The sequence below is a fragment of the Candidatus Poriferisocius sp. genome (assembly GCF_965214065.1).
In the GTDB taxonomy this organism is placed as follows: domain Bacteria; phylum Actinomycetota; class Acidimicrobiia; order Acidimicrobiales; family Bin134; genus Poriferisocius.
Window position 1 is genome coordinate 1 of record NZ_CBDCAT010000026.1, and the last position, 57,671, is coordinate 57,671.

The 57,671-nt window shown below is 66.0% G+C and carries 45 protein-coding genes, 1 tRNA gene and 1 pseudogene (1 of these 47 running past the window's edge); 28 read left to right on the forward strand and 19 right to left on the reverse strand.

The window, feature by feature from the left end; all coding sequences use genetic code 11:
• From ACOOGG_RS04245 to ACOOGG_RS04280, 8 genes and pseudogenes are all read left to right on the forward strand, one after another.
• Positions 1–680 (forward strand): DctP family TRAP transporter solute-binding subunit (locus tag ACOOGG_RS04245; RefSeq protein ID WP_420432619.1); only part of this gene is annotated, 680 nt, incomplete at its 5' end.
• A complete protein-coding gene (locus ACOOGG_RS04250) occupies positions 670–912 on the forward strand; it encodes a hypothetical protein (RefSeq protein ID WP_420432621.1) in 243 nt (80 codons plus the stop codon). The genes ACOOGG_RS04245 and ACOOGG_RS04250, both read left to right, overlap by 11 nt.
• 114 nt (positions 913–1,026) lie before the next feature.
• Positions 1,027–1,509: a TRAP transporter small permease gene (locus tag ACOOGG_RS04255; protein ID WP_420432623.1), complete on the forward strand. Its 483-nt coding sequence runs from the start codon at positions 1,027–1,029 to the stop codon at positions 1,507–1,509.
• Between the two features lie 47 nt (positions 1,510–1,556).
• Complete coding sequence (locus ACOOGG_RS04260) at positions 1,557–2,834, forward strand: TRAP transporter large permease (RefSeq protein WP_420432625.1); 1,278 nt, start codon at positions 1,557–1,559, stop codon at positions 2,832–2,834.
• A 32-nt stretch (positions 2,835–2,866) separates the two neighbouring features.
• Positions 2,867–3,595, forward strand: coding sequence for an SDR family oxidoreductase (locus ACOOGG_RS04265; RefSeq protein ID WP_420432627.1), 729 nt, complete (start codon positions 2,867–2,869; stop codon positions 3,593–3,595).
• Between the two features lie 20 nt (positions 3,596–3,615).
• Positions 3,616–4,455, forward strand: a complete 840-nt coding sequence (locus tag ACOOGG_RS04270) for a fumarylacetoacetate hydrolase family protein (protein ID WP_420433380.1) — start codon at positions 3,616–3,618, stop codon at positions 4,453–4,455.
• Positions 4,456–4,483: 28 nt separating this feature from the next.
• A pseudogene (locus ACOOGG_RS04275) lies at positions 4,484–4,714 on the forward strand (UxaA family hydrolase); the annotation flags it as partial.
• Positions 4,715–4,809: 95 nt separating this feature from the next.
• Complete coding sequence (locus tag ACOOGG_RS04280; protein WP_420433382.1) at positions 4,810–5,139, forward strand: M24 family metallopeptidase; 330 nt, start codon at positions 4,810–4,812, stop codon at positions 5,137–5,139.
• 20 nt (positions 5,140–5,159) lie between these two features.
• On the opposite strand, the gene ACOOGG_RS04285 is transcribed toward ACOOGG_RS04280, so the two are convergent.
• The gene (locus ACOOGG_RS04285; protein WP_420432629.1) at positions 5,160–6,998 is read right to left on the reverse strand and encodes an FAD-binding protein; all 1,839 of its coding nucleotides are present in this window, start codon (positions 6,996–6,998) and stop codon (positions 5,160–5,162) included.
• 108 nt (positions 6,999–7,106) lie between these two features.
• Here ACOOGG_RS04285 and ACOOGG_RS04290 point away from each other — a divergent pair, with 108 nt between their 5' ends.
• Positions 7,107–7,589 carry a hypothetical protein gene (locus ACOOGG_RS04290; RefSeq protein WP_420432631.1) on the forward strand — a complete coding sequence of 161 codons (483 nt, stop codon included), beginning with the start codon at positions 7,107–7,109 and terminating at the stop codon, positions 7,587–7,589.
• Here the strand turns inward: ACOOGG_RS04290 and ACOOGG_RS04295 are convergent.
• Positions 7,586–9,253: a class I adenylate-forming enzyme family protein gene (locus ACOOGG_RS04295; protein WP_420432633.1), complete on the reverse strand. Its 1,668-nt coding sequence runs from the start codon at positions 9,251–9,253 to the stop codon at positions 7,586–7,588. The genes ACOOGG_RS04290 and ACOOGG_RS04295 overlap by 4 nt on opposite strands.
• 108 nt (positions 9,254–9,361) lie before the next feature.
• Between ACOOGG_RS04295 and ACOOGG_RS04300 the strand changes: the two genes are divergently transcribed.
• Positions 9,362–12,004: an Ig-like domain-containing protein gene (locus ACOOGG_RS04300; protein WP_420432635.1), complete on the forward strand. Its 2,643-nt coding sequence runs from the start codon at positions 9,362–9,364 to the stop codon at positions 12,002–12,004.
• Positions 12,005–12,033: 29 nt separating this feature from the next.
• Here the strand turns inward: ACOOGG_RS04300 and ACOOGG_RS04305 are convergent, their stop codons facing one another.
• From ACOOGG_RS04305 to ACOOGG_RS04320, 4 genes are read right to left on the reverse strand one after another with little or no spacing between them, the layout of a single operon-like run.
• Positions 12,034–13,290 (reverse strand): amidohydrolase family protein, encoded by a 1,257-nt coding sequence (locus ACOOGG_RS04305; protein WP_420432637.1) that lies wholly within the window; start codon positions 13,288–13,290, stop codon positions 12,034–12,036.
• An 18-nt stretch (positions 13,291–13,308) separates the two neighbouring features.
• Complete coding sequence (locus ACOOGG_RS04310; RefSeq protein WP_420432639.1) at positions 13,309–13,779, reverse strand: hypothetical protein; 471 nt, start codon at positions 13,777–13,779, stop codon at positions 13,309–13,311.
• Between the two features lie 60 nt (positions 13,780–13,839).
• Positions 13,840–14,439, reverse strand: coding sequence for a hypothetical protein (locus tag ACOOGG_RS04315; protein WP_420432641.1), 600 nt, complete (start codon positions 14,437–14,439; stop codon positions 13,840–13,842).
• A gap of 24 nt (positions 14,440–14,463) precedes the next feature.
• A complete protein-coding gene (locus ACOOGG_RS04320; RefSeq protein ID WP_420432643.1) occupies positions 14,464–15,261 on the reverse strand; it encodes an enoyl-CoA hydratase-related protein in 798 nt (265 codons plus the stop codon).
• A gap of 17 nt (positions 15,262–15,278) precedes the next feature.
• Between ACOOGG_RS04320 and ACOOGG_RS04325 the strand changes: the two genes are divergently transcribed.
• Complete coding sequence (locus tag ACOOGG_RS04325; protein ID WP_420432645.1) at positions 15,279–16,451, forward strand: CaiB/BaiF CoA transferase family protein; 1,173 nt, start codon at positions 15,279–15,281, stop codon at positions 16,449–16,451.
• Positions 16,452–16,465: 14 nt separating this feature from the next.
• Here ACOOGG_RS04325 and ACOOGG_RS04330 read toward each other — a convergent pair whose 3' ends face one another.
• The 5 genes from ACOOGG_RS04330 to trpS are packed head-to-tail and all read right to left on the reverse strand — an operon-like array spanning position 16,466 to position 21,753.
• Positions 16,466–17,425, reverse strand: a complete 960-nt coding sequence (locus ACOOGG_RS04330; RefSeq protein ID WP_420432647.1) for a nucleoside hydrolase — start codon at positions 17,423–17,425, stop codon at positions 16,466–16,468.
• Positions 17,422–18,171, reverse strand: a complete 750-nt coding sequence (locus ACOOGG_RS04335) for a type 1 glutamine amidotransferase (RefSeq protein ID WP_420432649.1) — start codon at positions 18,169–18,171, stop codon at positions 17,422–17,424. Before ACOOGG_RS04335 ends, ACOOGG_RS04330 begins: the two co-directional genes overlap by 4 nt.
• Entirely contained in the window at positions 18,168–19,550 is a 1,383-nt protein-coding gene (locus ACOOGG_RS04340) for a MurT ligase domain-containing protein (protein ID WP_420432651.1), read from the reverse strand. Before ACOOGG_RS04340 ends, ACOOGG_RS04335 begins: the two co-directional genes overlap by 4 nt.
• A gap of 55 nt (positions 19,551–19,605) precedes the next feature.
• On the reverse strand, positions 19,606–20,736 hold the full coding sequence (locus ACOOGG_RS04345; protein WP_420432653.1) for an epoxide hydrolase family protein: 1,131 nt from the start codon (positions 20,734–20,736) through the stop codon (positions 19,606–19,608).
• Between the two features lie 39 nt (positions 20,737–20,775).
• Complete coding sequence (trpS, locus tag ACOOGG_RS04350; protein WP_420432655.1) at positions 20,776–21,753, reverse strand: tryptophan--tRNA ligase; 978 nt, start codon at positions 21,751–21,753, stop codon at positions 20,776–20,778.
• Positions 21,754–21,913: 160 nt separating this feature from the next.
• Here trpS and ACOOGG_RS04355 point away from each other — a divergent pair, with 160 nt between their 5' ends.
• Positions 21,914–22,156: a hypothetical protein gene (locus tag ACOOGG_RS04355; RefSeq protein WP_420432657.1), complete on the forward strand. Its 243-nt coding sequence runs from the start codon at positions 21,914–21,916 to the stop codon at positions 22,154–22,156.
• A 264-nt stretch (positions 22,157–22,420) separates the two neighbouring features.
• On the opposite strand, the gene ACOOGG_RS04360 is transcribed toward ACOOGG_RS04355, so the two are convergent.
• The 4 genes from ACOOGG_RS04360 to ACOOGG_RS04375 form a co-directional block, all read right to left on the reverse strand.
• On the reverse strand, positions 22,421–27,139 hold the full coding sequence (locus tag ACOOGG_RS04360; protein WP_420432659.1) for a fibronectin type III domain-containing protein: 4,719 nt from the start codon (positions 27,137–27,139) through the stop codon (positions 22,421–22,423).
• A gap of 855 nt (positions 27,140–27,994) precedes the next feature.
• Positions 27,995–32,701: a fibronectin type III domain-containing protein gene (locus ACOOGG_RS04365; protein WP_420432661.1), complete on the reverse strand. Its 4,707-nt coding sequence runs from the start codon at positions 32,699–32,701 to the stop codon at positions 27,995–27,997.
• Between the two features lie 308 nt (positions 32,702–33,009).
• A complete protein-coding gene (locus ACOOGG_RS04370) occupies positions 33,010–38,244 on the reverse strand; it encodes a fibronectin type III domain-containing protein (RefSeq protein WP_420432664.1) in 5,235 nt (1,744 codons plus the stop codon).
• Positions 38,245–38,452: 208 nt separating this feature from the next.
• On the reverse strand, positions 38,453–38,671 hold the full coding sequence (locus ACOOGG_RS04375; protein WP_420432666.1) for a hypothetical protein: 219 nt from the start codon (positions 38,669–38,671) through the stop codon (positions 38,453–38,455).
• Positions 38,672–38,748: 77 nt separating this feature from the next.
• On the opposite strand from ACOOGG_RS04375, the gene ACOOGG_RS04380 reads away from it, so the two are divergent.
• Both ACOOGG_RS04380 and scpB read left to right on the forward strand, forming a co-directional pair.
• The gene (locus tag ACOOGG_RS04380; RefSeq protein WP_420432668.1) at positions 38,749–39,591 is read left to right on the forward strand and encodes a segregation and condensation protein A; all 843 of its coding nucleotides are present in this window, start codon (positions 38,749–38,751) and stop codon (positions 39,589–39,591) included.
• Positions 39,581–40,204, forward strand: coding sequence for an SMC-Scp complex subunit ScpB (gene scpB / locus ACOOGG_RS04385; RefSeq protein ID WP_420432670.1), 624 nt, complete (start codon positions 39,581–39,583; stop codon positions 40,202–40,204). The genes ACOOGG_RS04380 and scpB overlap by 11 nt, the downstream gene beginning before the upstream one ends.
• Here scpB and ACOOGG_RS04390 read toward each other — a convergent pair.
• Positions 40,201–41,871 carry a fibronectin type III domain-containing protein gene (locus ACOOGG_RS04390; RefSeq protein WP_420432672.1) on the reverse strand — a complete coding sequence of 557 codons (1,671 nt, stop codon included), beginning with the start codon at positions 41,869–41,871 and terminating at the stop codon, positions 40,201–40,203. The genes scpB and ACOOGG_RS04390 overlap by 4 nt on opposite strands.
• 65 nt (positions 41,872–41,936) lie before the next feature.
• On the opposite strand from ACOOGG_RS04390, the gene ACOOGG_RS04395 reads away from it, so the two are divergent.
• The 6 genes from ACOOGG_RS04395 to ACOOGG_RS04420 are packed head-to-tail and all read left to right on the forward strand — an operon-like array spanning position 41,937 to position 46,807.
• Entirely contained in the window at positions 41,937–42,686 is a 750-nt protein-coding gene (locus ACOOGG_RS04395; protein WP_420432674.1) for a pseudouridine synthase, read from the forward strand.
• Between the two features lie 10 nt (positions 42,687–42,696).
• A complete protein-coding gene (gene aroH, locus ACOOGG_RS04400; RefSeq protein ID WP_420432676.1) occupies positions 42,697–43,065 on the forward strand; it encodes a chorismate mutase in 369 nt (122 codons plus the stop codon).
• On the forward strand, positions 43,065–44,126 hold the full coding sequence (locus ACOOGG_RS04405; RefSeq protein ID WP_420432678.1) for a prephenate dehydrogenase/arogenate dehydrogenase family protein: 1,062 nt from the start codon (positions 43,065–43,067) through the stop codon (positions 44,124–44,126). The genes aroH and ACOOGG_RS04405 overlap by 1 nt, the downstream gene beginning before the upstream one ends.
• A complete protein-coding gene (gene aroA / locus ACOOGG_RS04410) occupies positions 44,123–45,391 on the forward strand; it encodes a 3-phosphoshikimate 1-carboxyvinyltransferase (RefSeq protein WP_420432680.1) in 1,269 nt (422 codons plus the stop codon). Before ACOOGG_RS04405 ends, aroA begins: the two co-directional genes overlap by 4 nt.
• A complete protein-coding gene (cmk, locus tag ACOOGG_RS04415; protein WP_420432682.1) occupies positions 45,388–46,053 on the forward strand; it encodes a (d)CMP kinase in 666 nt (221 codons plus the stop codon). Before aroA ends, cmk begins: the two co-directional genes overlap by 4 nt.
• A gap of 10 nt (positions 46,054–46,063) precedes the next feature.
• On the forward strand, positions 46,064–46,807 hold the full coding sequence (locus ACOOGG_RS04420; protein WP_420432684.1) for a lysophospholipid acyltransferase family protein: 744 nt from the start codon (positions 46,064–46,066) through the stop codon (positions 46,805–46,807).
• 6 nt (positions 46,808–46,813) lie between these two features.
• Here ACOOGG_RS04420 and ispH read toward each other — a convergent pair whose 3' ends face one another.
• Positions 46,814–47,851 (reverse strand): 4-hydroxy-3-methylbut-2-enyl diphosphate reductase, encoded by a 1,038-nt coding sequence (gene ispH, locus ACOOGG_RS04425; protein ID WP_420432686.1) that lies wholly within the window; start codon positions 47,849–47,851, stop codon positions 46,814–46,816.
• Between the two features lie 79 nt (positions 47,852–47,930).
• Between ispH and ACOOGG_RS04430 the strand changes: the two genes are divergently transcribed.
• From ACOOGG_RS04430 to ACOOGG_RS04440, 3 genes are read left to right on the forward strand one after another with little or no spacing between them, the layout of a single operon-like run.
• Positions 47,931–49,292 carry a DUF512 domain-containing protein gene (locus tag ACOOGG_RS04430; protein WP_420432688.1) on the forward strand — a complete coding sequence of 454 codons (1,362 nt, stop codon included), beginning with the start codon at positions 47,931–47,933 and terminating at the stop codon, positions 49,290–49,292.
• A complete protein-coding gene (gene der / locus ACOOGG_RS04435) occupies positions 49,285–50,655 on the forward strand; it encodes a ribosome biogenesis GTPase Der (protein ID WP_420432690.1) in 1,371 nt (456 codons plus the stop codon). Before ACOOGG_RS04430 ends, der begins: the two co-directional genes overlap by 8 nt.
• A 51-nt stretch (positions 50,656–50,706) precedes the next feature.
• A complete protein-coding gene (locus ACOOGG_RS04440; RefSeq protein ID WP_420432692.1) occupies positions 50,707–51,816 on the forward strand; it encodes a PP2C family protein-serine/threonine phosphatase in 1,110 nt (369 codons plus the stop codon).
• A gap of 39 nt (positions 51,817–51,855) precedes the next feature.
• On the opposite strand, the gene ACOOGG_RS04445 is transcribed toward ACOOGG_RS04440, so the two are convergent.
• Positions 51,856–53,244, reverse strand: coding sequence for a DEAD/DEAH box helicase (locus ACOOGG_RS04445; RefSeq protein ID WP_420432694.1), 1,389 nt, complete (start codon positions 53,242–53,244; stop codon positions 51,856–51,858).
• A 249-nt stretch (positions 53,245–53,493) separates the two neighbouring features.
• Between ACOOGG_RS04445 and ACOOGG_RS04450 the strand changes: the two genes are divergently transcribed.
• The 3 genes from ACOOGG_RS04450 (at position 53,494) to ACOOGG_RS04460 (ending at position 54,391) form a co-directional block, all read left to right on the forward strand.
• Entirely contained in the window at positions 53,494–53,712 is a 219-nt protein-coding gene (locus tag ACOOGG_RS04450) for a hypothetical protein (RefSeq protein WP_420432696.1), read from the forward strand.
• A 134-nt stretch (positions 53,713–53,846) separates the two neighbouring features.
• The gene (locus tag ACOOGG_RS04455) at positions 53,847–54,116 is read left to right on the forward strand and encodes a type II toxin-antitoxin system Phd/YefM family antitoxin (protein WP_420432698.1); all 270 of its coding nucleotides are present in this window, start codon (positions 53,847–53,849) and stop codon (positions 54,114–54,116) included.
• Entirely contained in the window at positions 54,113–54,391 is a 279-nt protein-coding gene (locus ACOOGG_RS04460) for a type II toxin-antitoxin system RelE family toxin (RefSeq protein ID WP_420432700.1), read from the forward strand. The genes ACOOGG_RS04455 and ACOOGG_RS04460 overlap by 4 nt, the downstream gene beginning before the upstream one ends.
• A gap of 24 nt (positions 54,392–54,415) precedes the next feature.
• Here the strand turns inward: ACOOGG_RS04460 and ACOOGG_RS04465 are convergent.
• Positions 54,416–54,493, reverse strand: a tRNA-Pro gene (locus ACOOGG_RS04465).
• Between the two features lie 63 nt (positions 54,494–54,556).
• Between ACOOGG_RS04465 and ACOOGG_RS04470 the strand changes: the two genes are divergently transcribed.
• Positions 54,557–56,278: an N-acyl-D-amino-acid deacylase family protein gene (locus tag ACOOGG_RS04470; protein WP_420432702.1), complete on the forward strand. Its 1,722-nt coding sequence runs from the start codon at positions 54,557–54,559 to the stop codon at positions 56,276–56,278.
• A protein-coding gene (locus tag ACOOGG_RS04475) for a DUF2079 domain-containing protein (protein ID WP_420432704.1) crosses the window boundary here: on the forward strand, positions 56,278–57,671 show its 5' portion. The gene runs 136 nt beyond the window's last position; 1,394 of the gene's 1,530 nt are visible here — the first part of the coding sequence; the start codon lies at positions 56,278–56,280; its stop codon lies beyond the right edge, outside the window. Before ACOOGG_RS04470 ends, ACOOGG_RS04475 begins: the two co-directional genes overlap by 1 nt.

Sequence of the window (57,671 nt, forward strand, 5' to 3'; positions counted from 1 at the left end):
ATGAGCTGAAATTCGCGCATGTCTACGAAACGAGTCATCCGCTGCACGAAGCAGCACAGAAAGCAGCTGAGCTTTTTGCCGAGCGTACCGATGGTCGCCATTCTATTGCGGTATTTCCCACATCATCTCTCGGTAAAGAAGCAGACATTAACGAAGGTTTGTCACTGGGTACGATTGATATTATTTATACCGGCGCAGGTTTTGCAGGCTCAATTTATGGACCGGCATCAATGACCGATTTCCCTTTCACGCTTCGCAACCTGAAGCACTGGGAAGCCTATTTTGACAGTGGAGTCTTTGATGAAGTTGCCAAGGGTTATGCTGATGCAACCGGTGGAAACGAAATCGTTTCGGTTAGCTATTATGGCTCGCGGCATGTGACTGCAAATAAACCGATTCTGACACCTGCGGATATGAAAAACTTGAAAATCAGGGTGCCGAATGCACCAGCCTATGTGCTGTTTCCAAAAGCAATTGGAGCGAACCCGACACCAATGGCATTTTCTGAAGTCTATTTGGCGCTGCAGCAGGGTGTGGTTGATGCGCAGGAAAATCCGCTGCCGACCATTCAAGCCAAGAAGTTCCACGAAGTTCAAAGCAATATCAATCTGACAGGCCATATCACCAACTCTACATTCACGGTGGTATCTGGTATCAGGGCTGACACAGTTGAGCGATGAAGACAGGTCGATTCTCAATGATGTGCTTGATGAAACTGCCAATTGGGTGACTGAGCAAATTGTATCTTCCGAGGCCGAACTCGTAGGCTGGTTCCGCGAACAAGGTACGAATGTCAATGAGGTTGATCGTGCGCCTTTCATCGAGGCGGTAGCACCGGCTTTGACTACTGGCGATCTACCGTTTTCAGTTGAGCTTTACGAGAGTCTTCAGGCTATTCCAGACGCCGGGTAATAAATTTGCCTGCAAACGGGCAAGTGAACCTGGTCTTTCAAACGACAGGCCAGGTTCAGCACAACGAGAGGAAGAATCATGATTAAATCACCAGAACAAGATCGGATTTCGGCAATGATCGACGAAGTCGAAGAGATAACGGATGATATTTCAGATGTGAAGATCTTTGATGTTCCCGTCCTGATTATTTTTGCCGTACTGTTCTTAATCGTCGCCACACAGTTCTTCACTCGTTACGTCCTCAACGACAGTCTTGGCTGGACTGAAGAAATTGCACGCTATTTTCTAATTCTGCTGGGCTTTGTGGGCGGCATCACCTGTGTGCGCAAAGGCTCACACATCTTTTTGGAGTTCGCCTACGGCTTCCTGCCATTGAAAACGATCAAGCCAACGATTTTATTGGTTGAGATGGTCGTGGCCGGGTTTTGGAGTTATGCAGGTTGGCTGGCGATCGAATTGGCCCAAAAAACCCATTCGAACATGGTTTCAATCGCACTGCCCAAGGCTTATCTTTATTACGTGGTTGTAGTCGGCTGTTTTCTGATGGCTGTATTCGCGGTTCACAAATTAATCAGTGAAGCGAGAAAAGTCTGCTGATCAAGTTGCGCGCGAAAAGGGTCGGAACGCAAACGAAGGAGTTTAACATGGCACTGACAGTTTTATTCATACTTTTGTTTATTTGCCTGTTCTTGGGGGTTCCTGTCGCCGTTTCGCTGGGACTGGCCTCGCTGGCTTATATCATGATCGCGGGCCTGCCCGACGTGTTGCTGATTCACCGGATGATTAGTGGAATAGACAGTTTTCCGCTACTGGCCATCCCTTTTTTCATCCTCGCGGGTCATCTAATGAATACGGGTGGAATCACCACGAAAATCTTTGCCTTTGCCAGAGCGCTGGTGGGTTGGCTGCCCGGCGGATTGGGGCATGTCAACGTCGGCGCGAGTGTTGTATTTGCAGGCATGTCTGGTGCGGCGGTCGCCGATGCCGGCGGGCTTGGCAATATTGAAATCAAGGCCATGCGCGATTCGGGTTATGACACCGATTTTGCTGTTGGCGTTACCGCGGCATCATCGACCATCGGGCCTATCATCCCCCCTTCATTGCCATTGGTGATCTATGGGGTTATGGCTTCAGCATCCATCGGTGAACTGTTTATTGCGGGGCTGGTACCTGGTTTGCTGATGGCTGTGTCGCTGATGTTGATGGTCGCTTGGTATGCCAAGAAGCGGAACTATCCGCGCGACCGCCATATCGATTACGGGTATATCTGGAAAACGCTGAAAGCAGCAATTCTGCCGCTTTTAACCCCTATTATCATCGTGGGCGGTATTGCCGGCGGCATATTCACCCCGACTGAAGCAGCAGTCGCGGCAGTGTGCTATGCGTTATTTCTGGGACTTGTTGTTTATCGTTCTCTTACCTGGAAGCATCTCATTCGGGTTTCAATTGACACGATAGAAACTTCAGCATCAATATTGATGATTGTGGCCAGTGCGGCCGTATTTGCCTGGATTTTGGCTGCCAATCAGGTGGCGGTATTGCTTGGTGATGCGCTTTTGGGGATTGCCGACAACAAGTACATATTGCTTCTCATCATGATGGCAATTACATTGCTGATCGGGCTTTTCATGGAAACAATCGCTGCCATCACGATACTCGTTCCTGTGTTGCTGCCTATCGCAATCAGTGCTGGGATTGATCCGGTTCATTTGGGAATCTTGCTGATTCTCAATCTTATGCTAGGTCTTTTAACCCCACCAGTAGGGATGGTACTGTTTGTGCTTTCAGAGGTATCAGGGGTGCAGTTTGAGCGCTGTGTGAAAGCCACCATACCTTTTCTGATTCCGTTGCTGATTGTGCTTTTGTTGATCACTTTCGTGCCGGAAGTGGCACTTTGGTTGCCCACTGCGTTCTATCGTTGATTCTTTAAACCTGTCTGAGAGCGAATAGTGAATTGACAAAGCTGGCGAATAAGATCTGCGTTGTGACTGGTGCTGGACAGGGCATCGGCCGTGCCACAGCTGAAATGATGGTTCATGATGGTGGTCATGTCATTGCAACCGATATCAACAAGGACACCTTAGCACAGATCACCGAAGCACAAACCCAGGTGCTTGATGTTACGAACGCAAATGCTGTTAAAGCATTTGCCGCTGAAGTTGGCGCCATCGATGTTCTTTTCAATTGTGCCGGATTCGTCCATAGCGGAACAATTCTACAATGTCGTGAAAGCGACTGGGACTTTGCCTTCACACTTAATGCGAAAGCAATGTACATGACGATCTCAGCATTCCTGCCAGGCATGCTTGACAACGGCGGAGGGTCGATTATCAATATGTCCTCGGTTGCCTCCAGTATTAAGGGTGTACCTAATCGATTTGCCTACTGCGCGTCGAAAGCTGCAGTGATCGGAATAACAAAATCGGTTGCTGCCGATTACGTAACCAAAGGCGTTCGCTGCAATGCGATCTGCCCTGGAACTGTGGACTCGCCTTCGCTGCACGATCGCCTGCAAGCGACTGGAAATTATGAAAAAGCCATGGCTGACTTTATCGCCCGCCAGCCAATGGGTCGGATCGCTACAGCCAACGAAATAGCGGCTTTGGTGACATACCTTGCCAGTGATGCAGCGAACTTCATTACCGGACAGACTCATGTGGTTGACGGTGGTTGGACAACATAAACCAGAAAGGAAATCAGAAAATGAAACTTACACGTTATGGAAAATTTGGATATGAAAAACCGGGGCTTTTTGATGAGCAGAACATTTTGCGCGACCTTTCTGCTCATGTTGCTGACATTGATCCATATCTGCTTTCCAATCTTTCCAAGATTGAAGGAATAGATCCAATTCAGCTTCCAACAGTTGAGGGTAATCCACGACTTGGTTCTTGCGTAGCCGGTACGGGAAAATTCATTTGCATTGGCTTGAATTATTCCGACCATGCAGCAGAAACTGGATTTCCTGTGCCATCTGAACCTGTGATTTTCATGAAAGCGACTTCCGCTATTTGCGGACCAAATGATCCTGCAATCCTGCCAAAAGGATCGAAGAAGATGGACTGGGAAGTCGAATTGGGCGTGGTCATCGGCAAACCGGCCAAATATGTACCTGAAGCACAAGCGCTGGACCATGTTGCAGGCTACTGTCTTATCAACGATTATTCGGAACGCTGCTTTCAGGATGAATGCGAAGGTCAGTGGACTAAAGGCAAATCCTGCGACAACTTCGGACCCATTGGACCGTATCTTGCCACACGTGATGAAATTGCTAATCCACAGAATCTGTCAATTTGGCTTGACGTAAACGGTGAGCGGCGCCAGAGAGGAAACACCAACACGATGGTCTATGGCGTGGCCCATTTGGTTTCCTATATCAGCCACTTCATGTCGCTGCAGGCGGGCGATATCATCTCAACCGGTACGCCGCCAGGTGTCGGCAAGGGTATGAATCCACCGGCTTACTTGAAAGTCGGAGATGTTGTCACACTTGGAATAGAGCATCTCGGAAAGCAGCGGCAAGTTGTTGTTGCTGAACCATAAAAACACATAGATCTTCAAGGGAAAAACGATGGCACAGAAATACGTTCTCCAACTCAATGAAAAAGACAATGTCGCAATCGCAATGGCAAATATTGATGATGGAACAGTTTTATCGCCATTTGAAATCGACGCGATCGAGCCGGTCCCACGCGGTCACAAACTAGCGTTAAGATCGATACCAGCGGGCGAAGCCATTGTCAAATACGGCCAGATCATTGGTGTCGCCAGCAAGGCTATTGCACCAGGCGCGCATGTGCACACTCAAAATGTCTCAATGTCCAATTTTGATCGAAACTATGCCTTTGGACAGCACGCGAAACAAACGGAGATGGTTTCTGAGAATGAACGCGCTACATTTGCGGGTTATCGCCGAGTAAATGGCAAAGTTGGCACTCGCAATTATGTGGGTATGTTGACAAGGCGTGCCGCGACCGCATCGCCGCCGAAGGCTGGGCCGACGCCTTCGTCCACGGCACCGGCCACGGCGTGGGCCTCGACATCCACGAGCAGCCATGGGTGCGGGCCAGCTCGGAGGAGTCGCTGAAATCCGGCCATGTCATCACCGTGGAGCCCGGCATCTATCTCCCCGGCTTCTGCGGTGCCCGAGTGGAAGACACCGTGCTGGTGTGCGACGAAGGCCCCGTGCGGCTGACCGAATCGCCCAAAGAGCTGGTGGTGGCCTGAGCCATCGGCCTGGTTGGCCGTCAGCCCCCCTGCGCTTCGGCCAAGCGGGGAATGAGGGCGTCGAACACTTCGGCCCAGTCGCCCACGATGCCGATATCCGCCACCTCCCACAAAGGGGCGTCGGGGTCGGGGTTGATCCCCACCACGGTGCCGGCGTTGCGCACTCCCACGGTGTGGTTGAACTTCCCGCTCATGCCGATGGCGAAATAGAGATGGGGGCTGATGCTGTGGCCGGTGATGCCCACCTGGCGGGCCCGGGGCATCCATCCGTAGTCGGTGACTTTGCGGGTGGCGCACAAAGCGGCCCCGATAGCGGCCCGATGCTTCTCCAGCTTGGGATAGTCGGCTGGTTCCACCCCCTGGCCTACGCCGATCACTACCGAGGCGGTGGCCAGCTCATCGCTGTCGTCGTCCCGGTAGCGCCGGGTGATCTCCAAGCGGCTGCGGTCCGGCGAGGCCAGCGACCGGCGCCGGGCCGGCGGTCGGCCGGAATTGGGGCGGGGGAGGGGGAGCACGCCAGGGCGCACAGTGGCCATCTGCACCGGAGAGGAGCAGCCGATCTCAGCCACCAGCCATCCGCCGAATGCCGGCTTCATGGCGATCATCTTGCCCTGGTCGTCGATTTGCAGCCCGACGGCGTCGCCGGTGAGCCCGGCCCCCAGGGATGCGGCCATCCGGGAGGCCACCTCGCGGCCCCAGGCCGTTCCCGGCGCCAGCACCGCCCACGGCTGGGCATCGGCGGCCCAAGCGGTCATGGCCGCCGCTGCGTCCTCCTCCACCGGAGCGCGGCCGCGGGGACCGTGGGCGATATCGATCTGCTCGTCGGCGCCCCACGGGCCGAGATCCTCGTCGGGATCGCCGAGGCCGGAACCCAAGGCGGCCACCCAACCGCCCATGTCCGCGGCCAGCTCGGCTGCTGCCCCCAATAGTTCTCGGGAAACCCGTTCTCGCCCCGGCTCCACCAGCACGCCTATGGCAGCACCGTCTGCGTCACCCAACGAGCCCTCGGGCACCAAGGCGGGTTCGGGCTTGGCACTGCCGACCAGCGCCCCCCGATCGGCCAAAATGGCCATGGCCTGGTCGATCTGCTCATCCAACGTGCCGGCCAGCATCACCCGAGAGCGCTGCACGTCGATCATGTGAACGGGGCCGACCGAGGTGGGGCTGGCCGCCTGCCCCCATGGGCCAGAACCCAGTTCGGCAGCGCTCACCGCCTGGATGAGCGAGCCGTCCACCGTGGCCCAGGCCGCCGGATCTTTGATCTTGCACGGATCGCACAGCCGCTCGGCACAAGACACCACCGCGGGCAGCTCCACCGCCGCGTCCACCCACTCGTCGTCATGCTCCAGCCGGAGCTCCAGGCGGTCGCCGTGCAGGGAGAAGTGGCGGACCCCGGTGGCGAACGGCAGGCCCAAAAGCTCGGCAAGCTGGGGTGGCACCTGGCCAGTGTCGGCGTCCACCGAGTTGCGCCCCATCATCACCAAATCGAACGGCCCGAACTGCTCCAGGGCACAGGCCAGGGCCTTGGCGGTGGCCCAGGTGTCGGAGCCGGCGAACTCCTCGTCGCAGATGTGGATGCCGCCGTCCACCCCGTACAAGATGGCCTCCCGGCACACGTTCTCGGCCGACGGCGGCCCCAGGGTGAGAACGGTCACGGTGCCGCCGCTGGCCCGGGCCACCTCGGTGCCCTTGGCCACCGCTCGGCGGCAGTAGTCGTTCATGTGAAGGTCGATGCCGTCTCGCACCATGCGTCCGTCGGGTCCCAGAACCATGTCCTCGAACACCGGGATCTGCTTGACCAAAACAGCCACCCGCAAGGGCCGGTGCGGGGCGATGACGTCGGCAGGAGGGTCAACCATCTTCTTCGAGGCTACCCAGCGCGGCGGCCCGATCTCGGGTTGGGCGGTGCCCACCGGTGCGGCAGGTGGCTACGGTGGGCGGATGGCGTTGATGGCGGGCTACTAGCGATGGCGCTCGACAAGCGGCCCATCGGGTTCGAGCGGTTGGATCTGGAGGAAGTGGTCCACGAGATGCTGACCCTGGCCGCCCGGGGCGACGGGTCAGGGTGGATGAACGTGCAGCCAGTGGTGGCCGACGAGCACCGGCCCCCCGAGTCGCCGCTGTTCAAGCTGTTCACGGCCAAGGGGCCCGCTGTCCCGTTGGGCACCTGGGTGCCGGGCCACCACTACCGGGACAAATGGCAACCGGCCTCGGCGGGCTTGCAGCACGCCGGCGGGCGCCACGCCGCCAAGCTGCTCGACGAGCAGGGGGTTACTGAGCCCGAGGGTTGGAATCGGCGCCAAGACCACATCAAGCGGGGCTTGGTGTACGAGCTTCCCGAGGGCCAAGACCCGAGGGTGGCCCTGGTGTTCTTGGTGGATGCCATGGCCCAGCTCGTCGAGTTCCCGCTCAGCGGACGCTGGCAGGCCATGGTCTTGACCCAGCGCTAGCCGGCGGTTTCGGCGCCCAGCCGGTCGGAGGCGTCTTTTCTGAGCTGGCCCTTGGCCACCTTGCCCCCTGAGGAGCGGGGCAAGGCATCCACCGTGAACAGGTGCTCGGGCCACCACTCCCGCGACACCCCGCGCCCGGCCAAGTGCTCTCGCAGCTCGTCCAATTCCAGGCTGGTGCCGGGCACCAGCTCAACGTAGGCGGCCACCCGCTCGCCGAACACCGGGTCGGGGGCGGCCACGGCGGCCACCATGGCCACCGCCGGGTGGGTCATCACCTCGTCTTCCACCGCGGGGGCGCTGATGTTCTTGCCGCCCCGGATGATGAAGTCAGACGTGCGGCCCACCACCCGCAGGTAGCCGTCGTCGTCGATCTCCACGATGTCGCCCATCAGCATCCGGCCGTCGTCGGTCATCAGCTCGGCGTTGGCCTTGGCGTCGTCGTAGTAGCCCAGCGCGGTAGCCGGGCCCCGGCAGGCGGGCTGGCCCCGGCCCCGCAGCTCGGGGAGCCGCTGGCCGTCGTCAGGGTCGTAGAGGGCGCAGTCCATCTCGGGCTCGCACTTCCCGCCGGAGCGGAGCCGGGCCGACCGGGGGTCGCTGAGGCGGGTGCCGCTCAGCATCCCGGTCTCGTTGGAACCGTAGAAGTTCAGCACCGTGCAGCCGGTGCGGTCCTCGAACTCGGAGGCCCGTTGGTAGGGGATGGCCTCGCCGCCGGTGAACATCAGCCTCAGCGACGACAGATCGTGATCGTCGAACACCGGGGAGTTGAGCATCATGATGAACTGGGTGGTCACCGCGCACAGCACGGTCACCCGCTCGGCCTCGATGAGGCGGATCAGGGCATCGGCGTCGAAGTCGGCCATCACCACGGTGGGCACCCCCAAGATGGTGGGGGAGTAGTGGGCGGTCCACAGTCCGAATCCGAACGGGGCCGGCACCGGCACGCAGAACACCTCGTCGGGGCCGAGCCCGCTGTACTCCACCGCCTTTTGGTGGAAGTAGAACCAGCGGTTGTGGGTCTGCATCACGCACTTGGGCAGCCCCGTGGTGCCCGAGGTGGAGTTCAACAGGCACAGCTCCGAGGCCCCTAGCCGGCGATGTTCGACGGTCTCGGCGAATCTGAGAACCGACTCGGGGAGTAGGGCGGGCTGGCCTTCGAGGCTGATGGTCGCATCCTGACCGGGTCCGTCGATGGTGATGTGATGGGCTAGGTCGGGCAGATCACGCCGCAACTCCGCTACTGCGTCTGACGCTGGCCGCCCCCGGTGCTCAGCGCCGGTAATGATGGCCCGAGCCCCGGATTTCTCAACCAGATGGGCGATCTCGGCCGGCCCGGCCCGATGGCCGATGCCCATGACAATCACCCCGGCCTTGTCGGCCCCGGTAAACGCGGCATGAACCGCGGCCCCGTCGGGCAGGATCACCGCCACCTGATCGCCCCGGTCCAGCCCCACCGCCAACAGCGCAGCGGCCACCCGATCAGACAACCGGTCGTAGCCCGCCCAAGTAGTCCGGTCGATGCTCCCACTCGCATCATCGGCCTCACCCTTCGGGCCGCTCCAGGTTATGTAGGCGGTGTCGTCAGGCCGTTCGGCCGCGTTGCGCCAAATCAGGTCGGTTGGAGTCTCATGCCCCCACCACCCGGCAGCTTCGTAGGCAGCAATCACCTCAGGGGCAGCGGCTAGATCGTTCAGCAGGGATACTCCTTATCAGCATATTTCAGTATTCCAGTTACCACTCACAAGGCGCAGAGTTGAGGAACTAGTTTCTGGTCTGTGGCGCTCAGGGTTGGTCTTGTTTTGGCCGTTTGGACCCTGCTGGTCGGGTTGGCGGCATCTGCCGGGGCTCCGCCGGTTGCGGCTCAGGGTCCGACCCAGCAGAGCGCGGCGCAGCGTTGCTTCGAGTTCCACAAATTCGGCGCCCAGCCGGTGGACGTGGCCAAGACCGCCGACGGATCCACGGTGCTCGCCCAGACCAGATGGAACTGGCACGACGCCATCGGCTGCTACCTCACCCTCGACCAACAAGCCCTGGACACCTTGCGGGCCGCCCCACCCCCGCAAGTTCTGCCCTACGCGCCAACTGACGTCTCAAAGCGATGCTTCGAGCACCACAAGTTCGGCGAGAGCCCCGTAGACGTCGCCAAGACCGCCGACGGCCAAACCGTCCTCGCCCGCCTCAGCTGGGGCTACCACAGCGCCATCGGCTGCTACCTGGTACTGAACAACACCGCCCTCGCCACCTTGCGCGCCGCCCACACCGACACCGATGCAACTGATGGGGCAGCCCAGGAAGGGCCCTTGTCAGTGAAGGTGTTCTCAGAGTCTGAACCCGCGGTCGAGGTCGGGCGGTCTTTCGAGGTGGCGGTGGAGTTCAACCGCGCCGTGACCGGGTTCGACGCTGATGACATCAAAGTTGTCAACGGCGACATCACCCGCTTTTCGGGTTCTGGCTCCGAGTACAAGGCGACTGTGACTGCGGCAGCCCCGGGCACGGTAGTCGTCTTGATCCCCAGGGCCGCGGCCCTCGACCAAGACGGGCGCGGCAACGAGCCGTCGCAACCGTTCGCCAGAACCGTCAGAACAACGTCATCCCCTGCCACGGCCATCGCAATCGGCGCATTTCATTCCTGCGCCATCGCAACCGACCAGACCATCAACTGCTGGGGCAACAACGACCGCGGCCAAACCGACGCACCCGACGGCAAACACACCGCCATCGCCGCAGGCTGGGAGCACTCCTGCGCCATCGCCGCCGACCAAACCATCAACTGCTGGGGCAACAACGACCGCGGCCAGGCCGACGCGCCCGGCGGGCAATACACCGCCATCGCCGCAGGCAGCCACCACACCTGTGCCATTAGAGCCGATCAAACCATCGACTGCTGGGGCTACAACTATTACGGCCAAACCGACCCTCCCAACGGGCAATACACCGCCATCGCCGCAGCCCATCATCACTCCTGCGGAATCAGGGTCGACCAGACCATCAACTGCTGGGGCAACAACTGGTACGGCCAAACCGACGCACCCGGCGGGCAATACACCGCCATCGCAACCGGCAGGTACAACTCCTGCGCCATCGCCGCCGACCAAACCATCAACTGCTGGGGTGACAACAACTACGGCCAGACCGACGCACCCGGCGGGCATTACACCGCCATCGCAACCGACGGCTACAACTCCTGCGCCATCGCCGCCGACCAAACCATCAACTGCTGGGGCGACAACGACTATTACAGCCGAAACGACCCACACGCCGTCCAATACACCGCCATCGCCGCAGCCTGGGATCACTCCTGTGCCATAAGGGCCGACCAGACCATCGACTGCTGGGGCGACAACGACTATTACGGCCAAACCGACCCTCCCGCCGGCCAGTTGACTGTGATCACCCCCGCTGGCTACAGCCTTGGTTCGAATCCTTGTGGGATCAGGGTTGATCAGACCATCGCCTGCTGGACCCGCGACGAAAACGGACAACTCGACGCATCCCCCGGCCAGTTTGCCGCTGTCGTGTACGGCGAAGAGTTCTTCGACACATGGGATCGAGAGGCGGTAATGGCCTCTGCGGTCGCGGAGTTTGACCGCCAGGAGCCCGATCACGGCTGGACCGGCGATGTTGAAGACTGCCAGGCGGGAACGACCAGCCAGCAGTATCGCGACAGCATCTTCCAGCGGATCAACTGGTATCGGCAGTTGGCTGGAGTCGATCCCGTTGTCGAGAACCCCGTGTTCTCAACTGCTGCTCAGCACGCCGCGCTGATAATGGCCGCACAACCCGGCCTCTCGCACTCCCCCGGCGAAGACTGGGCCTGCTGGACCCCAACCGGTTACCAGGGTGCTGGCAAGAGCAATCTAGGTCTAGGCAGTTCGGGCACCTACTCCATCAGCAGGTATATGCGGGATTCCGGTGCCAACAACATCAGAGTTGGACACCGGAGGTGGATACTCAATCCCAATGCTGTGGAGTTCGGCACCGGCGACATTCCCAGAAGTCAGGGATGGCAGGCCAATGCCCTGTACGTGGTTCCCGCATCATCGGAAGGGTTGAACAAGACCCGGGAGGAGCGCGGGTTTGTGGCGTGGCCCCCGCCGGGGTTCGTCCCCCCGGAAGTCAACTGGGGGCGCTGGTCATTCGAACTCTCCCGAGCCCACTGGCCAGCCGATTTCTCAACCGCGTCCGTTGACGTCTCCGACGAGTTCGGCCCGGTAGAACTCGAGATCATCCACAGGGGTTCATCAGGAATCGTGTGGGCCATGGACGGCGACACCAACTCCAACCTGCTGAGAATCGAGCGACCGTCGCAAAGCCCGGCTGACAGCGACTACTGCTACACCGTGACAATAAGCGGGGTGAAAATCAACGACTCGGTCCAAACGCCCTACGAATACGCAGTCTGCATCCTGGCCGGCTGACCCTGCTCAGCACAGATTGAATCAACCCGCTAGAAGCTGTCGGGGTGGGCGACCACGGAGTCGGGGACGCGATGGCGGAACAGGTCGCTGGCGTTGGCCCAGCAGATGCGGGCCACTTCGTCGGCGGGGATGCCGGCGAGCTGTCGGCGGAGCAGTTCTTGGGTGTTGGGCCAGGTGGAGTCGGCGTGGGGGTAGTCGGACTCCACCATCAGGTTCTCCAGGCCCATGTAGTGGCGCTGGTCGAAGGCCGAGGGGTCGTCGATGGCGCAGAACCAGAAGTTGCGGCGCAAGGTGTCGGCGGGCGACAGCTCCACGTCGTTCCAGGTGCCGTACATGGAGTCGTACTTGCGGACGTGCTCCAGGCGGTCCAACAACCCGGCCACCCACCCGAGGCCCCCCTCGCTGAGGGCGATCTTGATGCTGGGGAACCGCACCGGGACCTTGGAATACAGCCAATCCACCGCGGCGAACATGGCGTAGCCGAAGAACAGCACCCCCACGGTGTCGGAGGGGGCGTCGGGGGAGGTGGCCGGCGAAGTGCCCGACGAGCCGACGTGCAAGCACACCACCGTGTCGGTCTCCTCGCAGGCGGCCATGATCGGGTCCCAGTGGCCCGAATGCAGCGAGGGGAACCCCAATGAGTGGGGGGCCTCGGAGAAGCTGATGGCCTTATAGCCCCGCTCGGCGTTGCGGTACACCTCGGCCGCGCCCACTTCGGGGTCGAGGAAGTAGGTGATCTGACACGGGATCATGCGGTCGGGGTAGGCCCCGGACCACTCCTCGATGTTCCAGTCGTTCCAGGCCCGCACCGCGGCCAGGGCTAGGTCGGGATCGTCGGTGAGCTGCTGGAACCGCTGGCCGCAGAAGCCGGGGAGGAACGACGGGAAGCACAGCGAGGCGTACACCCCGTTGAGGTCCATGTCGGCGATGCGGGCATCGATGTCCCACGAGCCCCGGCGCATGTCCTCAAAACGGGTGGGCTCGAAGCTGTACTCGCTCACCGGGCGCCCTACCACCGCGTTGAACCCCACGTTGGGCAGCGAGTGGCCGGCATACAGCCAGGTCTCCGAACCGTCGTCGAGGGTGGCCACCCGGGGGGCGTCGTCGGCGTATTTGGCCGGGAACCGGTCGGCGAAAGCGCCGGGGGGCTCCACGATGTGGTCGTCCACCGAGATCATCGGCGTCCACCGGTCGGCCCGCTCGGGCTCGGGCAGAAAGGTCACCTGGCCCTTCACGTGTTGGGTGAAGGAGGTGTCAGCAGTGAGGTCGTCGAGCGATATGGCCATGGCAAAGCTTCCCGCGAATCAACCCGGCTGAGCCACTGAGAGATGGACTTGAAGGTCGGTGAAACTGGCAAGGCCGAGGCCGTCGCTGCAATGCAGGGTCAGACGCTGCTCTCCGGGCTCCAAGATCATGCCGGCGTTGCCCAGCCAGGCCGATTCGAGCCCGCCCAAGTCCCAGGCGTTCCACACCTCGAGGCGCCGGGCGCGAGCCCCGATCACAGTCAGATCCACCGCGGCGGGGCTGGTGTCGGACCACAGAGAGATGATCTCGGAGACGGCCTCGTCTGCCTCCAACTGGCCGTCCACCGCGGCCAGCTTGAGGGCCTGGCGGCGGTCGGAGCGCGCCGCGATGCGCTCAACGCGCACCCTGGTGCCCGTCGACACCGCCAGGCGCAGCAGCGGCCTCACCTCGCGGCCGTCGTACATGACGGTGTCAGCCCCGTCGGCAAACCAGTCGCTGAGCGTGGACGGGCCTGTCGCTCCCGCTGTCATGGCCGCAGTGACTCCAATTCGCTCATCAGACTCGCGTAAAGCTCGGTCATGGTCTCGCGGTCACGGCTGGGCGTAGGGGTCTAGGCCCTGGTCGCCCCAGGTGGGGATGGGCTGTTTGCCGGTGGTCCAGCAGTGGCGCAGCATGGGCTCGGGCAGGCTCAGCTCCTCTATCGAGCCGGTTCGGGGGTTGAAGCGCTGGGGCGCCTGGCCGATGGCCATGAGGGACCGGTTGGCCTCGCCGAACACCACCGAGGCCCGATGCTCCGACAGGTTCTTCCAGTAGCGGCGGCGCACCCCGGTGATCGACGGCAGGGTGCCTCGAGGGGTGGGCTTGAAGATGGAGTCGCCGGCCTGCCACGGCCCCGACGGCGATGATGGCTGGGGTTGGGCCGCTGGTTCGCGATACAGGGTCTCATCGGGGAGTTCCCCCGGCTCGAGGGCCAGGGGCTCGTTGGGGATTTCCGCCGGCTGGCCGGCGAATTCCAGGATCGGACTCTCCGCTGGCATCGGGCCCTCGGTTGCCAGCCACCCCGGCGTCCCGGTGGTGCGGGGGCGGAAGGCGCGGCGGATGGGCTTGCCCATCCAGTCCAAGATGATGGCCAGGGTGGCCAGAGCCAGCATGACCAGCAAAAAGACGAAGAAAGCGGCGGCCGTGGACATAGCGCGGTGCGGGTAATTCTACGCTCAGTTGCCTTGGAATCGGGGGTCGCGGTGCTCGGCGAAGGCGGCGCGGCCCTCGGCGAAATCCTCGCTGGCCCAGCAGTCGGCGACGGCGTCCAAAGCGGCCTGGCGATCGCCCCGGCCGGCTGCGGCTGCTATAGAGAGCTTGACGGCCCGCAGGGTGAGCGGGGCGTTGGCCACCAGGCGCTCGCACAGCTGTTGAACCTCTTCGTCGAGCTGGTCGGCGGGCACAACCGAGTGGGCCAAGCCCATCTGCCGGGCCTGCTCGGCGTTGAAGCGATTTCCGGTCATCAAGATGAGGGCAGCGTTGGCGTCGCCCACCCGGCCGACGAGCTGTTCGACTCCCTCGATGGGGTATCCCACCCCCAAGCGGGCGGCGGGGATGCCGAACTGGGCCCGGTCGGTGGCCACCAGCAAATCGGCGTGCAGCGCCACCAACAGCCCGCCCCCGAGGCAATAGCCGTCGACCGCGGCGATCAGCGGCTTGGTGAGGCGGCCCAGCGCGGCCGGCCCCCGGCTGGTTTGCGGATCGGCCGACGACGGGGTGCGGCTCGGGCCCCGGGCCGAGTCCAGATTGCCGATGTCGGCCCCGGAGGCGAACGCCCGGCCCCCCGCCCCGGTGATCACCACCACCCGGATGGCGGGGTCGTTTTCGTAGGCATCGACAACATCTGCCAGCGCGGCGAACATGTCGGGGGTGATGGCGTTGTGCCGCTCGGGGTTGTCGAACACGATGCGCCCTACCGCGCCCTCGACTTCGCCGATCAGCTTGTCGGCGCCGGTGTCCACGCTCTGGGCCATCGCTAAGTTGTAGCACGATGCCGCTATACGACCGCCATGAACCGGGCAACGGGCCGCTTGAGGGCCTGCGAGTGATCGACCTCACCAGGGCTCGGGCCGGCCCCACCTGCACCCGGCAGCTGGCCGACATGGGGGCCGATGTGATCTGCGTGGTCGACCCCCATCGCCGCTATCTGGGCGGGTCCGACAGCAGCAACCTCCAGCGCAACAAGCGGTCGATGGTGCTCGATCTGACCGACGATCAGGCCCGGGAGGCCTTCTATCGCCTCGCCGACCGGGCCGATGTGGTGGTGGAGAACTTCCGCCCCGCAGTGAAGGATCGCCTGGGCATCGGCTACGACGCATTGTCGGCCCGCAATCAGCGGCTGGTGTACGCCAGCATCTCGGGATTCGGCCAAGACGGGCCGTACGCCAGCCGACCGGGGGTGGACCAGATCGCCCAGGGGCTGAGCGGGCTGATGAGCGTTACCGGGCCTCCCGGCAGCGGGCCGTGGCGGGTGGGCATCGCCGTCTCCGACACCGCGGCGGGCACGTTTCTCACCCAGGGCTTGCTGGCCGCCCTGCTGGCCCGGGAGCGCACCGGACGGGGCCAGTGGGTACACACCTCGCTGCTGGAAGCGGCCATCAACTTCATGGACTTCCAGGCGGTGCGCTGGCTGACCGACGGCGAGGTGCCCCCTCAGGAGGGCAACAACCATCCCACGGTGGTGCCCATGGGCCTGTTCGCCACCTCCGATGGGCATGTGAACGTGGCGCCGATGGGCCGTTGGGAGGCATTTGCCGAGGCTTTGGGCGCTCCCGAGCTGGTGACCGATCCCCGGTTTGTCGACCGCGACACCCGAACGGCCCACCGGAGGGAGCTGGACGAGATCATCGAAGCCCGCCTGGCCACCGCCACCACCGCCGAGTGGGTAAAGCGGCTGAACGCCGCCGGCTGCCCCTGTGGGCCGGTGCTGGCCGTGGATGAGACGTTCGCCGACCCCCAGGTGGAGCACCTCAACGTGTTCTCCATGGTTCCCGACCCCGACGGCGGCGAGTTGGCCGCGCTGCGCCTGCCCCTCACCTTCTCCGACACCCCCGCCGCGGTAGGCACCGGCCCCGTCCACCCCGACCACCACACCCGCGAGATCCTCGCCGAACTGGGCTATGCCCCCTCCGAGATCGAAACCCTGGCCGGTCCTGCGGCCTGAGTGCCGAGCGACTTCTAGGGGAGGCGGGCGAGGAGGGTGTAGAGGAGGTTGTAGAAGCCGTTGGAGTCGACGTCGGTGATGTAGTGGCAGTTGGAGGGGCGGTCGGTGACACCCCACCAGTCGACCACGGTCATGCCCAAGGTGAGCGGCGAGTCGGTTTCTACCTCCACGTTGCAGTGGCGGCCTTCGTAGAGGTCGGGGCGCAGCAAGTAGGCGATCACGTTGGGGTCGTGCAGGGGGCCGCCGGTGGTGCCGTATTTGTCCACGTCGTAGCGCTCGTAGAATTCCAACATGCCCGCGGCGGCAACCCCGGTGCGGGTGCCCAACCCCCGCACCCGGTTGATCCAGGCGTCGGTCATCAGCGCCTTGTGGGTCACATCCTGGGGCAGCATGGTGACTGGGGCCCCGCAGTGAAGCACGATCTGGGCGGCGTCGGGGTCGACGAACACGTTGAACTCGGCAACAGGGGTGGTGTTGCCGCCCCCGAAGAACCCGCCGCCCATGCAGACGATCTCGCGGATGTTACGGGCCGCCTCGGGGGCGGCCTCCAACATGGTGGCCACATTGGTCATCGGGCCCAACGGGCAGATGGTGATCTCCCGCTCGCCGGCGGCCAGCACGGTCTCGGTCATCCATTCCACCGCGTGGCGGGGTTGCGGGGCGGTAACCGGCTCGGGCAACTCGGCGCCGTCGATACCGGTCTTGCCGTGGACGTGCTCGGCGGTGACCAGATCGCGGCGCAGCGGACGGTCGCAGCCGGCGAAAACCGGTACCTCGGGGCGGCCGGCCAGCTCGACGAGGATACAGGCGTTGCGGGCGGTGAGCTCTAGGGGCACGTTGCCGGCCACCGCGGTGATGCCCAGCACCGCAAGCTCGGGGGCGGCCAAGGCGGCCAAGATGGCGATGGCGTCGTCTTGGCCGGGATCGGTGTCGATGATGATGGGGCGGGGGCTGGCGTCGGGGGGTGCGCTCATCGCTTTTGTCCTGCTCTGGTTTGGGCCACGGCGTGGGCAGCTTGTTCAAGGTGGTCATCGAGTGGTGCCAGCTCAACCGGGCACCCGGCATGGTCCAGCGCCCAGCCCAAAAGGGTGTCGGCCAGCCAGGGGTTCTTGGGCAAAAGCGGCCCGTGCAGATACGTGCCCACCGTGCGGGCGGCCACCGCCCCCTCGCAGCCGTCGGCGCCGTTATTGCCGTGGCCTCGGCGCAGGCGGCCCAGCGGCGTGCAGCCCCCGCCCAGATGGGTGCGCCCGGCGTGGTTCTCATAGCCCACCACGGTGTGGGTGTGCCCGCCCAGGGTCACCTCTAGCACCACGTCGCCGATGAGGCGGCTGGGGCCGGTGGTGGTCTCCACATCCAACAGGCCGATGCCGGGCACCATCTGGCCGTCGGCGGTGGCGTAGCAGTGGCCCAAGAGCTGGTAGCCGCCGCACACCCCCAGCACCACCGCGCCGTCGACCGCCGCCTGGCGCAGCGGGTCGGCCTTTTGGGCCAAGTCCTCGGCCACCAGCTTCTGGTCGCGGTCTTGGCCGCCGCCCAGGTAGTAGAGGTGGCAGTCGGCGGGGATGGGGTCGCCGAGGCCCACCTCGGCCACCTCCAAAACCAGCCCCCGCCACTCCAGGCGGCGCTGGAACACCGCGATGTTGCCCCGGTCGGCGTAGATGTTGAGGTGGTCGGGGTACAGATGGCACAGCCGAACCGGGCCAGCGGCAGCGGTGCTCACTGGTCCTCCCAGAAGGCGGGGGCCAGGCCCCGGCTGGCCAGCACGCCTTGGAGCTCCAACAGGGCGGTGTACGTGGGCAGCACGTATAAGTCGCCGGTGCCACAGGCCGCCAACCCGGCGTCGAGGGCGGCGGGCACCGAGGGCGCCACCGACAGCCCGCCGGGGTCGAGACCGGCGTAGCGGAATCGCAGGGCCATGTCGTGGGCCCGGTCGCCGCCCACCGTCAGCGACTCAAGCCGGTCGCTTTGCAGTAGCAGCTCGTAGTCCACATCCCAGACCCACGACACGTCTTGGCCATCGGCGGTGCGGTCGTTGAGCAGCACCACAAGGTGCAAGGCGCCGCCCTCCAACAGCATGGTGCGGATGTTCTCGTTGGCCCCGGCGGGATTTTTGGCCAAAAGCGTGGTGAGGCGGGCATTGCCCACCGGGGTTCGCTCGGATCGCCCGAAGGCGGCCGGGCGGCGGGCCAGCGCGGGGCCGATCGACTCGGCAGCGAGCCCCAGCGCCAGCGCGACAGCGGTGGCGGCGATGGCGTTGTAGGCGTTGTGCAGGCCCGGCAGGCGCAGCGACAGCTCGATGGGGCCGCTGGGGGCGGCCAGGGCCAGCCGCTGGCCGCCCATGCCGTGCAGCTCCACCCGGGTGGCCCCCACATCGGGCCGGGGCCGGGCCAGGCCGCACTCAAGGCACGACCACCGCCCGAGGTGGGCAATGGTCACCATGTCGTAGTGCAGCGGCGCACCGCAGCGGCGGCAATCGGTGGTGTCGGCCGCGTGGGGCAGTCGGTCACGGCCCACCCGGGCGTCGTCGATGCCGTAGGACAAAGTGTTGGGGTGTTGGCCGGCCACCTCGGCCACCGCGGGGTCGTCGGCGTTGTAGATCAACACCGTGGCCGCATCCAGCCCGTCCACTGCCTCCCGCCAGCGCTCCACCAGGTGCTCGAGCTCGCCGTAGCGGTCGAGCTGGTCGCGAAACAGGTTCATGAGGGCCACGGCTCGGGGCCGGGTCTGGTCGATCAGCCCCCCAAGCGCGGCCTCGTCAACCTCGAACAGCGCCATCTCGGCGCCGTCAGCGTCAAGCAGCGCGGCGGCCACCCCCCGCTCCAGGTTCGATCCGGCGGTGTTGGCCACCACCTCGGCCCCCGAGGCGTCGAGAGCGGCCCGGATGAGGCGAGCAGTGGTGGTCTTTCCGTTGGTGCCCGACACCAGGATCACACCGCCGGTGATCCCACCGGCCATCTCCGCGGTAGCCTCAGGCCGCAGTCGGGTGAGCACCAGGCCGGGCAGCGTGGTGCCCCCGCCCCGCCCCAGCCTCTGCGACAGCCGCCCCGCCCCCCGCGCCGCAGCAGCGGCCACCCCCCGAGGCAGCGACGGCACCCTCACCGCGGGGGTCTCTCCGCAGTAGGGGGCGACGGCATCTCCATAGCTGAAGCCCTTCTTAGCGGAAGCGGCCGAAGAATTGGCGGATGTCTTGGGCTAGGGCCTCGGGTTCTTCCATGGCGGCGAAGTGGCCGCCTTCGGCCATCTCGGACCAGTGGACGATGTTGTAGCTGTCCTCGAGCCAGCGGCGGGGGGCTCGCATAATCTCCATGGGGAAGTTGGCCACGCCGATGGGGGAGTCGAGGGGTTCGGTGATGCCGGTCGCTCCGGGGCGCAGCACCTCGTAGTACATGCGGGCCGATGAGCCCGCGGTGGCGGTGAACCAGTACAGCGAGATGTTGGTGAGCAGGCGGTCGCGGCTCACCGCCGATTCGATGGTGCCGTCGTTGTCGGTCCAGGCCAAGAACTTCTCGGCGATCCAGGCCAGCTGCCCAACGGCCGAGTCGGTGAGGCCATAGGCCAGGGTCTGGGGCTTGGTGCTCTGGATCTGCATGTAGCCCGCACCCTCGGTGAAGTAGAGGTTGGCCCGGGCCAGCCCGGCCTGCTCGGCCTCGGTGAGCTCGCCGGGGCCGTCTTCGGGGGCGGTGGCGAACAGGAAGTTCACGTGGACGGCCTCACAGCGGTCGGGGTCACAGCGCCCGATGTTCTGGGAGATGAACGACCCCCAGTCGCCCCCCTGGGCCCCGTAGCGCTCATAGCCCAGCCGTCCCATGAGCTGGGCAAACGCCTGAGCGGTGCGCACCGCGTCCCAGCCCCGGTCGCTGGTCGGCCCCGAAAAGCCGTAGCCGGGCAGCGAGGGGGCCACCACGTGGAAGGCATCGGCGGGGTCGTCGGGATGGGTGAGCAGGCCGATGATGTCTAAGAACTCCACCACCGTGCCGGGCCATCCGTGGCTGATCACCAGCGGGTAGGCGTCGGGATGGGGCGAGCGCTGGTGGATGAAGTGGATGTTCTGGCCATCGATGGTCGTCGTGTAGTGGTCCAACTCGTTGAGCTCGGCCTCGGCCGCCCGCCAGTCGTACTCCTCAGCCCAGTAGCGGGCCAGCTCTTTGATGTAGCCCATCTCGGCGCCGTAGTCCCAGCCGGCGTCGGGAAGCTGGTCGGGCCAGCGGGCCCCGCGCAAGCGGCGGCGCAGGTCTTCGAGGTCGGCGTCGGAGACATCGACGGTGAACGGGGTGATCTCAGACATGGGGCTCCTCAATGCGGGCTGAACGGGGTTCGACCTAAGTTAGCGGGGGAGCAGGCCGGCGTTTGATCTGGCCCGCTCCAGGGTGGCCGCAGCTACCTCGCGGGCCTTTTCAGCGCCCGCGTCCAGTAGGCGGGCCACCTCGGCGGGGTCTGACGACAGCTCGGCGTATCGGGTGCGGATTGGGTGCAGCAGTTCGTTTACCGCCTCGGCGGTGTCAGCTTTGAGCGGCCCGTACTGGGTGTAGTCGCCGGCTGCCGATTCGGGGGTGCGACCTGTCGCTGCGGCCAAGATGCCCAACAGGTTGGACACCCCCGGCTTGGCCTCGGGGTCATAGCGCACCTCGCCGTCGCTGTCGGTGACCGCCCGCTTGAACTTGCGGCCCACCCCGGCGGCGTCTTCCAATATGCCCACGGTTCCGGCCGACTCCAGCGATTTCGACATCTTGTCGTTTGGGTTCTGGAGGTCCATCACCCGGGCCCCGGCGGTGGGGATCACATGGGCGGGAACGACAAAGGTGTCGCCGTAACGGTGGTTGAACCGCTCGGCGATGTCGCGGCACAACTCGATGTGCTGGCGCTGATCGTCGCCGACGGGCACCAGATCGGTGTCGTACAACAAGATGTCGGCGGCCTGGAGGGCGGGGTAGGTGAACAGCCCGGCCGACACGAACTCGCTGCGGTCTGATTTGTCTTTGAACTGGGTCATGCGGCGCAGCTCCCCGAAGCCCACCGTGCACTCCATCATCCAGGCCAGCTCGGCGTGCTCGCCCACCGCGCTCTGCACAAACAGCGTGGAGCGGTCGGGATCGATGCCCACCGACATGAGCATGGTGGCCGCCGCCAGCGTGTTCTGGCGCAACTCGGCCGAATCGGGGGCGGTAGTGAGAGCGTGGAGATCGACCACGCAGTACACCGCATCGTGGTCGTGCTGGTATGCCACCCAATTGCGCAGCGCCCCCAACAGGTTGCCCAAATGCATCCCGCCCGACGGTTGAATCCCCGAAAACACACGAGCCACAGCCCGCCATCCTAGAGCCTGGGCCATCTCCAACGAAGTGCTATTGGAGAACCGCTGGTCACTTCTGGGCGCTGACAGAGAGTAATGCAATCGAACTATGCCCTAGTACGCTGGGTTGAGTTGGCTTCCCCCTCTTCAACCCTCATTGAGGGAGTATTGAATGAATGCGGTAATCTATTCAACCCTTATCGGCGTTCTGGGCGGTGGCCTGGTCGGCCTAGTTGTCTTTCAGTTCCGAACAATAACCGGCGCTCTCAATCGACTCGCCGACCAGTTTCGGGGCCTTGAAGACAAGTTCATGGATCTCCAAAAAGAGGTCCACGACGGCTTCAAGGAGCACGGTGAGAGCTTGGCCCGCATCGAGACCAAGCTCGATATCAATCCCCCCGCCGAAGCCGCTTAGCTCTTTGGGCTCCTGCGCCTTTTCGCAGGAGCCTCAGGCGTCCCGGGCCAGGCGGTTGGCGTGGGCGAGCAGGGGGTGCCCAGCTTCACGCCAGTGCAGCCACACCGATGCGGTGGGGAGGGCTGACGCGGTATTCCAATGGAGCGGCGCTAAACTGGGTGGTTAACCACCGGCCCCCCCGGTGGGCGAACCATCCGGGGGAGTCGGCTTTGGCTAGTTTTCTCAGGGCCGGTCCCTAGCGGGGCCGGCTTTGAGTTTTTGCGCTTATGCGCACGCGTCCCGGGCCAGGTCTTCGGCATCGTCGCCGTAGTCGGCACCGGTGAGTCCGCGGCAAGCTGCGGTCAGCTCACGGCGGAAATCTGATGAATGGCTTGCGGCGAGGATGTCGCCGGCGAGTTGCCGGGCCATGGCCTCGCGGCGGGTGTACGGCAGGGCGCACACATCGGACACGCCGTCGCCGTCGCCGTCGTGCGGGTAGGTGGTGGGCCCGCCCAGCGACCGGTTGGCGCAGAAGCTCGGCCCGGTGATGACGCCCGAGTAGAACGGGCCGCCGTCGTTGATCGGCACTGCCGGAGGCGCAATCGTCATGCCCTCTCCGCAGGACTCGTCGCCCTCGCTGGCCGCACAGGCCGCCGCCACCAGCGCCTTGTACTCCGGGGCGAACTGCACTACCAGGGCCTCAACGGCGTTCTGGCGGGCGATCGCCTCGCGGCGGGTGTAGGGCAGCGAGCACACATCGGCCACGCCGTCGCCGTCAGAGTCGTGGGCGTACAACCGGGCGCCGCCCAGCGACATGTCGGCGCAGAAGTCCACACCGGTGACCACGCCGGAGTAGAACACGCCGTTGACAGGCGGCGCAGCGATCGGCAGGGCCTCATTCGAGGTGCCCGCCTCACCGTCGCCGACACCGTTCACGCCCCGCACCTCAAAGGTGTACGACAGCGCACCGGTGCCGCTGTTCAACCCGGACAGGGTGACGCTGCTGGCATCGGCCGCGGCCTCAGTCCAGTCGCCGTAGTCGCCGACGCCGATCTTGGTGCGGTAGTGCCAGGCAGTGACCGCCGAGCCGCCGTCATCGCCCGCGGTCCACGAAACCGCGATCTCCCCGTCGCTGCCCACAGCAGTAACCGTCGGCGCAGCCGGGGTGGTGGCCGGCGTCGCCGACGCAGAGCCCGCAGCACCGTCGCCCACGTCGTTGACCGCCAGCACACTGAAGCTGTAGGAGGTGCCGTTGTCGAGACCCTCAACCGTGTGGCTGGAGGCATCAGCAGCCAGAGCAGCCGGCTCGCCGTCGTCCACCTGCAAGTGCCAGGCAGTGACCGCGGAGCCGCCGTGATCGCCGGCAGTCCACGAAACCGTGACCTCGCCGTCGCCTGCGGTCGCAGTGACCTCAGGCGCAGCCGGAACAGTGGCCGGGGTGGCCGAGGCAGAGCCCTCAGCACCGTCGCCCACGTCGTTGACCGCCCGCACACTGAAGCTGTAGGAGGTGCCGTTGGTGAGGTCGGGCACAGAGTGGCTAGTGGCATCAGCAGCCACATCAGCCCAGTCGCCGTCGTCCACCTGCAACTGCCAGGCAGTCACAGCCGAGCCGCCGTCATCGCCGGCAGTCCACGAAACCGTCACCTCGCCGTCGCCGCGCTCAGCAGAAACCTCAGGCGCCGACGGAACAGTGGCCGGCGTAGCCGACGCAGAACCCGCAGCACCAGCACCGAAATCGTTCACAGCCCGCACCGAGATGGTATAGGCCGTGCCATTGTCAAGACCGGTCACAGAATAGCTGGCGGTATCAGCACCACTATCAGCAATGCCCATCCAAGCACCGTCACCAACCTGCACCTCCCAACCAGTGGTGGGACCGGCCTCGGCAGAGGTACCGGCCGTCCACGTCACGTCGACCTGGCCGTTGCCCCGAGCAGCCGACACCGAAGGTGCCACAGGAACCGTGCCCGGGGTGACCGCAGCCGACTCGATTGGCACGCTCGTGCTCACCTGGCTCACGGCCCTCACCTCGAAGGTGTAGCTGGTGCCATTGGACAGGCCGGTCACGGTATGGCTGGTGGTGTCGGCACCGCTGTCGGCGATGTCCATCCAGGCGCCGTAACCGTTGCCGGAACTCATGCGGTACTGCCACTTGGTGATGGCACTGCCGCCGGAGGTGCCCGGAGCCCAACTGAGGGTCACCTGGCCGTCGCCAGCATCAGCGCCCAATTCACCAGCGGTGGGAGCGCCAACCGGGATCACCGTATTCGACGTGGTTTCAGCACCACGATCGAAGGCGTTCAGTGCCCGCACCTGGAAGGTGTAGCTCGCACCATTGACGAGACCAGACACCACAACACCAGACTCAGCAGTCAGCCGAGCGGGAGCGCTCGTGCCCAGGGGTTCCCAAGCGTCGTAGGGACCGTCGCCCATGCGCTTGCGGATCTCATATCCCGTGACCGAGCCGTCGCTGTCTTGGGGGTTAGGCGGAGGCTTATCCACCGTAATGGTGACCTGGCCGTCGCCCGAGTCTGCCACCACCCGAGCAGGAGCAAGCGGTGCCAGGCCAGGTGTCGCCGGATTCGCCTGAGCCCTTGCACCGTTGCCAGCAGTAGAAGTGCCAGCAGCGGTAAGCACGTTCACGGCCCGAACCAGATAGGTGTAGGAAGTGCCGTTGGTGAGGGTGTTTCCGGGGGGACCGATGGTGTACTGGGTGGTGTCGGGACCGCTTCTTGGGATTGGAAGCCAACCGTCAGCTTGATTGTTCGCAGGGTCATCGTCCAGATTCTGACGAGGCGTAGCAACGTCACCGCAATTGCCGCTTTCTGTTTTTTGTGGAGGATTGGCAGCCCTCTGAGTAGCGGTTTGAGTCACTAACGTGCAGTACTCCCACCGGGAAATCGCCGGGCCACCGCTGCCACCCGAAGTCCACGACAACGTGACGCTCCGGTCGTCAGCAGAAGCGGTCAACCCCTGCGGTGCCGGCGGGGCAACACCCGGAGTAGCCGGCCTGGCCGTAAGGATCGGGCTAGACAGCTGCCGCTGGGTGTTGAGGGCGCGGATCCTGAAGGTGTGTGGCACCCCGTTCTCCAAACCGTCAACGACCAGTGCGGTGCCGCCATTGAATTGAGCAGCGTTAGTGTTGAACGTCCAGTTACCGTATTCGCCGTCGCCGACCTTATAGGAGTACTCCCACCGAGGAGTCACGCCTGCGGGGGCACCGGTATCGCCGGTCAAATTCAGTGTGACCTCAGTTGTTCCGGGAGCTGCATCGAACACTGGCGCCGTGCCGGCATTTCCAGCACCAGGCGTCCCCGGAGCGCCGGGAGCGATCGGAGCAGACTCGGTAGAAGCACCGGGAGCCTGACGGCTGGTGACGGCCCGAATCCTGAACGTGTACGTGGTGCCGCCCGTCAGGCCTGTGATTTCTTGCGTGGTGACATCCACATCACCAGCCGCTGCTGCGGCCGTCCACGCGCCCCACGCGCCGTCTCCGGTCTTCTGGGCGTACTGGTAGGCACCGAAGGCAGATCCACCCAAGGTCGATTGCCTCCACCACAAAGTGACGCTCGCCGTGCCAGGAGTAGTACCGGGGTTCGTGTTCGAGATGTACACGGTCCTAGGCGCAGACGGAACAGACGGAGCGAAAGTCGCGCTATCGGTTCCGGAGTTGAACCCGGGGTCGTGGGCGTTGACTGCCCGGACCACGAAGTGATGCACATCATCAGCCGAAGCCGGTGACGACGCCATGCCTGCTAACAACGCATTATTCAATGCCGTATCGCCTGCAAGCACCGTACCGGGCGCTGCGTCGGGATCAGGTCGGGGCAGCGTGACGCTGGTCATGGATGCGCAAGACGGAGCTGCGCCACGGGTGTTATCGCAGATATCCACCCAGCCCGACGTTTGTGCACCTGGCGTAGCGGCATCTACAGCATCCTCGCCGACACTACCCAGCGCATTGGCGTAGTTGTACTGCCACTTAGTGATGGGAGAGCCGCCGTCGCCGTCAGAGGCCCACGACAGGGTGACTGTGGCGCTTCCGCTGGCCGCGTCGTAGACGGGGCGTACGCTGAAGTTGGCCGGCGCCGGGGGCTTAGTACCCGGGTACACAGGAATGTCATCGGCAAACCCGGCAGGCTGACCGGCACCGGTGGCGTTGACAGCCCGAATCCGGAACAGGTACGCCGTGCCCGGAGTCAGACCACGCACGGTGTGGCTCTGCTGAGCTGTTGCAGTGGTGTCAGCTACCGACGTGGCCGGTATAGCTGTCCATTCCCCGTAGTCGCCAGCACCGGTCTTCTGGGAATACTCATAACGGATGATCGGGGAGCCGCCAGTAACGAGGGTGCCGGTGCCGTCGGCAGCAGTGTTGGGGGGAAACCACGTCAAGGTGACCGAGTCGGCCCCCGCGTCTCCTGCCACGTCCATGGGCCTGCCGGGAGGCATTCCGGGGTTCACAACCTCGCTTGTTGCGGGGGTGCCTGCACCGATTGCGTTTACCGCACGGACCTGGAACCGGTAAATGTTGGTGTTGCTCAAACTTCTAACGGTGTAGCTCGTGATGTCGGCGTTGCTGTCAGGGATGGCGACCCAAGGCTCAGCGTCGAAAGCAGTTGTAAGGGAGCCGGTGTCGGCATCAGTCTGCAAGCGGAACTGCCAGCCCGTAATGGGGGAACCGCCATTGCTGCTCGCCGTCCACGACAAAGCCACCTGCCCATTTCCGGGCACCGCGTTCAAAGACCGGGGACGCCCCGGCTCGGTGGCGATCGTTACGGACTGCGTCTCAGCCGCAGCCCCCGCACCTTTGGCGTTACGGGCCCGAACCTGGAACTGGTAAGCGACGCCGTTGGTCAACCCAGTGACAACGAAATCGGGGTCAGCCCCATCAAAATCAGTATCTGCAGTTTCAGCGTTACTACCGGTGGTAGCGCCAGAACCGATGATGGTGGCCCAAGGGCTGTAATCCCCGTCACCCGTCTTTTGCCGGTACTCGTACGACACGATGGCTGAATAGCCGTTTTCGCGGGTTCTTGCATTGGCAGCGGTGGCAGCAGCTGTCCAATACAACCCAACCTTCGAGTTGGCCGTCTCCGCTCTCAGGTTGGCGGGCGCGCCCGGAGTGGTCGACGGGCTGACCTCGCTGGCATCACCTGCAACTCCCAGGCCAGGGGTTGCGCTATTGATAGCCCGCACCGAGAAGACGTAGTAGTGGCCGTTGGTCAGCCCGGTAACGGTGTGCGACCTGGTAAGACGATGACTGCCCGCTATCGGGAACCAGATGCCTGAATGAGTGGTATCTCCGGCTGTTGTCCCCGTTGCGTACGTGTACTCCCACCGGACAATGGAACTGCCATTGTCGAATGTACTGGGGTGGGTGGTATCGTTCGCATCTGGGGTGGTGGTCCAACTCAACGAGACACTCCCGTCGACAGCTCTCGCCGTCACCTGCGGGGCATCGGGCGCCGTCGGCGACTGCGCGCTCGCCGTGGACAACGGTGTTAACAGCGTGGCGAGCAGCGCCAGGATGCCCAGCGCGGCCCACAACGTGACCCGCCGCCGGGAGCGGGGGCGCCCGCTACTAGTTAGGGGGGGGGGGGGGGGGTTAATCCCTATAGAACTCATTGCAGAGAAAGCTCTTTTTGTCATGGAGAGCACATTACTTCATTACGATCTGCTTACAACACTTTTCCAAAAAAAAGTTAAATCAGCTTCTCGACCCGAAACTCCGAACCTCAGCACCAGCGGGGAAGGATTAAACGCCGGCTCCCCCGGTGGGCGAACCATCCGGGGGAGCCGGGTTTGTTTTTTGTTTTCTCAGGGCCGGTCCCTAGTGGGCCGGCTATGGGATTGGGCCGCTTAGGCGCAGGCGTCGTTGGCCAGGTCTTCGGCGTCGTCGCCGTAGTCGGCACCGGTCAACACACGACAAGCCGTGGCCAGCTCTCGGCGGAAGTCCGCCGGATAGGTGGCTGCGAGCACGTCGCCGGCGAGCTGGCGGGCGATGGCCTCGCGGCGGGTGTAGGGCAGGGCGCACACATCGGACACGCCGTCGCCGTCGCCGTCGTGCGGGTAAGTGGTGGGCCCGCCTAGCGACCGGTTGGCGCAGAAGCTCGGTCCGGTGATGACGCCCGAGTAGAACGGGCCGCCCTCGTTGATCGGCACTGCCGGAGGTGCAGCGAGCATCTCCCCGCCGCAAATCGCCCCGTCCTCGGCGTCGCCCCCGGCACCGTCCTCGGCGATGGCGCAGGCTGCGTTCACCAATGCGGTGTATTCGCCGGGGTATTGGCCGACCAGCGCGTCCACCGCGCTCTGGCGGGCGATGGCCTCGCGGCGGGTGTAGGGCAAAGAGCACACATCGGCGACGCCGTCGCCGTCGGAGTCGTGGGCGAACAGGCGGGCGCCGCCCAGCGAGAAGTCGGCGCAGAAGCCGGGGTGGGTGACCACGCCGGAGTAGTAGACGGCGGTGGCGGGCGGCATCTCCACCGGCACGGCCTCGCCGGAGGTGCCCGCGGCGCCTTCGCCAACGCCGTTCACGGCCCGCACCTGGAAGGTGTAGGACAAGGTGCCGGTGCCGCCGCCCAACCCGGTGAGGGTCACGCTGGAGGTATCCGACGAGACCTCTGTCCAGTCGCCGTAGTCGCCGAATCCAACCCTCATGCGGTACTGCCAGGCGGTGACCGCAGAGCCGCCATCAACGCCGGCGGCCCAAGAGACCGAGACCTCGCCATCGCTGCCCGACGCGGTCACCGCCGGCGCAGCCGGCACGGCGGCCGGAATGGCCTCCGCAGACCCGGCAGGGCCGGCGCCCACATCGTTTACAGCCCGCACCCCGAACACATAGGCGGTGCCGTTGTCGAGGCCGCCGACGGTGTGGCTGATGGCGGCAGCATCCAGATCAGCCCACCCGCCGTCGTCTACCTGCAACTGCCAGGAGAGGACTGCGGAGCCGCCGTTATCGCCGGCGGCCCAGGTGACCGCGACCTCGCCGTCGCCGCCCGACGCGGTCACCGCCGGCGCAGCCGGCACGGTGGCCGGAGTGGCCTCCCCAGACTCGGCAGGGCCGGGGCCCACATGGTTTACTGCCCGCACCCCGAACACATAAGCGGTGCCATTGTCGAGGCCGGCCACTGTGTGGCTAGTTGTGGCGGCACTGCTGTCGGCGATGTCCACCCATTTGCCGTAGGCGCCGCCGCCGGCCTTCACGCGGTACTGCCAGCCGGTGGTGGCAGCGGCATAGCCGGCTGCACCGGGGCCGTCGGCGGCGCCTGGGCGCCACACCAGCGTCACCTGGCCGTCGCCCCGGGTTGCGGCTACCGCGGCGGGCGGCGGCGGAACGAGGGCCGGGGTGACCGGGCCCGACTCGAACGGCTCGCCGGCGCCGAGCCGGTTCACCGCCCGGACCTGGAAGGTGTACGCGGTGCCGTTGTCGAGGCCGGCCACTGTGTGACCGGCGGTGGCCGGACCGCTGCCCGGGATCGAAAGCCAAGCGCCGTAACTGCGGCCGGCCTGCTTTTGCCTATATTCCCAAAGGGTGATGGCCGAACCGCCGTCGCCTCCAGCCATCCAGGCGAGCGCCGCATGGGCGTTGCCGGGCTCGGCGCTCAAGGTGCCCGCAGGCGGCGGGCCCATCGGAGTGACCGAGGACGGCGCAGCCGCACCGCCCGGGCCGAAGGCGTTCACCGCCCGCACCTCCAACGTGTAGCTGATGCCGTTGGCAACGCCGGTCACCGTGGCCACAGTGGTTGCCTCTGAGCCGGCTCTGTCGGCGGCCTGCCAGCCGTCCCAGGCGCCGTCGGCGGCCTTCTTGCGGAACTGGTAGCCGGTCACCGGGCTGTCGTGCTCGTCGCTCGGGGCGGTAACGGTGACGGTTATCTGACCGTTGCCCGCGCTCACCTGCACTCTCGCCGGCGGGTCGGGCACCCTGCCCGGCGTCACCGCCCTGGTCTGCGCCCGAGTGCCCCAGCCCCGGTCGTTCCAGGCCCGAACGAGGAAGGTATAGGCCGTGCCGTTGGCCAGGCTCTCTATGGTGTGGCCGGTGGTGGCCGGGCCGCTGTCGAGGATATCTGTCCAACCCTCGCCGGTCTCGACGTCTCCACAGGGGTTCGCATTGCTCAGCTCGCACACCTGCCATTTGGTGATCGGCGGGCCGCCGCCGCTCGGCGTCCACGCCAGCGTGACACTCCGGTCGCCGGGGGCGGCTTGCAGGCCGACAGGCGCCTGCGGCACCGAGCCGGGCACGACCTCCTCGGATTCCAGACTGGGGCCGGCGAGCTCTGCGTTCACCCCTCGGATTCTGAAGGTGTGCGGTTCGCCGTTCTCCAAGCCATCGACGGCGACGTCGGCGAACCAATGCCCGGCATTGTTGAACGTCCAGCGGCCGTAGTCTCCCTCGCCCACCTTGTAGGAGTACTCCCACCAGGTGGAGGCGGTGATGCCCCCGATGTTGCCCGCATTCGCCGATCGCATCAAAGAAAGGGCCACTTGATTGGCGGTTGCTCTGGCGGTGACGGAGGGGACGGCGCCCACCACGTCGGCGCCGGGTGTCGGCGGGCCGCCGTGTGTATAGCCCGCCGACTCGGCAATGCCGCTGAGGCCGACAGCGTTCTCGGCCCGCACCCTCACCCAGTACCGTGTGCCCTGCACCGCGTTCTCTATCGTCGTCGAATTGGCCTCCACGTTCTGCCACCCGCTCCACGAGCTGCCCCCGGCTCGGTGTGACACCTGGTAGCGAAGGTGGACATCGGTGCCGGCGATATCGGTGTTGGTGCCGCCGTCAGAAGATGGAGGCCACCATACTCTGAAGCTGTCGGCGGCGGCGTCTTGGATATAGACGGCTGGGGGTGTCGAGGGAATGATCCTCGGGATGGAGGTGGAGGCAATGCCCGAAGGCAACCCAGCGCCGCGCTCATTCACGGCTCGGATCTGGACGTAGTAGGTTTCGCCGGCCACGGGATCGAGCTCTGGCCCGTCAGATCCGACGGGTATGCGCAAAGCGCCTAGCTCGGCTGCCGAGCGTGGCACCGTGACGCTGGACCTAGACGCACAGCCCGCATCCCTTCGGATGGCGGTGTCGCAGATCGCCACCCAGCCTTGGTCTTCGTAGAAGGTGCTCACATCCTCGGCTGAGGTGGAGTACTTGTACTCCCACCTGGTGACCGGGGGCCCGCCGTCATCGCTCGGTGTCCATCGCAGGGTGACGAATCTGATGCCCTTGGCCGCGTCGTAGGAGTCGGCCACCCTCAGAAGTCCCGGAGCCCTTGGCGCGGTGCCGGGATAGAACGCTTTGGCGGCAGTCGCCGCAGCGCCGCCGCCCACTGCGTTGACCGCTCTGACTCTGAACCGGTACGCCGCTCCCGCGGCCAAACCGCCCACTTCGTGGGAGCCGGTGTCGGGCCGGGATTCGGGGACATCCCGCCAGGGGCCGTAGCCGCCGCTCCCAGCCCTCTGGGAGTACTGGTACCCGACGATCGGCGACCCGCCGTCGTTGGGACGCCTCCACGTCAGCACCGCGGTATCGGTGGTCCCCTCTTTGAACGACACGGCGAAGCCGACCGGCTTCGCGGGAGCAGTCCCGGGTTGCACCACCCCCGTCGCCGCTGCGGCGCCCGGGCCGACATCGTTGACGGCGCGCACTTCGAACCGATAGGTCAAGCTGTTGTCCAGGCTGACCACGGGGTGGCTCGTGGTATCGGCGTGGCTGCCGGGGATCGTGACCCACGCGGCACCGTCCGCGATATCGGCGCTGCCCGTTCCCTGGCGGTATTGCCAGCTGGTGACCGGGGCGCCACCGTCGCTGCTCGCCGTCCATTTCAAAAGGGCCCTCTTGTTGCCGGGCTCTCCGACCAACTCCCGGGGCGGTCCCGGCACGGTGGCGACCACCAGAGGCCGGGTTTCGGCGGCCGCACCGGAGCCGTTGGCGTTGCGGGCCCTCACTTCGAACTGGTAGACGACGCCGTTGGTCAGCCCGGTAACAACGTGCCTGGCCGTCGCCGGGCCCGAGCCGACCATTACGGTCCACGGGGAGTATTCTCCGTCGCCGGTCTTTTGGCGTATCTCATATGAGGTTATGGGAGCGAACCCATCATTTCGGCCCGCACCCGAGGTGACCGCCGCCGTCCACATCAGCGCCACCTCCGAGTTCTCCGCCTTGGCCGCCAACCCGATCGGCGGCCCGGGAGTTGTGGACGGCGACACGGTTTCCTCTCCGCTTGCCCCGGTACCTGCCCTCGATATGCCCGGACTGCCGTTGCCTGCCAATGTAACGACCCGAACCGCGAACTGATAGGGGGTTCCGTTGGTCAGCCCGGCCACAGTGTGGCTGGTGGTATCGGGGCCGCTTCCGGGTATCTGGAGCCAGATATTGGTGGGAACGGGAAGGGTCTGCGTGTACTCCCATCGGATGATCCTGGCCCCTCCCTCGCTCGCTGGGCGCCAGGTCAGCGTGATGATCTGGTGGCCGGACTCAGCCACCACATCGGGGGCGCCGGGAACGCTTTGCGCTCCCGCGGCGGAGACTGGGGCTGCCAAGGAGGCCAGCAGTATGACTGCACCGAATGCGGCTCTCACCGAGAACTGCCTCCGCCGGAGGCCGCCACTGCCATCTAGCTGTTTCGCTGGAACCGCATCATCCACAATTTGAACATTTTAGGGGGTGGTGCTGCTTGCATGGTGGTCTGTACCACAGGCACCCCGACAGGTCCATGGCCTGTGTCTTCGACCCGTGTGCGCCTCTGTGAACTCGGGCGAGAGCGCAACCGGCATTACACCGGTTTAACGCCGGCTCCCCCGGTGGCTAGGCCAACCGGGGGAGCCGGGTTTGTTTTTTGTTTTCTCAGGGCCGGTCCCTAGCGGGGCCGGCTATGGGATTGTGCCGCTTAGGCGCAGGCGTCGCCTTCCAAGTCCTCAGGATCGTCGCCGTAGTCGGCTCCGGTGAGTCCGCGGCAAGCCGAGGTCAGTTCCCGAGCGAAGTCTGCCGGGTGGCTTGCGGCGAGGATGTCGCCGGCGAGTTGCCGGGCCATGGCCTCGCGGCGGGTGTAGGGCAGGGCGCACACGTCGGACACGCCGTCGCCGTCGCCGTCGTGCGGGTAGGTGGTGGGCCCGCCCAGCGACCGGTTGGCGCAGAAGCTCGGCCCGGTGATGACGCCCGAGTAGAACGGGCCGCCGTCGTTGATCGGCACTGCCGGAGGCGCAATCGTCATGCCCTCTCCGCAGGACTCGTCGCCCTCGCTGGCCGCACAGGCCGCCGCCACCAGCGCCTTGTACTCCGGGGCGAACTGCACTACCAGGGCCTCAACGGCGTTCTGGCGGGCGATCGCCTCGCGGCGGGTGTAGGGCAGCGAGCACACATCGGCCACGCCGTCGCCGTCAGAGTCGTGGGCGTACAACCGGGCGCCGCCCAGCGACATGTCGGCGCAGAAGTCCACACCGGTGACCACGCCGGAGTAGAACACGCCGTTGACAGGCGGCGCAGCGATCGGCAGGGCCTCATTCGAGGTGCCCGCCTCACCGTCGCCGACACCGTTCACGCCCCGCACCTCAAAGGTGTACGACAGCGCACCGGTGCCGCTGTTCAACCCGGACAGGGTGACGCTGCTGGCATCGGCCGCGGCCTCAGTCCAGTCGCCGTAGTCGCCGACGCCGATCTTGGTGCGGTAGTGCCAGGCAGTGACCGCCGAGCCGCCGTCATCGCCCGCGGTCCACGAAACCGCGATCTCCCCGTCGCTGCCCACAGCAGTAACCGTCGGCGCAGCCGGGGTGGTGGCCGGCGTCGCCGACGCAGAGCCCGCAGCACCGTCGCCCACGTCGTTGACCGCCAGCACACTGAAGCTGTAGGAGGTGCCGTTGTCGAGACCCTCAACCGTGTGGCTGGAGGCATCAGCAGCCAGAGCAGCCGGCTCGCCGTCGTCCACCTGCAAGTGCCAGGCAGTGACCGCGGAGCCGCCGTGATCGCCGGCAGTCCACGAAACCGTGACCTCGCCGTCGCCTGCGGTCGCAGTGACCTCAGGCGCAGCCGGAACAGTGGCCGGGGTGGCCGAGGCAGAGCCCTCAGCACCGTCGCCCACGTCGTTGACCGCCCGCACACTGAAGCTGTAGGAGGTGCCGTTGGTGAGGTCGGGCACAGAGTGGCTAGTGGCATCAGCAGCCACATCAGCCCAGTCGCCGTCGTCCACCTGCAACTGCCAGGCAGTCACAGCCGAGCCGCCGTCATCGCCGGCAGTCCACGAAACCGTCACCTCGCCGTCGCCGCGCTCAGCAGAAACCTCAGGCGCCGACGGAACAGTGGCCGGCGTAGCCGACGCAGAACCCGCAGCACCAGCACCGAAATCGTTCACAGCCCGCACCGAGATGGTATAGGCCGTGCCATTGTCAAGACCGGTCACAGAATAGCTGGCGGTATCAGCACCACTATCAGCAATGCCCATCCAAGCGCCATCACCAACCTGCACCTCCCAACCAGTGGTCGCAGCCGCATAGCTGGCCTCACCGGCCACACCGGAGGCACCGGCCGTCCACGTCACGTCGACCTGGCCGTTGCCCCGAGCAGCCGACACCGAAGGCGCAGGCGGAACGGTGGACGGCATGACCGCCGCCGAGCTGATCGGCACGGCGTTGCCCTGCTGGTTCACAGCCCGCACCTGGAAGGTGTAGCTGACGCCATTGGACAGGCCAGTAACAACATGGCTGGAGGTAGCCGGGCCGCTGTCGGCGATGTCAGCCCATGCGCCGTAGCCGCCGCCGGACTCGCTCTGGCGATACTGCCACTTGGTGATAGCACTGCCGCCACTGCTGCCCGGAGCCCAGGAAAGGGCCACCTGGCCGTCGCCGGCATCAGCGCCCAACTCACCAGCGGTGGGGGCACCAACCGGGGTGGCCGGATCCGACTCGATCTCGCCACCAGGACCGAAGCCGTTCACAGCCCGCACCTGGAAGGTGTAGCTAGCACCATTGGAGAGGCCGGTTACCGCTGCGCCATCTTGAGCAGATGGGTTTCTCCCGGTTGTGCCCAGGGATTCCCAGGCATCGTAGGGGCCGCCGTCTTGGCTCTTGCGAACCTGGTAGCCCACAACAGCGCCGCCGTTAGTGACCGACGGTGCATCCACCCTGATGGTGACCTGGCCGTCGCCCGCATCCACGATCACCCGTGCAGGAGCACCCGGTGCCCGACCCGGCGTCGCCGGATTGGCCTGAGCCCTGGCGCCTTCGCCGATGACATTCTTGGCCCGCACCATGTATGTGTACGAGTGGCCATTTTCGAGGAGAGCTGCGGGATTGCCGAGGGTGTGCGAGGTGTAGCCGGCATTACTAGTTGCAATCTCCATCCAACCATTCGTGCCTACTCCATCGGTGGCACCGCATTCGTTATTCGTGTCGTCATTCGTGTCCCTAGGGGTACCTGGATCGATATTCAGGAGGCAGTAGTGCCACTTCTGGATCGGTGGGCCACCGCTGCCACCTGAGGTCCAAGACAACGTGACAGTCCCGTCGCCCGCAGAGGCGGTCAGCCCCTGTGGTGCTGGCGGGGCAACACCCGGAGTGGCGGGGCGGGCCTCAAGGATCGGGCTGCTCAACTGGCCGTTGAGGGCGCGGACCCTAAAGGTGTGCGCCACACCGTTCTCCAAGCCAGCGATCTGCGAGCCATCAGTATTTGGGTCGTCGTCGGGTGGGGTAAATTGCTCGCCATTGTTGCTGAACGCCCAGCTTCCGTACTCGCCATCACCGACCTTGTAGGAATACTCCCACCGGGTGGTGTCAGAGGTGCCCTCTCCGGTCGTACCGACCATTAGCAAGGTGACCCGGGTTGTTCCTGGAGTAGCCGACAAGGCGGGAGAGCCCATAGTACCGGCGATGCTGGACGCACCAGGCGTCGGGGGAGCACCACCAGCGGTCTGAGGCGACTCGGCGGAGGCGCCAGCGCCGATGGCATTCCGGGCCCGAACCCGGAAGGTAAGCGGTGTGCCCGGCGGAGTACCGGAGGGAATCAGGTAGGTGGCGTTGAGATCCGTACCGTCGGCCTTCCATGCTCCATACGAGCCGTCTCCACTCTTTACAGAGTACTCGTAGTCAGTGACGGGGTTACCGCCCGCGACCGAAGCCGTCCAAACCAGGGTGATGCTATCAGTCGACGTATCTTCGATGTGTACGACGCCGGGTGCTGACGGGACGGTTACAGCAAACCTGGCACTGTCGGTGCCGGACTGGAAGCCGTCGCCTTCGGCGTTGGCTGCCCGGATCACGAAGTGGTGTTCGTCGTCAGTGGTGTCCGCTGACTTCAAGCCCTCGGAGATCGAGGTCCTCAACCCGTTATCTCGGGTATCCGGAGCACGGGTTGGCAACGAGCGAGGCAGGTCGACGCTGGTTCGACCCGCACACGTCGGATCTGGGCTTGTGCGAGTGTTCTCGCAGATTGTCACCCAGGGAGTGGCCGTATCGGCCAAGGCTGCCAACGTAGTAGCCGTCTTGTACTCCCACTTGGTGATCGGGGAACCACCGTCGCCGCCGGAAGCCCACGACAGGGAAACCGTGGCATTGCCGCTAGCCGCGTTGTAGACGGGGCGTGCGCTCAAGTTGGCCGGGGCCAAGGGCTTGGTGCCCGGGTATGCGGGGCCCGGCATCGCGCCGGCCATACCGGCACCGGTGGCGTTCACGGCCCGAACCCTGTACTGATACGCCGTGCCCGCGGTCAAACCGCGTACGGTGTGCCGCAATGGATCCGTAGCGGCCGCAGCAGATGCCCTCGTGGTCTCTTCGCTATCCAAGAACAGTTGGTTCGCCGGAATAGCTGTCCATTCGCCGTAGTCGCCGTCACCGATCTTCTGGGAATACTCGTAGCGGATGATCGGGGAGCCACCGTCATTGAGGTCGCTGCCACCACTCACAATGGGTGGGCTCCAGCTCAATGTGATGGAGGTCGCCGATGCGTCGCCCATCACGTTCGTCGGCATGCCGGGGGGCATTCCTGGGTTCACAACCGAGCTTGTAGCCGGTGAGCCCAGACCCGGCATAGTGGCGTTGGTCGCACGGACCTGGAATCGGTAAATCATGTCGTTGCTCAAACTGACCACGGTGTAGCTCGTGCGGTCAGGGTTGCCGGGAATGGTGACCCACGCCTCAGTGTCGAAATCGGTGGTAAGAGTGCCACCGTCCTCGGCTCTCTGAAGGCGGAACTGCCAGCTCGTGACAGGGGAACCGCCGTTGCTGCTTGCTTGCCACGACAAAGTGACCTGGCCGTTGCCAGGTGTCGCGGTCAGCGAACGGGGACGCCCCGGAGCGGTGGCGATAGTGACCGGTGTGGTCTCCGCGGCAGCTCCCGCGCCATTGGTGTTCCGGGCCCGAACCTTAAACTGGTAAGTAGTGCCGTTGGTCAAGCCGGTAACGGTATGGGTCGCGGTGTCAGCCATAGAACCGATGACGATGGCCCATGGGGCGTAATCCTCATCGCCGGTCTTCTGCTGGACTTCATACCCCGTGATGGCTGAGAAACCGTCGGCGGCTGTATTCGCGGTAGCCGCATTCCAGGTCAACACAACCTCCGAGTTATCTGCGGCTCCTCTCAGGCCAACGGGCGCGGCCGGCGTCGTAGACGGCGTGGCAGTGCCCGGGGTGAGAGCAGTCATATTGCCCGCACCACCGTTGCCCACACCGTTGACGGCCCGCACCTCGAAGGCGTATGAGGTGCCGTTCGTCAAGCCGGTGATGGTGTGCCGGGCAAGGTTGCGATTGCTACCGGGTATCGGGATCCACACCCCTGTCTGTGGGGTTGTCTGCTGGTACTCCCACCGGATGACCGTGCTGCCACCATCATCTCCTGGGTTCCATGTCAGCGTGACGTTCCCATCTCCGGGCGTCGCCGACGTAATTGTGGGAGGAGAAGGCACTGTTGGAACCTGCGCGCTCGCCGTGGACAGCGGGGTTAACAGCGTGGCGAGCAGCGCTAGAATGCCTAGCGCTGCCCACGTCGTTACCCGTCGCCGGGCGCGCGAATCCCCCACTGGGTCATGCCCAGCGGAGCGAAATCCTGAGAAAACATTTTTAGCCATGAGGGACAGACTACGAGGCTGGATGTTGGAAAACAAGCTTTTCGCCCCAAAGTCGCGAGGTTTCTTAACCATTCTGTAATGAAAGACGGGAGTCACCGAAGCGGCACCAACTGCGCCATGGCGTTATCCGCCGTAGCGTTATCGACGGCAATCATCAAAACCGTTCTCGCCGCGGGCCTCGGCCAATGCCTGCGACAGCATCTCTGAGCTAGCGGCAAGACCCCGCAGCGGCTCAAGGGCAGCACAACGTGGGCAGCCGTCTGCGGTTCAGCCCGGCCGCCTAGGCGGCCTCGGCGGGTGGCTCGATGTCGAGCTTGATCTCGATGCGGGCCAGGCGCTCGCCGTGCGCCAACAAGACGTCGTACACCCGATCGATTCTTTTGCCCTGGGCCTGAAGCTCACCGGTGAACTTGTCGATGAGCCTGACTTCGAGCGCCTGGAGCTGGCCGGCGAACTTTTCGTCCATGGCCCTGAGCTGGCCGGTGAACTTTTCGTCCATGGCCCTGAGCTAGGACAGAGGCGTGCGGTGTTGCCGGCGTCACCGAAGCCGCCGCAGCCGCCCGGTAGGGTAGCGGGGTGGCAGCAGGGGCGCGCACCGAGGTGTCTGAGGGGCCGGTGAAGGTGCGAACCGAGGTGTCGCAGGGTCCTTTCGAAGTGCGTACCGAGGTGTTCGAGGGGCCGCTTGATCTTTTGTTGCACTTGATACTGCGCGACGAGGTCGACCTGTACGAGGTGGTGGTGGGCGACATCGTGGACGCCTATCTGGCCGAGCTCGACCGCATGGAAAAGCTTGATTTGGAGGTGGCCACCGAGTTCTTGTTGATCGCGGCCACGCTCGTGCAGCTCAAAAGCAGCCGGCTTTTGCCCGACAGCGCCTCGGTGGACCTCGACGAGGAGCTGGCCCTGTGGAGCGAGCGCGACCTGCTGTTGGCCCGGTTGCTGGAGTGCCACACCTTTAAAGCAGCATCGGCGGCCCTGGAGAAGCTGGCCGCGGCGGCCGGGCGGGGTTTTGGGCGCACCGCGGGGCCCGATGAGCGCTATATGGAGCTGGTGCCCGACTTTTTGGCCGGGACCGCCCCCGACGACCTGCGGGCGGCGTATTTGCGGGCCACCGCCGTTCGGCCCGTGCCCAAGGTGAGCCTGGCCCATGTGACCAACATCCCCTTCACCGTTTACGAAGTGGCCACCGAGCTGGCCGCCCGGCTGCCGGCTGTGGGCCCGGTGGGGTTCAGGGACCTCACCGAGCACTTGGCCACCGGCATCGAGGTGGTGGTGTACTTCTTGGCCGTATTGGAGCTGTACAAGCGGGGGCTGGTGGAGGTTTCGCAGGCAGCGGTGTTCGGGAGCATCACCATCGCCTGGAGCGGCGATGAAGCCGGTGGGGCATCGCTATTGGAGACAGACGCCTATGAGGGATGAGCGCCGGGAGGCCCGCCGGGCGGTGGAGGCCATGGTGATGGTGGCCGAGGAGCCGGTGGCGCCGGGGCTGATGGCCCAGCTCATCGAGATCCCCTCAGCAGAGGTGGAGGCCATCTGCGCCGAGCTGGCCGATGAGTACCGGGCCGAGGGGCGGGGCTTCGAGCTGGTTCGGGCCGCCGGGGGCTACCGCTACCGCAGCCATCCCGACGCCGAGAGCTACGTGAAGCGGTTTGTGGTGAGCGGCCAGAGCGCCCGGCTGTCGTCGGCCGCTTTGGAGACGCTGGCCATCGTGGCCTACAAGCAGCCGCTGTCGCGGGCGCAGGTGTCGGCCATTAGAGGGGTGAACGCCGAGGGGGCCATGCGCACCCTCGAACAGCGGGGCCTTATCTATGAGGCGGGCCGCGACCCCGGCCCGGGCACCGCCCGGCTGTTTGCCACCACCCCGGCGTTTTTGGAGCGCCTGGGCCTCGACTCTTTGCGCGACCTGCCCCCGCTGGTGGATTTCGTGCCCGGCCCCGAGGTGATCGAGGCCTTGGAAACCAGCCTCATGGCCGACAGCCGCCCATCGCCGGCGTCTGGCGGCAACGGCGACGAGGTGGGAAGCGGCGGCTAGGCGCAGGCGTCTTTAGCTAGATCGGCGGGGTTGTCGCCGTAGTCGGCGTTGGCGAGGGCGCGGCAGCTGTTGCGGATGCGGATTTGGAACTGCTCTGGGAAGGTGGCGGCGAGGATGTCGCCGGCTAGCTGGCGGGCGATGGCCTCGCGGCGGGTGTAGGGCAGCGAGCACACGTCGGCCACTCCGTCGCCGTTGGAGTCATGCGGGTAGGTGGTGGGGCCGCCCAGCGACCGGTTGGCGCAAAAGCCCGGCCCGGTGATGACCTCGCCGGAGTAGAAGCCGCTGCCGGCGGGCGGAACTGTCGGCGCAGCGCCCAGGGTTTCGCCGCCGCAGGCCGCGGTGCCCTCGGTGGCGGCGCAGGCCGCGTTCACCAGCATGGTGTAGAGGTCGGCGTGGTGGTTGGCCAGCGCGATCATCGCTTGCTGGCGGGCGATGGCCTCGCGGCGGGTGTAGGGCAGCGAGCACACGTCGGCCACTCCGTCGCCGTTGGAGTCATGCGGGAACGTGGTAGGACCGCCCAGCCACAGACCAATGCAGAAGGTCGGCCCGGTGATGACGCCCGAGTAAAAGAGTCCGTCGTCAGGCGGTACCACAACCGGCGCCGCCGGCTCGTCAGCGGTGGGTTCGGGCTCAGTGGGCTCGGGCTCAGTGGGCTCGGGCTCGCTGCCGGGCTCCAGCCCGGTGTCTTCAGGCTCGGCCGTATCGGGTTCGGGCTCGGAGGTCTCGGGCTCGGTGTCTTCGGGCTCGGCGGTATCGGGTTCGGGCTCGGAGGTCTCGGGCTCGGTGTCTTCGGGCTCGGCGGTATCGGGTTCGGGCTCGGAGGTCTCGGGCTCGGTGTCTTCGGGCTCGGCCGTATCGGGTTCCGGCTCGGTGTCGTTTTCAGGTTCGGTGGTCTCCGCCTCGGTGTCGTCTTCGGGTTCGGTGGTGTCCGGCTCGGCCATTTCGTCTTCCGGGTCGGTGGTGTCGTCTTCGAGCTCGGCGTCGTAAGGCTCAGACGGGGTCGGCCCTATGGCGTTTACGGCGCGAACCTGGAACCGGTAGGTGACGCCGTTGGACAAGCCGGTAACGATGTGGCTGGTGGTGTCGCCGGTGGAGCCCACCATGATGGTCCACGGGTTGTAGGGGCCGTTGCCGGCTCGGTAGCGGATTTCGTAGTACAAGACGCGCGAGCCGCCGTCGAAGCCGGGAGTCCAGGTGAGCGTGGCCTGGGAGTTGCCCGGAGTGGCCGTCAACCCGGTGGGCGGGTCCGGTGTGGTGGCCGGTATGGCGGGCAGCAGCGCGGCGGTGGCCACCGCGCCGTTGCCCTCCAAGTTCACGGCTCGCAGATAGAACCGGTAGGTGTTGCCGTTGGTCAGCCCGGTCACGGTGTAGCCGGTGGTGTGGCGATTGCTGTTGGGCACGGGATACCACACGTTGACGGCCACGCCGTTCTCGTCGTAGGTGTACTCGTAGCGGATGATGGTGCTGCCGTTGTCGTCGCCCGGGGTCCAAGCCAGCGTGACCTGTGAGTCTCCGGGGGTGGCGGTCGCATTGACGGGTTCAGCGGGCACGCTCGGCTGGGCCCCGGCGCCAGGCATCGGGGCCAACAGCGCGCCCACCAGAGCCAGGGCGCCCAAAGCGGCCCACATCGCGACCCGCCGGGCGCTGGAAACGGCGACATAACCCATAGCCATAAGCTTGTGTGGCCCAAATGCTCGGCGGCATCTGGTAGCGCATGCCATGGTAGCCCCTCATGGGCAGCGATCCTGAGCGGATACAGAAGGTGCTGGCTCGGGCGGGGGTGGCCAGCCGGCGGGCGGTGGAGGAGATGGTGGCCGAGGGCCGCATCACCGTCAACGGCGAGGCGGCCCGGCTGGGCCAGCGGATAGATCCCGAGCACGATTCGGTGGCGGTGGACGGGGTCTCGGTGGGGCTGCGGGCCGATCTGGTGTACTACCTATTGAACAAGCCCCCCGGCGCGGTCTCTACCGCTTCTGACCCCGAAGGGCGGCCCACGGTGGTGGAGATGGTGCCCCCCGAGCCCCGGGTATTCTCGGTGGGGCGCCTCGACGCCGACAGCGAGGGGCTGTTGTTGTTGACCAACGACGGGGAGCTGACCCACCGCCTCACCCACCCCTCGTTCGGGGTGGACAAGGAGTATCTGGCCCAGGTGCAGGGCCGTCCCAGCCGGGGGGCGCTGCGGCGGCTGCGCGAGGGGGTGGAGTTAGACGACGGCGCGGCCCGGGCCACGGCGGTGTCGCTCTTGGAGCCCTCGGTGGTTCGCATCGTGGTCCACGAGGGCCGCAACCGCCTGGTGCGGCGGATGTGCGAGGCGGTGGGCCACCCGGTGCTGCGCCTGGTGCGCACCCGCATCGGCCCGCTGGCCGACCGCAGCCTTGCCCCCGGCCAGTGGCGGGAGCTCGACCCCGGCGAAGTGCGGGCCTTGGAGCGCAGCGGAACCACTCCAGGATCTGAGTGCGAGCCCGGCGGCGGGGGTCGGTAGAATCGGGGGTGTGAGCCGCGCCGTGCGGGCCCTGCGGGGCGCCACCACCATCGACGACGACACCGCCGAGCAGATCGAAGAGCGGATCATCGCGCTGTTGACCGAGCTGTTCGACCGCAACGACATCCACCACGACGACCTGATCAGCATCGTGTTTACCGCCACCTCCGACATCAACTCGGTGTTTCCGGCGGCGCCGGCCCGGAAATTCGGCTTGGGCGATGTGCCGCTGTTGTGCGCCCAAGAGCTCGACATCGTGGGGGGCACGCCGCTTTGTCTGCGGGTGCTCATCCATCTGAACACCGAGCGGGGGCGCGACGAGCTCCACCACATCTACCTGGAAGGCGCCCAGGGCCTGCGCGACGACCTTCCCGAGTGATGGCGGCTCATCGGGCAGCCATCGTCGGCACCGGCCTCATCGGCGCCTCCATCGGCCTGGCCCTGCGGGAACGAGGCTGGCAAGTGGTGGGCACCGACCAAGACGAGTCGGTGGCCGCTGAGGCTCTGCGCCGGGGGGCCCTCGACGCGGTGGGGCCCCCCACCGGCGCCGACATCACTTTTGTGGCCACCCCGGTAGGGGCGGCCGCCGCCGAGGCCCGCAAGGCGCTGGGGGCCAGCGATGGGCTGGTCACCGATGTGGGCAGCGTGAAGGCCTCCATCGTGGCTGAGGTGGCCGACCGCCGATTCGTGGGCGGACACCCGATGGCGGGCAGCGAGCAGGAGGGGGTGGCCGGCGCCCGGGCCGACCTGTTCCAGAACGCGGTGTGGGTTCTCACCCCAACCGACGAGACCGACGACGACTCTTTGGTGCAGATCCGATCGGTGGTGGCCTCGCTGGGCGCCGACGTGGTGTCGCTGGCCCCCGAGCGCCACGACGCGCTGGTGGCGGTGGTGTCGCACGTGCCCCATCTCACCGCAGCCACCCTCATGTCGCTGGCCGACGAGCGATCCGATGAGCACCGGGCGATGCTGCGGCTGGCCGCAGGCGGATTCCGGGACATGACCCGCATCGCTTCGGGACACCCCGGAATCTGGCCGGACATCTGCGAGGAGAACGCCGAGGCCATTTGCTCGGTTTTGGACCGGTTCATCGACGCACTGGGCGATGTGCGCTGCCTGGTGGCCGAGGGCGATAGAGGCGGGCTGCTGGATCTGCTGGAGAAGGCTCGAGCAGCCCGGGTGCATCTGCCCGCCGGCATGGATCGAGAGGTGGCGCTGGCCGAGATCAGGGTGCCCGTATTCGACCGTCCCGGCGAGCTGGCCCGCATCACCAGCTTGACCACCGACATCGGGGTGAACATCTACGACCTGGAGATCGCCCACTCGGTGGAGGGCAGCCAGGGCGTGGCCATCTTGGTGGTCGACGACGAGGCGATGGGGAGCCTGTTGGACGCTCTGAGGCAGCAGGGTTACGCCCCGTCTTCAAGACCTTTGTCGTGAGCGCGATCACTATTGAGGGCTCGCAGCGCTTCACCGGGCGGCTTCGGGTTCCGGGAGACAAGTCGATCTCGCACCGGGCGTTGATGATCGCTGCTGTGGGCCGCCGGCCGTGCACCATCTCGGGCCTGTCCGACGGCGATGATGTGACCCGCACCCGTTTGGCGGTGCAGGCTCTGGGGGCGCAGGTTGAGGTCCATGGCACCGGGGAGGTGACGGTGGCTGGCGGGCTGGCCGGGGTGCCCGGCGCCATCTATCTCGGGAACTCCGGCACCGGTATCCGGCTGCTGGCCGGTTTGGTGGCCGGATACCACTTCACCACCACCCTGGACGGCGACGCCTCCATCCGCCGCCGGCCCATGGATCGGATCATCGAGCCGCTGTCGGCTATGGGGGCGTCGGTGCGGGGCAGCGGGTCGGGCGGCACCCTGGCGCCTTTGACGGTGCAGGGCCGCCCGCTGCGGGGCATCGACTACACCTTGCCGGTGGCCTCGGCCCAAGTGAAGAGCGCGGTGCTGCTAGCGGCCTTGCGGGCTGAGGGCCCCACCGCCGTTCACGAGCCGGTGCCCACCAGGGCCCACACCGAGGAGATGCTGGCCGACGCCGGCGTGCGGGTGGAGCGGGGGGGCGGTTCGGTGACCGTTTGGCCCGGCGAAGTGGAGCCGCCCCATTCAATAGGCATACCCGGCGACCCTTCGCAGGCCGCTTTCTGGCTGGTGGGGGCGTGCATGGCCCCCGACAGCGACCTCACGGTGGAAAACGTGTACCTCGGCCCGGCCCGGGGCGGCTTCGTCGACGTGCTGGCCCGCATGGGGGCCGACATTTCGGTTGACCCCGACTCTGGTGACATCCGGGCTTGCACCAGCGAGCTGAGAGCCACCCGGGTGAGCGCCGACGAGCTGCCTGGCTGCATCGACGAGGTGCCCATATTGGCGGTGGCCGCGGCGGCGGCCGAGGGGGTCACGGTATTCGAGGGGATTGGCGAGCTTCGGGTCAAAGAAAGCGACCGGGTGGCGTCCATCATCGAGATGCTCAACGGGTTTGGGGCCCAGACTGAGATCGACGGCGAGGCTTTGGCGGTGGCGGGAGTCGGGAGACTGGGCGGCGGTACGGTGGACTCCCATGGGGATCACCGGATGGCGATGGCCGCGGCCATCGCCGGCGCAGCGGGTTCGGCGTCGGTGACCGTCGAGGGGTTCGAGGCCACCGCCACCAGCTATCCGGGCTTTGCCCGAGACCTGAGCCGCGTCACAGGATGGTCTCCATGAGCACTGGTGCCGAGCCAACCGGGCCGCGCCTGAGGGTGATCGCCATCGACGGGCCGGCGGGTTCGGGCAAGTCGACGGTGGCTCGGCGGCTGGCCGAGCGCCTCGGGCTGGAGTACCTCGACACCGGGGCCATGTACCGGTCGGTGGCGTTCGCGGCCATGGCCCGGGAGGTTGACCTGGCCGACTCCGACGCCATCGTGGAGGTGGCCCGAACCAGCGACATCCGAATCGACGACACCGCGGTGGTGGTCGACGGGGTGGATGCCACCACCCAGATCCGAGGCCCGGAGGTGACCCGGTCGGTGAGCACGGTGGCGGCCATCTCCGGGGTGCGAGATGTGCTGCGGGTGCGCCAGCGGGCGTGGGCGATGGAGCGCGGCGGCGGCGTGCTCGAGGGCCGCGACATCGGCACGGTGGTGTTCCCCGACGCCGAGCTGAAGGTGTATCTGAGCGCCTCGGTCGAGGTGCGCGCCGAGCGCCGCGCGGGCGAGGTGAGCGCCCTCGACTACGAGACAGTGGCCGCCGACCTGGCCGCCAGGGACGCGGCCGACTCCACCCGCCAGCACGACCCTTTGAGCCAGGCCCCCGACGCCATACACATCGACACCACCCGCCTCTCCGTCGACGAGGTGGTGGACAAGCTGATCGCCCGGCTGGGATGAGGCTGCCGTGGTGCCCGCCGATCGCCCTGCTGCCATGAGCCCGGCCGAGCTTCGCCCCGAGGATCTAGAGGCCAAGGGCCGGGTGGCGGGCGTGGTGTTCCACTTCTTTATCCAGCGGCTGGCCCGGGCGGTGTTCGGGGCGTACTTCCGCTGCTACACCCGAGGGCGGCGCAACCTGCCCCGCACCGGCGGGGTGATCATCGCCCCCACCCACCGCTCCAACCTGGACACGCTTTTGGTGGGGGCGTCGGCAGGGCGGGCACCGCGCTATTTCGCCAAGAGCGGTCTGTTCAGGGGTCCGATCACCACCCGGTTCTTGGTGACCATGGGCGCGTTTCCCGTCCGCCGGGAGATGGTGGACCGCAGCGCGCTGAAAGCGGCGCTGACCGTGCTGGAGGCCGAAAAGGCGCTGGTGGTGTTCCCCGAGGGGGAGCGCAAGTCGGGCCCCCGCATCTTCCCGCTGCTGAACGGGGTGGCCTGGCTGGCGGCCAAGGCCCAAGTGCCGGTGGTGCCGGTGGCTGTCGGGGGCGCCGAGCGGGCCATGGGCATCGGCGTAAAGATGCCCCGGCCCCGCACCGTTCGGATCGTGTGGGGAGAGCCGCTGGCGCCGCCCGACGTCGACGACCGGGGCCGCCACGACCGGGAGGACTTGATCGCCTACTCCTCAGAGCTGCGGGAAATCCTCCAGACCATGTTCGACAACCTGCAACAAGAGCTGGGCATACCCATCGAGAGACCCGAGGACTCGGAGTGAATCAGCTCAGCGGCTGGCGGTGAGGACGTCTAGGACATCGCTGGCGGCTACTTGGCGGTCCACCATCTTTTGAGGATTCGGCGAGCCTCCCAGGCTGAACGACGCTAAGGCGCCGGAGGCCTCGATGAGCTCTCGGAGATTGCGGGGCGGGGGGAAGTACTCGTCTTCGCCGGTGACCGAGATCTCCTCGATGCCCTGCTCGGGGGCCAGGCGCTCCAGCACCTCGTTGATCAGCTCCTCGGGCGCCGACGCCCCCGCGGTGACCCCCACCACCCCGGAGATGTCGTCGGGCAGCTCAGAGGCCCGATTCACCCGGTACACGTTTTGGCAGCCCAGCTCGCGGGCCAGCTTCTCCAGCGCCTGGGTGTTGGAGGAGTTGGCCGAGCCCACCACCACAAAGGTGTCGCACCGCCGGACGATGGCGGTGAGGGCGGCCTGGCGGTTGGTGGTGGCGAAGCACAGGTCGCTGCGCCCCGGTGTCCACATGTCGGGGAACCGGCGGCGGGCGGCGTGCAGCACGCCCTCCCAGTCGCGGTGCGAAAGCGTGGTCTGGGCCAAAAGGGCCACCGGCTCGTCAAAATCGGGCAGCGCCTCCACGTCGTCGGTGCACTCCACCGGATGGATGGCCTTGGGGGCCACCGCCATGGTGCCCACCGCCTCTTCGTGGTCTTCGTGGCCGACGTAGATGATGCGGTAGCCCTTGTTGGACCGAACCTTCACCTCGTGGTGCACCTTGGTGACCAGCGGGCACACCGCATCGACCATGTAGCTGGCCTGCTCGCTGGCCGCGGCCACCACTTCGGGGGCCGAGCCGTGGGCCGACAGCATGATCGGGTGGCCGGGAGGCACCTCGGAGATGTCGTCGACGAACACCACGCCGAGCTTCTCAAAGCGGCGGACCACCAGCTTGTTGTGGACGATCTCGTGGTAGCAGTACACCGGGCCGTCGAAAGTGCGAACCAGCCAGGCCAGCGCCTTGATGGCCATCTCCACGCCGGCGCAGAAACCCCGGGGAGCGGCCAACATCACCTTCTCCACTTGCACAGGGCCAATCTAGCGGTCTGATCCCGGTTCTCGAGAACCATGTTCTGGGCAGGGGGCGGGGCCTCGTATCATTCCGTTCATGTCCGCGCCTCGGATCACCGCTGTCGCCGACGGCTCCGCGGCTGAGCGGTTCGGCCTGCGGGTCGGCGACGAGCTTCTGGCCATAAACGGCAGCGTTCCCAAAGACGTGATCGAGTACCAGATGCTGGTGGACGAGCCGGAGCTGAGCCTCGATGTGCGGCGCGACGCGGTGGTGCTGGAGTTGGACGTGCACAAGCCCGCTGGGGCGCCGCTGGGCGCGCAGGTGGACTCGGCGCTGTTCGACCGGGTGCGGACCTGCGACAACCACTGCGAGTTCTGCTTCATCTACCAGCTTCCGCCTGGGCTGCGGCCCAGCCTGTACATGAAAGACGACGACTACCGGCTCTCGTTTCTGTACGGGAACTTCACCACCTTGACCCGGTTCACCGAGGCCGACTTGGAGCGGGTGGTGACCGAGCGGCTGTCGCCGCTGAACGTGAGCATCCACGCCACCGACCCCGATGTGCGGGCCGCCATGTTGCGCAATCGCCGGGGGGCCACCAGCCTGCGCTGGCTGCGGGCGCTGTTGGACCACGGCATCGAGGTGAACGGGCAGGTGGTGGTGTGCCCCGGCGTGAACGACGGCGACGTGCTGGAGGACACCCTGGCCGGGGTGGCCGACGAGTACCCCGAGCTGGCCAGCGTGTGCGTGGTGCCCCTCGGGGTGTCGCGCCACACCTCTGAGCCCCGGCTGCGGCCCCACACCGCCGCCGAGGCGGCCGCGGTGGTAGAGGCGGTACACGAGTGGCAGGCCATCAACCAGCGGATTCTGGGCCGCCGCCTGGTGTTCGCCGCCGACGAGTACTACCTGCTGGGCGGGGTCGGGTTCCCCGGCCCCGAGGCCTACGAGGGCTTCGGCATGCACGAGGACGGGGTGGGCATGGCGACCACCCTTCAGATGGAGTTCATGGGCCAGGCTGTCGGGGTGACCGGGACCCAGGCTGGTTTTTTCGCCTGGGTTGAGGGGGCGCCGGCCGCCGGCTATCGGGCTCCGCGAGCCGACGGGTCGACGCCGGTTGGGCTGCGGCCCCGTCGGGGTGCGCCGACGGCGGTGGTGACCGGGGAGTACGGGGCGGCGGTTTTGGCCCCGCTGGTGGCCTCTTTGGGCCGCGACGATGTGCGAGTGGTGGCGGTGGAGAACCAGTTCTTCGGGGGGACAACCGCGGTGGCCGGGCTTTTGGTGGGCGCCGACATCGCCCGCACCCTGGCCGGCGAGCCGGAGGGCCACCGCTATCTGCTGCCCGACGTGTGCCTGTCGCAGGGCATGTTCTTGGACGGCACCCGCCCGGGCGACCTGCCCCGCCCCGTGGAGGTGGTGGCCACCGACGGGGCCGCGCTCAAAGAGGCGCTCGGTGGCTAGCCCGATGCCCACTGTGGCCATTGTGGGGCGGCCCAACGTGGGCAAGTCCACGCTGATGAACCGCATCTTGGGCCGCCGGGAGGCCATCGTGGCCGAGCAGCCCGGCATCACCCGCGACCGCAAGGAGATGCCCGCGCACTGGCAGGGACAGGAGTTCACCGTGGTGGACACCGGCGGCTGGCTGCCCCAGGGCTCAGGCGACAACGCCTCGATGGACGCCAAGGTGTCGGCCCAAAGCGAGAAGTCGATGGCTAGAGCCGATGTGGTGGTGATGGTGGTGGACTCCCATGCCGGCGTCACCGCCGATGACGAGGGGGTGGCGGGGCGGCTGCGGGGCCGCCACGGCCCGGTGCTGGTGGCGGTCAACAAGGTGGACGACGAGGCCCACGAAAACCTCATCTGGGAGTTCGTGAAGCTGGGCTTGGGCGACCCGTTCCCGGTGAGCGCGCTCCACGGCCGGGGAGTGGGGGACCTGCTGGACGCGGTGACCGCGGCGTTCCCCGAGAAATCGGCCGAAGAGGCCCCCGCCGGCGCTGAGCCGGAGTCTGATGACGCCATGGTGTCGGAGGCTGGGTCTGACCCCCGGTCGAAAATGGTGTCGGTGGCCATCGTGGGGCGGCCCAACGCCGGCAAATCCACCCTGTTCAACCACCTCATCGGCGACGACCGCTCGGTGGTCCACGACCAGCCGGGCACCACCCGCGACGCCATCGACACCGTGGTGGAAACCGAGCTGGGGCCGATCCGGTTCGTGGACACCGCGGGCATGCGCCGCCGGGCCCGCATCGACCAGGCCGCGGAGTACTACTCGCTGCTGCGGGCGCTGGCCGCGGTGGACCGCTCCGACATCGCCTTGTTGGTGGTGGACTCCACCGTGGGGGTGACCCACCAAGACCAGCGCCTCGCCGAGCGGGTGGATGCCGCCGGCTGCCCGATCGTGGTGCTTTTGAACAAGTGGGACCTGCTCGACACCGAGGCCCGCAAGGCGATCGCCACAGACATCGACCGGAGGCTGCACTTTCTGGGCGATGCGGCGGTGCTGCGGGTAAGCGCCCTGTCGGGCAAGGGGGTCAACCGGCTGCTGCCCGAGCTGCGGGGGGTGATCTCCGAATACCGGCGGCGCATCCCCACCCAGGCGGTGAACCGGGTGCTGCGCGACGCCCAGGCCGCCCATCCCGCCCCCGACGGCGTGCGGGTGCTCTACGCCACCCAGGGGGCGACCGATCCCCCCACCTTCACGCTGTTCGCCAACCGGACCCTGCCCCGCACCTATCTGCGCTACCTGGAGCGCAGCCTCCGGGAGTCGTTCGACTTGGGGTCGGTTCCGGTCAAGCTCCGGGTTCGCCGCCGGTCGGGGGAGTAATTGCGGCAAAAGCGGGAAGAACTCCCCGAAATGGCGGGGTAGCCTTCGGAAATGGAGAACCTCCTCCTCGTGATCGTCGCGGGCGTGTGCGCGGCGGCTTCAGGGGTGTTCGCGCGGTCGGCCCGGCACCGCTATCGGTTCTTGCTCCGGGTGGAGCACACCCATGCCGGCGTGGGGTACGACGAAGAGGGCAAGGATGCCTACGAGGCGGCCTACACGCTGGCCCAGTCCAGCTACCGCCGCGACGCCCACGCCGCCCTTTTGTACGCCGCGCTGATGGTTGTTGCCGCGCTGATGGCGGCGGTTGAGTCCCGGGCGGCGACCGCCATCTTGGTGCTGGTGGTGGTGCCGGCCCTGTTCCCGCTCTGGTGGGGGCGCCGCTCAGTGGCCGAGGCCCGGCTCACCCAGGAGCGATTCGAGATGGAGCGCCGGGCCGAGGAGACGCTGAGCCAGGGCGATCTCGCTCCGCTGGCCTGGGCCGACCGGCTGGCCCCCGACGACTTGCCCGACTTCGCCGGCTATGAGATGGGCCGGGTGTACCAGGCGGGCGAAGGGGTGATGGCCGGCGACTTCTTCGACGTGTTCCGGGTAGGCCCGACCCGGGTGGCCGCGGTGATCGGCGATGTGGCCGGCCGCGGCATCGAGTCTTCGATCACCGCCTTCCAGGCCAAGTACCTGCTCCGGGTGTTTTTGCGCCAGTTCCGCGACCCGGCTCAAGCCCTAGAGGAGCTGAACGCCCAGATGTCGTCTATCGAGCGGGCCGAAGAGTTCATCTCGGTGGTGATCGTGGTGTTCGACACCGAGGCCCAGACCATGCGCTACGCCTCGGCGGGCCACCCGGCGGCCTGGCTGTGGCACGAGCGGGAGGTGCAGCCGCTGCGGGCCACCGGCGCCTTGTTGATGCTCGACCCCAACAGCTCCTTTTTCAGCAAGGAGATCCCCCTCGACACCGGCGACATGGTGCTGATGTACACCGACGGCCTGGCCGAGGTGCGCTACGGCGACGCCCAGTTCGGCGAGGACCGCATCGCCATGCACCTGCGGCGCGATCCCACCGTGTCGCCCGACGTGTTGTGCAAGTCGCTATTGGAGGCCGCGCGGGACTTCGCCGACGGCACCATCGGCGACGACGTGGCCATCTTGGCCGTCCGCCGGGCCTGATCTGTTTCGGCCCGCCCGGATCAGCGGGCGGGCGCTGCGCTACCGGGAGGAGGCGCCGCTTCGGGACTTGCCTGTGGCCTGGCGGTGCGGGCGACCATGTGGCCTGCCCTTCGACTTGTTTCCGCCGCGGCCGCTGCCTTGTCGGTCGGATCGGTTGCGTTGTCCTTGGGAGTTGCCGTTTGATCGGCGACCGTCGCGGTTGTTGTCCCGGTCGGGCCGGCTGCGCCGGTTCTGGTGGTTGCCATTCGGCTTCCTGTCGGTGCGGTCGGCTTCGTGGTGATGAGCCGGCTTGTGGCGGCGGGCGGGCGCTGCGCTGTGTTCTAGGGGCCTGGGGCTGGTGATGGGCTCATTGAGGTCGAGCTGCTCTTGAATCTTCTTGGTGTCGGCGTGTTGGCCGCTTTGGACCAGCGACACCACCAGACCGGTCTGGCCGGCGCGGGCGGTGCGGCCCGAGCGGTGCAGGTATGCCTTGTGATCCTCGGGCGGGTCGAAGTGGATGACGCAGGCCACCGAATCCACGTGGATCCCTCGAGCGGCTACGTCGGTGGCGATCAGAGCCTCGACCTGGCCGTTGATGAACTCTTTGAGCGTTCGGGTGCGGCGGTTCTGGGCGTGGCCGCCGTGGATGGCAGCGGCCTTGACGCCGCGCTGGGTGAGCTGGCGGGCCAGCCGGTCTGACCCGTGCCGGGTGCGGCAGAACACGATGGTCGGGCCGGCGGCGGTGATCGCGTCGGCGCAGACGCCGACTCGCTCGGTCTTTTCGACCGTCCAGAACCGGTGATCGGCCGACCTGATGTCGGGGGTGGCGTCGCCTACCTCATGGGTGATGGGGCGATGCTGGTAGTCGCGGGTGATCTTGGCCACGTCACTGTCGAGCGTGGCCGAGAACATGACGGTCTGGCGCCGGTCGGCGGTTTGGTCGAGGATGCGCCTGACGGCGGGGAGGAAGCCCATGTCGGCCATGCGGTCGGCTTCGTCGATGACCACCTGGTCGGCTTCGTGCAGGCTCACCGCCCGCTGGTCGATCAGGTCTTCGAGCCGACCGGGACAGGCCACCAAGATGTCGACGCCCCGCTGAAGCTGCTTTCGCTGGTTGGTGTAGCCGACGCCACCGTAAACGGCGGCCACGGTGACCGGACCGGAGATCGAGCGGAGCTCCGATGCGATCTGGTCGGCGAGCTCGCGGGTGGGCGACAAGATCAGCGCCCGCGGCCGCCGGGGACGGGCTTGTTCGACGTTGGCGATCAGCGGGATGCCGAAGGCCAGCGTCTTGCCCGACCCGGTGGGGGCTCGACCGCAGATGTCTCGGCCTTCCATGGCGTCGGCTATGACGGCGGATTGGATCTCGAACGGCTTGTGGATGCCGCTGCGCTCGAGCGCGCGGCAGATGGATTCGGGCACGCCCAGCTGGGCGAAAGTGGGGGGCATGGGGCTCCTTGCCCGCGTTGGGCGGGCGCTTGGGGGATGGTCGGCGCCTGTTTTCGTCAGCGTGGCGCAATTCATCTTCGGGCAGCTTGCCCGGCATCAGAGGTTGAAGCTCGGAGGCAGCCCGCTCGGCAGAAATCTTCGGCCAAGTAACGCCAGGCTACCACCGCCCCCGGCAAAACCCTCATCTTTCCGTAACGCCCGGGGTACCCGGCCGACGGGCACGACCTCGGCAGCTCGCGGTGGCAAGCTATGGCCGTGCCCTGGTGCGAGCCCTGCGACCGCTTCTGGAACCCCAGCTCGATAACCCCCCACGGCACCTGCCCTACCTGTGGCCAAACAGTCGAAACCCCACCCGCCCAAAGCCCCGACACCCGCCAAAAGGTCCCCTGGCACTTCTGGCTAGCCATAACCGCCGCCGGCATCTACCTAGCCTGGCGCGCCATCCAAGGCATCGCCCTGCTGTTCTGAGGGGAGGCGCGACCGGTGCTACCGGCGGCCGGAGCGGGAGGCGTGGCAGATCTTGACGAACTCGTCGATCGGGGGTTCTGGCTACGGCTCACAATTGGGTGACAAGTCGGAATTAGCGTGGCACAATTGTGGCCATGGCAAGCGAATCGTTGCGGTCGGTTAGGGATCGGTTCTCAGAGTTCATCGAGAGGGTGAACGCTCATCACGAGCGGGTGACGATTACCCGCAACGGATCGCCGGTTGCGGTGCTTATGAGCCACGAAGACCTCGAATCGCTGGAAGAAACCCTGGCTATTCTCGGCGACCCCGAGGCCATGAAGGAGCTGGCCGAAGGCGAACGCGCCCTAATGGAAGGCGATGTTGTACGCGGCGTAGAGGCCGTCAGAGCGCTGCGGCCTTCATGAATGATGCCCCCTATGGGCTAGTCGTCGCCCGGACAGCGGCAGCAACCATCGCAGAAAAACTCCCTCAGGCGGTGGCGACGGCGGTTCTCGAATTGATCAGCGGGCCTCTGCTGGAAAATCCCCAGCGTATCGGGGTGGAGTTACGCAATGAGCTCGAAGGCCTGTGGAGCGCACGAAGAGGCACTTATCGGGTCATTTATCGGATCGACGAAGTCAACAAAACGATTGAGGTCGTTCGGGTCAGCCACCGACGAGATGCGTACCGCTCTGATTGATGTGGTCGATTGTGGTTCGTTTAGTGGTCGGGCTGCCGGGATTTGAACCCGGGACCTTCGGTCCCCCAGACCGACGCGCTAACCAAGCTGCGCCACAGCCCGTAAGGCAGTGAGCATAGTGGGGCGGGGTGGGGGCTCCCCATGCGTATAAGTAGGATTGGGGCCGTGTTGGACCTGGTGATCCGCGGCGGCACAATCGTCGACGGCTCGGGGAGCCCGGGGTTCTCCGGCGACGTCGGGGTGAACGACGGGCGTATAGCGGCGATCGGGACGGTGGCCGACTCTGGGCGCACTGAGATCGACGCCTCTGGCCGGGTGGTTTGCCCCGGCTTCGTCGACCCCCACACCCACTACGATGCCCAACTCTTTTGGGACCCGGCCGCCTCTCCGTCCAACCTGCACGGGGTGACCACCGTTATCGGCGGCAACTGCGGGTTCACCCTGGCGCCCCTCAACCCCGGAGACGCCCCCTACCTCCAGCGCATGATGGCCAAGGTGGAGGGCATGCCGCTCACTGCACTGGAGTCGGGCCTTGACTGGTCGTGGCGCACCTTCGCCGACTACCTGGCCCGCTTGGACGGCAACCTGGGGGTGAACGCCGGTTTTTTGGTGGGGCACTGCGCCATCCGCCGGGCGGTCATGGGGGCCGACGCCACCGGCAACGAGGCCGACCCCGGCCAGCTCGAGGCCATGAAGGCGGTGTTGGCCGACGGCATCGCCGCCGGGGGCCTGGGCTTTTCCACCTCGCTGTCGTACACCCACAACGACGGCGACGGCGCCCCGGTGGCCTCCCGCTTCGCCAGCAACGACGAGGTGATCGCGCTGTGCTCGGTGGTGGCCGAGCACGAGGGGACCACCCTGGAGTACGTGACCGACGGCTGCATGCAGGGCTTCACCGACGAGGAACTCGACTTGATGGTGGCCATGAGCCGGGCGGCCCGCCGCCCGCTCAACTGGAACGTGCTCACCATCGACTCGGCCGACCCCGACCGCTACCGGGCCCAGCTCGGAGCCTCGGTGCGGGCGGCCGAGCACGGCGCCCGGGTGGTGGCGCTGACCATGCCGGTGCTGGTGGGCATGAACATGAGCTTCCTCAACTACTGCGCCCTCAACATGTTGCCCGACTGGGGTGAGGTGCTCTCCCTGCCGGTGCCCGAGCGCATGGCCAGCCTGGCCGACCCCCAGACCAGGGCGCGCTTGGCCGAGCGGGCGGCGTCGCCCGACGCCGGGGTGTTCAGCCGGCTCACCGGCTGGGGGGGCTATCGGATCGGCGACACCTTCAGCCCGGCCAACCGCGGGCTTTCGGGGCGCACCGTGGCCGACATCGCCGCCGAGCGGGGTGCCGGGCACTTCGACACCCTGGTGGACGTGGTGCTGGCCGACGAGCTGCGCACCGTTTTGTGGCCGGCCCCCACCGATGACGACGGCGAGAGCTGGCGCCTTAGGGCCGAGGCATGGCAGAGCGAGCACACCCTTTTGGGCGGCTCCGACGCCGGTGCCCACCTCGACCGCATGTGCGGCGCCCCCTACACCACTGCTTTTCTGGGCGACTGTTTGCGGGGTCGGCGGCTGGCCTCGCTGGAGGCGGCCGTACAAATGCTCACCGATGCCCCGGCCCGGCTGTTCGGCCTGCGGGAGCGGGGTCGCATCGAGCAGGGATGGCACGCCGATCTGGTGGTGTTCGACCCCGATGCGGTCGACTCCGGCGCCATGCGCTTGGTGGATGACCTGCCGGGCGGCACAGCCCGCCTGTTCGCCGACGCGGTGGGGGTGGACCACGTGCTGGTGAACGGCCAGCCCATCGTAAGCGGCGGCCGGACCACCGAATCGCGGCCCGGCACCCTGCTGCGATCAGGGCGCGACACCGACACCGTGCTGGTGGGGTAGTGGACCTCGAACAGAGCAGGGCCACACTGGCCCAGTTCCGGCGACGGCTGGAGATCTTCTCACTGCGCTGGCAGGCCCGCCTCGACACCAGACAGGTGGACCGGGCTGTCCCCTGGGTTATCGCCCTGTTTTTGGGCGGGCTCTTGTCGGGCCTGTCTTTGGCCCGGGCCCGGTCGCTGGACGCCGGCGTCGACTTGTCGTCGCATCTTCAGGGGGTGTGGCTGATCGGGGAGGGATACGAGCCGCTCTCCAGCGTGGCCGGCCACAACCTGTTGTGGGAGCAGGCCGCGTTCATCCTCTACCCGGTGGCCGGCCTCACCGCCTTGTTCCCCGATCAGCCCACGCTGTTGGCCCTGCAAGCCTCGGTGCTGGCATTGGCCGTGGTGCCGCTGTGGCGAATCGCCCGCGATGTGGGCGGACTCAAATCAGGGGCGGCGATGGCAGTGGTGTTCGCCTACTGCGCCTACCCGGCGGTCCACACGGTGAACCTGTCGGACTTCCACACCGAGGCTCTGGCCGTCCCCGCGCTGTTCGCCGCGGTGCTCACTGCTCTGCGGGGGCGGTGGAAAAGGTTCGCGGTGTTCGCCCTGCTGGCAGTGACCTGCCGGGCCGATCTGGCCTTTGCGCTCTCGGGATTGGGCCTGCTGGTGCTGCTGGAGGGCCGTCGCCGCCCCGGTGCGACCATCGCCCTGAGCGGCCTGGCCTATGGGCTGGTGTCGATGACCGCCATCCAGCCCCGGTTCAACGGCGGGAAGTTTCCCCACATCGAGGAGTTCTCAGACTTCGGCAGCGGGCATCCAGGGTCGGTGCTGTGGGGTTTCGTCTCCGCCCCCCATCAAGTGGTGGCCGACGCGGTGTCGCAGGCCAACTTCCAGATGATCGTGTTCTTGTTGGCCCCGGTGATGCTGCTGCCGCTGGTGGCGCCCCGCTACCTGCTCCCGGTGGTGCCCCTGTTCGCGGTGTACCTGGTGGCCGACGTGCCCCCCGGCCAGCTGGCGGAGGCCTCTCAGACGGTGCCGATGATTCCGTTCGTCTTCGCGGCCACGGTATTCGCGCTGGCCCGTTCCGGCCGGGTGCTGGTGGAGCGGGTGAACGTGGACCGTCGCCTGCTCACCGCCCTGGTGCTCACCGCCGGACTCTTCTTTTTGCGCGACGCGCCCAGCTCCCTGTACCACGAGCCCTGGGACTGGGGTCGGCGCGACACGATGGATATCGCCCGACAGGAGGCGGCAGACCTGATTCCCCCCGATGCGTCGGTGCGGGCCTCCGAGCAGATCCTTCCCCTGTTGTCTGACCGCACCCGGCTGTATGTGCTGGAAACCGCGGACGGTCCCGACAGCGCGGCGGTGGCGGCCACTCCCAAGGTGGAGTGGATCGTGTTCGATCCGGCCGC

Coding starts and splice junctions, on each gene's coding strand:
- ACOOGG_RS04255 (WP_420432623.1), top strand. CDS start 1,027: ATGATCGACGAAGTCGAAGAGATAACGGATGATATTTCAGATGTGAAG.
- ACOOGG_RS04260 (WP_420432625.1), top strand. CDS start 1,557: ATGGCACTGACAGTTTTATTCATACTTTTGTTTATTTGCCTGTTCTTG.
- ACOOGG_RS04270 (WP_420433380.1), top strand. CDS start 3,616: ATGAAACTTACACGTTATGGAAAATTTGGATATGAAAAACCGGGGCTT.
- ACOOGG_RS04285 (WP_420432629.1), bottom strand. CDS start 6,998: ATGGTTGACCCTCCTGCCGACGTCATCGCCCCGCACCGGCCCTTGCGG.
- ACOOGG_RS04290 (WP_420432631.1), top strand. CDS start 7,107: ATGGCGCTCGACAAGCGGCCCATCGGGTTCGAGCGGTTGGATCTGGAG.
- ACOOGG_RS04305 (WP_420432637.1), bottom strand. CDS start 13,290: ATGGCCATATCGCTCGACGACCTCACTGCTGACACCTCCTTCACCCAA.
- ACOOGG_RS04310 (WP_420432639.1), bottom strand. CDS start 13,779: ATGACAGCGGGAGCGACAGGCCCGTCCACGCTCAGCGACTGGTTTGCC.
- ACOOGG_RS04315 (WP_420432641.1), bottom strand. CDS start 14,439: ATGTCCACGGCCGCCGCTTTCTTCGTCTTTTTGCTGGTCATGCTGGCT.
- ACOOGG_RS04320 (WP_420432643.1), bottom strand. CDS start 15,261: ATGGCCCAGAGCGTGGACACCGGCGCCGACAAGCTGATCGGCGAAGTC.
- ACOOGG_RS04325 (WP_420432645.1), top strand. CDS start 15,279: ATGCCGCTATACGACCGCCATGAACCGGGCAACGGGCCGCTTGAGGGC.
- ACOOGG_RS04330 (WP_420432647.1), bottom strand. CDS start 17,425: ATGAGCGCACCCCCCGACGCCAGCCCCCGCCCCATCATCATCGACACC.
- ACOOGG_RS04345 (WP_420432653.1), bottom strand. CDS start 20,736: ATGTCTGAGATCACCCCGTTCACCGTCGATGTCTCCGACGCCGACCTC.
- ACOOGG_RS04355 (WP_420432657.1), top strand. CDS start 21,914: ATGAATGCGGTAATCTATTCAACCCTTATCGGCGTTCTGGGCGGTGGC.
- ACOOGG_RS04370 (WP_420432664.1), bottom strand. CDS start 38,244: ATGGTTAAGAAACCTCGCGACTTTGGGGCGAAAAGCTTGTTTTCCAAC.
- ACOOGG_RS04375 (WP_420432666.1), bottom strand. CDS start 38,671: ATGGACGAAAAGTTCACCGGCCAGCTCAGGGCCATGGACGAAAAGTTC.
- scpB (WP_420432670.1), top strand. CDS start 39,581: ATGAGGGATGAGCGCCGGGAGGCCCGCCGGGCGGTGGAGGCCATGGTG.
- ACOOGG_RS04390 (WP_420432672.1), bottom strand. CDS start 41,871: ATGGGTTATGTCGCCGTTTCCAGCGCCCGGCGGGTCGCGATGTGGGCC.
- ACOOGG_RS04395 (WP_420432674.1), top strand. CDS start 41,937: ATGGGCAGCGATCCTGAGCGGATACAGAAGGTGCTGGCTCGGGCGGGG.
- ACOOGG_RS04405 (WP_420432678.1), top strand. CDS start 43,065: ATGGCGGCTCATCGGGCAGCCATCGTCGGCACCGGCCTCATCGGCGCC.
- cmk (WP_420432682.1), top strand. CDS start 45,388: ATGAGCACTGGTGCCGAGCCAACCGGGCCGCGCCTGAGGGTGATCGCC.
- ACOOGG_RS04430 (WP_420432688.1), top strand. CDS start 47,931: ATGTCCGCGCCTCGGATCACCGCTGTCGCCGACGGCTCCGCGGCTGAG.
- ACOOGG_RS04440 (WP_420432692.1), top strand. CDS start 50,707: ATGGAGAACCTCCTCCTCGTGATCGTCGCGGGCGTGTGCGCGGCGGCT.
- ACOOGG_RS04445 (WP_420432694.1), bottom strand. CDS start 53,244: ATGCCCCCCACTTTCGCCCAGCTGGGCGTGCCCGAATCCATCTGCCGC.
- ACOOGG_RS04450 (WP_420432696.1), top strand. CDS start 53,494: ATGGCCGTGCCCTGGTGCGAGCCCTGCGACCGCTTCTGGAACCCCAGC.
- ACOOGG_RS04455 (WP_420432698.1), top strand. CDS start 53,847: ATGGCAAGCGAATCGTTGCGGTCGGTTAGGGATCGGTTCTCAGAGTTC.
- ACOOGG_RS04460 (WP_420432700.1), top strand. CDS start 54,113: ATGAATGATGCCCCCTATGGGCTAGTCGTCGCCCGGACAGCGGCAGCA.